Annotated in this window: 56 protein-coding genes and 1 pseudogene (1 of these 57 running past the window's edge); 25 read left to right on the top strand and 32 right to left on the bottom strand. The window is 38.3% G+C overall.

The window, feature by feature from the left end:
- From H6G44_RS13670 to prfB, 7 genes are all read right to left on the bottom strand, one after another.
- A protein-coding gene (locus H6G44_RS13670) for a glycosyltransferase family 4 protein (RefSeq protein ID WP_190387020.1) crosses the window boundary here: on the bottom strand, positions 1-332 show its start. Its footprint begins 859 nt before the window's first position; only the first 332 of its 1,191 coding nucleotides appear in the window; its start codon is at positions 330-332; its stop codon lies off the left edge, out of view.
- Between the two features lie 284 nt (positions 333-616).
- A complete protein-coding gene (locus tag H6G44_RS13665; RefSeq protein WP_190387019.1) occupies positions 617-1,384 on the bottom strand; it encodes an MBL fold metallo-hydrolase in 768 nt (255 codons plus the stop codon).
- Positions 1,385-1,395: 11 nt separating this feature from the next.
- Positions 1,396-1,983, bottom strand: coding sequence for an anthranilate synthase component II (locus H6G44_RS13660; protein WP_190387018.1), 588 nt, complete (start codon positions 1,981-1,983; stop codon positions 1,396-1,398).
- 173 nt (positions 1,984-2,156) lie between these two features.
- On the bottom strand, positions 2,157-2,612 hold the full coding sequence (locus tag H6G44_RS13655; protein WP_190387017.1) for a diacylglycerol kinase family protein: 456 nt from the start codon (positions 2,610-2,612) through the stop codon (positions 2,157-2,159).
- A gap of 243 nt (positions 2,613-2,855) precedes the next feature.
- Positions 2,856-3,386, bottom strand: coding sequence for an rRNA maturation RNase YbeY (ybeY, locus tag H6G44_RS13650; protein WP_190387016.1), 531 nt, complete (start codon positions 3,384-3,386; stop codon positions 2,856-2,858).
- Positions 3,387-3,399: 13 nt separating this feature from the next.
- Positions 3,400-3,555 carry a DUF3285 domain-containing protein gene (locus H6G44_RS13645; RefSeq protein ID WP_190387015.1) on the bottom strand — a complete coding sequence of 52 codons (156 nt, stop codon included), beginning with the start codon at positions 3,553-3,555 and terminating at the stop codon, positions 3,400-3,402.
- A 167-nt stretch (positions 3,556-3,722) separates the two neighbouring features.
- Positions 3,723-4,836, bottom strand: a protein-coding gene (prfB, locus tag H6G44_RS13640) for a peptide chain release factor 2 (protein ID WP_190387014.1) whose coding sequence is annotated in 2 segments (ribosomal slippage) — positions 3,723-4,763 and positions 4,765-4,836 — 1,113 coding nt in all. Because the reading frame shifts where the segments join, the coding sequence is not laid out codon by codon here.
- Between the two features lie 130 nt (positions 4,837-4,966).
- Here prfB and thrB point away from each other — a divergent pair.
- Positions 4,967-5,887, top strand: a complete 921-nt coding sequence (gene thrB / locus H6G44_RS13635; protein ID WP_190387013.1) for a homoserine kinase — start codon at positions 4,967-4,969, stop codon at positions 5,885-5,887.
- A gap of 131 nt (positions 5,888-6,018) precedes the next feature.
- Here the strand turns inward: thrB and H6G44_RS13630 are convergent, their stop codons facing one another.
- The gene (locus H6G44_RS13630; RefSeq protein ID WP_190387012.1) at positions 6,019-6,516 is read right to left on the bottom strand and encodes a molybdenum cofactor biosynthesis protein MoaE; all 498 of its coding nucleotides are present in this window, start codon (positions 6,514-6,516) and stop codon (positions 6,019-6,021) included.
- Positions 6,517-6,634: 118 nt separating this feature from the next.
- On the opposite strand from H6G44_RS13630, the gene H6G44_RS13625 reads away from it, so the two are divergent.
- Positions 6,635-7,660, top strand: coding sequence for a DMT family transporter (locus H6G44_RS13625; RefSeq protein ID WP_190387011.1), 1,026 nt, complete (start codon positions 6,635-6,637; stop codon positions 7,658-7,660).
- A gap of 58 nt (positions 7,661-7,718) precedes the next feature.
- Positions 7,719-8,627 (top strand): S66 peptidase family protein, encoded by a 909-nt coding sequence (locus tag H6G44_RS13620; RefSeq protein WP_190387010.1) that lies wholly within the window; start codon positions 7,719-7,721, stop codon positions 8,625-8,627.
- Positions 8,628-8,725: 98 nt separating this feature from the next.
- Here H6G44_RS13620 and H6G44_RS13615 read toward each other — a convergent pair whose 3' ends face one another.
- A complete protein-coding gene (locus H6G44_RS13615) occupies positions 8,726-9,733 on the bottom strand; it encodes a glycosyltransferase family 2 protein (protein WP_190387009.1) in 1,008 nt (335 codons plus the stop codon).
- 120 nt (positions 9,734-9,853) lie between these two features.
- Here H6G44_RS13615 and H6G44_RS13610 point away from each other — a divergent pair, with 120 nt between their 5' ends.
- The 6 genes from H6G44_RS13610 (at position 9,854) to H6G44_RS13585 (ending at position 16,751) form a co-directional block, all read left to right on the top strand.
- On the top strand, positions 9,854-10,498 hold the full coding sequence (locus H6G44_RS13610; protein WP_190387008.1) for a glycosyltransferase family 2 protein: 645 nt from the start codon (positions 9,854-9,856) through the stop codon (positions 10,496-10,498).
- Positions 10,499-10,750: 252 nt separating this feature from the next.
- Entirely contained in the window at positions 10,751-11,308 is a 558-nt protein-coding gene (locus H6G44_RS13605) for a hypothetical protein (protein WP_190387007.1), read from the top strand.
- A 31-nt stretch (positions 11,309-11,339) separates the two neighbouring features.
- Entirely contained in the window at positions 11,340-12,596 is a 1,257-nt protein-coding gene (locus tag H6G44_RS13600) for an MFS transporter (RefSeq protein ID WP_190387006.1), read from the top strand.
- A gap of 133 nt (positions 12,597-12,729) precedes the next feature.
- Positions 12,730-14,622: a biosynthetic-type acetolactate synthase large subunit gene (gene ilvB, locus H6G44_RS13595; protein ID WP_190387005.1), complete on the top strand. Its 1,893-nt coding sequence runs from the start codon at positions 12,730-12,732 to the stop codon at positions 14,620-14,622.
- A 320-nt stretch (positions 14,623-14,942) separates the two neighbouring features.
- Positions 14,943-15,773, top strand: coding sequence for an inositol monophosphatase family protein (locus tag H6G44_RS13590; protein WP_190387004.1), 831 nt, complete (start codon positions 14,943-14,945; stop codon positions 15,771-15,773).
- A gap of 21 nt (positions 15,774-15,794) precedes the next feature.
- Positions 15,795-16,751, top strand: a complete 957-nt coding sequence (locus tag H6G44_RS13585; RefSeq protein ID WP_190387003.1) for an MDR/zinc-dependent alcohol dehydrogenase-like family protein — start codon at positions 15,795-15,797, stop codon at positions 16,749-16,751.
- A gap of 82 nt (positions 16,752-16,833) precedes the next feature.
- On the opposite strand, the gene cimA is transcribed toward H6G44_RS13585, so the two are convergent.
- On the bottom strand, positions 16,834-18,438 hold the full coding sequence (cimA, locus tag H6G44_RS13580) for a citramalate synthase (RefSeq protein ID WP_190387002.1): 1,605 nt from the start codon (positions 18,436-18,438) through the stop codon (positions 16,834-16,836).
- Between the two features lie 524 nt (positions 18,439-18,962).
- On the opposite strand from cimA, the gene H6G44_RS13575 reads away from it, so the two are divergent.
- Both H6G44_RS13575 and thiO read left to right on the top strand, forming a co-directional pair.
- Positions 18,963-19,394, top strand: a complete 432-nt coding sequence (locus tag H6G44_RS13575; protein ID WP_190387001.1) for a hypothetical protein — start codon at positions 18,963-18,965, stop codon at positions 19,392-19,394.
- A 182-nt stretch (positions 19,395-19,576) separates the two neighbouring features.
- On the top strand, positions 19,577-21,517 hold the full coding sequence (thiO, locus tag H6G44_RS13570; RefSeq protein ID WP_190387000.1) for a glycine oxidase ThiO: 1,941 nt from the start codon (positions 19,577-19,579) through the stop codon (positions 21,515-21,517).
- Positions 21,518-21,719: 202 nt separating this feature from the next.
- On the opposite strand, the gene H6G44_RS13565 is transcribed toward thiO, so the two are convergent.
- The 8 genes from H6G44_RS13565 to H6G44_RS13530 all read right to left on the bottom strand — a co-directional run bounded on the left by H6G44_RS13565 (position 21,720) and on the right by H6G44_RS13530 (position 25,806).
- Entirely contained in the window at positions 21,720-22,145 is a 426-nt protein-coding gene (locus H6G44_RS13565) for a type II toxin-antitoxin system VapC family toxin (protein ID WP_028084967.1), read from the bottom strand.
- The gene (locus H6G44_RS13560) at positions 22,142-22,411 is read right to left on the bottom strand and encodes a DUF2281 domain-containing protein (protein ID WP_028084968.1); all 270 of its coding nucleotides are present in this window, start codon (positions 22,409-22,411) and stop codon (positions 22,142-22,144) included. The genes H6G44_RS13565 and H6G44_RS13560 overlap by 4 nt, the downstream gene beginning before the upstream one ends.
- A gap of 167 nt (positions 22,412-22,578) precedes the next feature.
- The gene (locus tag H6G44_RS13555) at positions 22,579-22,917 is read right to left on the bottom strand and encodes a hypothetical protein (protein ID WP_096670986.1); all 339 of its coding nucleotides are present in this window, start codon (positions 22,915-22,917) and stop codon (positions 22,579-22,581) included.
- Positions 22,918-23,055: 138 nt separating this feature from the next.
- Positions 23,056-23,217, bottom strand: a complete 162-nt coding sequence (locus H6G44_RS13550) for a hypothetical protein (RefSeq protein ID WP_168636101.1) — start codon at positions 23,215-23,217, stop codon at positions 23,056-23,058.
- Positions 23,218-23,237: 20 nt separating this feature from the next.
- Positions 23,238-24,326, bottom strand: coding sequence for a GUN4 domain-containing protein (locus tag H6G44_RS13545; RefSeq protein ID WP_168653422.1), 1,089 nt, complete (start codon positions 24,324-24,326; stop codon positions 23,238-23,240).
- A 1-nt stretch (position 24,327) separates the two neighbouring features.
- On the bottom strand, positions 24,328-24,825 hold the full coding sequence (locus H6G44_RS13540) for a hypothetical protein (RefSeq protein WP_190386999.1): 498 nt from the start codon (positions 24,823-24,825) through the stop codon (positions 24,328-24,330).
- Positions 24,826-25,123: 298 nt separating this feature from the next.
- Positions 25,124-25,492, bottom strand: coding sequence for an aspartyl protease (locus H6G44_RS13535; RefSeq protein ID WP_190386998.1), 369 nt, complete (start codon positions 25,490-25,492; stop codon positions 25,124-25,126).
- Positions 25,489-25,806 (bottom strand): hypothetical protein, encoded by a 318-nt coding sequence (locus H6G44_RS13530; protein ID WP_190386997.1) that lies wholly within the window; start codon positions 25,804-25,806, stop codon positions 25,489-25,491. The genes H6G44_RS13535 and H6G44_RS13530 overlap by 4 nt, the downstream gene beginning before the upstream one ends.
- Before the next feature lie 444 nt (positions 25,807-26,250).
- On the opposite strand from H6G44_RS13530, the gene psb34 reads away from it, so the two are divergent.
- The 5 genes and pseudogenes from psb34 (at position 26,251) to H6G44_RS13505 (ending at position 32,740) form a co-directional block, all read left to right on the top strand.
- On the top strand, positions 26,251-26,430 hold the full coding sequence (gene psb34, locus H6G44_RS13525; protein WP_190386996.1) for a photosystem II assembly protein Psb34: 180 nt from the start codon (positions 26,251-26,253) through the stop codon (positions 26,428-26,430).
- 221 nt (positions 26,431-26,651) lie between these two features.
- Positions 26,652-28,810, top strand: a pseudogene (locus tag H6G44_RS13520) (tetratricopeptide repeat protein).
- Positions 28,811-28,899: 89 nt separating this feature from the next.
- Positions 28,900-30,756 carry an ABC transporter ATP-binding protein gene (locus H6G44_RS13515; protein WP_190386995.1) on the top strand — a complete coding sequence of 619 codons (1,857 nt, stop codon included), beginning with the start codon at positions 28,900-28,902 and terminating at the stop codon, positions 30,754-30,756.
- Positions 30,757-30,786: 30 nt separating this feature from the next.
- Complete coding sequence (locus H6G44_RS13510; RefSeq protein ID WP_190386994.1) at positions 30,787-31,761, top strand: cysteine synthase A; 975 nt, start codon at positions 30,787-30,789, stop codon at positions 31,759-31,761.
- 388 nt (positions 31,762-32,149) lie between these two features.
- On the top strand, positions 32,150-32,740 hold the full coding sequence (locus tag H6G44_RS13505; RefSeq protein WP_190386993.1) for a DUF5331 domain-containing protein: 591 nt from the start codon (positions 32,150-32,152) through the stop codon (positions 32,738-32,740).
- A 7-nt stretch (positions 32,741-32,747) separates the two neighbouring features.
- Here the strand turns inward: H6G44_RS13505 and ygfZ are convergent, their stop codons facing one another.
- The 6 genes from ygfZ to fdxB all read right to left on the bottom strand — a co-directional run bounded on the left by ygfZ (position 32,748) and on the right by fdxB (position 39,070).
- Positions 32,748-33,740 (bottom strand): CAF17-like 4Fe-4S cluster assembly/insertion protein YgfZ, encoded by a 993-nt coding sequence (gene ygfZ / locus H6G44_RS13500; protein ID WP_190386992.1) that lies wholly within the window; start codon positions 33,738-33,740, stop codon positions 32,748-32,750.
- 133 nt (positions 33,741-33,873) lie between these two features.
- The gene (gene infC, locus H6G44_RS13495) at positions 33,874-34,407 is read right to left on the bottom strand and encodes a translation initiation factor IF-3 (protein ID WP_015083285.1); all 534 of its coding nucleotides are present in this window, start codon (positions 34,405-34,407) and stop codon (positions 33,874-33,876) included.
- 522 nt (positions 34,408-34,929) lie between these two features.
- The gene (locus H6G44_RS13490) at positions 34,930-35,526 is read right to left on the bottom strand and encodes a cytochrome c oxidase subunit 3 (RefSeq protein ID WP_190386991.1); all 597 of its coding nucleotides are present in this window, start codon (positions 35,524-35,526) and stop codon (positions 34,930-34,932) included.
- Between the two features lie 163 nt (positions 35,527-35,689).
- Positions 35,690-37,351 (bottom strand): cytochrome c oxidase subunit I, encoded by a 1,662-nt coding sequence (gene ctaD / locus H6G44_RS13485; RefSeq protein ID WP_190386990.1) that lies wholly within the window; start codon positions 37,349-37,351, stop codon positions 35,690-35,692.
- 49 nt (positions 37,352-37,400) lie between these two features.
- Positions 37,401-38,336 carry a cytochrome c oxidase subunit II gene (gene coxB, locus H6G44_RS13480; protein ID WP_190386989.1) on the bottom strand — a complete coding sequence of 312 codons (936 nt, stop codon included), beginning with the start codon at positions 38,334-38,336 and terminating at the stop codon, positions 37,401-37,403.
- A gap of 440 nt (positions 38,337-38,776) precedes the next feature.
- Positions 38,777-39,070 carry a ferredoxin III, nif-specific gene (gene fdxB / locus H6G44_RS13475; RefSeq protein WP_190386988.1) on the bottom strand — a complete coding sequence of 98 codons (294 nt, stop codon included), beginning with the start codon at positions 39,068-39,070 and terminating at the stop codon, positions 38,777-38,779.
- An 807-nt stretch (positions 39,071-39,877) separates the two neighbouring features.
- On the opposite strand from fdxB, the gene H6G44_RS13470 reads away from it, so the two are divergent.
- Positions 39,878-41,464 carry a helix-turn-helix domain-containing protein gene (locus tag H6G44_RS13470; protein ID WP_190386987.1) on the top strand — a complete coding sequence of 529 codons (1,587 nt, stop codon included), beginning with the start codon at positions 39,878-39,880 and terminating at the stop codon, positions 41,462-41,464.
- Positions 41,465-41,703: 239 nt separating this feature from the next.
- Positions 41,704-42,426 carry a hypothetical protein gene (locus H6G44_RS13465; RefSeq protein WP_190386986.1) on the top strand — a complete coding sequence of 241 codons (723 nt, stop codon included), beginning with the start codon at positions 41,704-41,706 and terminating at the stop codon, positions 42,424-42,426.
- A 251-nt stretch (positions 42,427-42,677) separates the two neighbouring features.
- On the opposite strand, the gene H6G44_RS13460 is transcribed toward H6G44_RS13465, so the two are convergent.
- The 4 genes from H6G44_RS13460 to H6G44_RS13445 form a co-directional block, all read right to left on the bottom strand.
- Positions 42,678-44,003 carry an ABC transporter substrate-binding protein gene (locus tag H6G44_RS13460; RefSeq protein WP_190386985.1) on the bottom strand — a complete coding sequence of 442 codons (1,326 nt, stop codon included), beginning with the start codon at positions 44,001-44,003 and terminating at the stop codon, positions 42,678-42,680.
- A gap of 118 nt (positions 44,004-44,121) precedes the next feature.
- On the bottom strand, positions 44,122-44,922 hold the full coding sequence (locus tag H6G44_RS13455) for an MBL fold metallo-hydrolase (RefSeq protein ID WP_190386984.1): 801 nt from the start codon (positions 44,920-44,922) through the stop codon (positions 44,122-44,124).
- Positions 44,923-45,018: 96 nt separating this feature from the next.
- Positions 45,019-45,765 carry a circadian clock KaiB family protein gene (locus H6G44_RS13450; protein WP_190386983.1) on the bottom strand — a complete coding sequence of 249 codons (747 nt, stop codon included), beginning with the start codon at positions 45,763-45,765 and terminating at the stop codon, positions 45,019-45,021.
- Between the two features lie 74 nt (positions 45,766-45,839).
- On the bottom strand, positions 45,840-47,123 hold the full coding sequence (locus tag H6G44_RS13445) for a type IV pilus twitching motility protein PilT (RefSeq protein ID WP_190386982.1): 1,284 nt from the start codon (positions 47,121-47,123) through the stop codon (positions 45,840-45,842).
- Positions 47,124-47,737: 614 nt separating this feature from the next.
- Here H6G44_RS13445 and H6G44_RS13440 point away from each other — a divergent pair.
- The 6 genes from H6G44_RS13440 (at position 47,738) to H6G44_RS13415 (ending at position 50,890) form a co-directional block, all read left to right on the top strand.
- Entirely contained in the window at positions 47,738-48,112 is a 375-nt protein-coding gene (locus tag H6G44_RS13440) for a hypothetical protein (RefSeq protein WP_190386981.1), read from the top strand.
- A 486-nt stretch (positions 48,113-48,598) separates the two neighbouring features.
- A complete protein-coding gene (locus H6G44_RS13435) occupies positions 48,599-48,922 on the top strand; it encodes a hypothetical protein (protein WP_190386980.1) in 324 nt (107 codons plus the stop codon).
- A 110-nt stretch (positions 48,923-49,032) separates the two neighbouring features.
- A complete protein-coding gene (locus H6G44_RS13430; RefSeq protein WP_190386979.1) occupies positions 49,033-49,377 on the top strand; it encodes a hypothetical protein in 345 nt (114 codons plus the stop codon).
- 20 nt (positions 49,378-49,397) lie between these two features.
- Positions 49,398-49,772, top strand: a complete 375-nt coding sequence (locus H6G44_RS13425) for a hypothetical protein (RefSeq protein ID WP_190386978.1) — start codon at positions 49,398-49,400, stop codon at positions 49,770-49,772.
- A gap of 125 nt (positions 49,773-49,897) precedes the next feature.
- Complete coding sequence (locus H6G44_RS13420; RefSeq protein ID WP_190386977.1) at positions 49,898-50,326, top strand: hypothetical protein; 429 nt, start codon at positions 49,898-49,900, stop codon at positions 50,324-50,326.
- A 63-nt stretch (positions 50,327-50,389) separates the two neighbouring features.
- Positions 50,390-50,890, top strand: a complete 501-nt coding sequence (locus H6G44_RS13415) for a hypothetical protein (protein ID WP_190386976.1) — start codon at positions 50,390-50,392, stop codon at positions 50,888-50,890.
- 72 nt (positions 50,891-50,962) lie between these two features.
- Here H6G44_RS13415 and opcA read toward each other — a convergent pair whose 3' ends face one another.
- The 3 genes from opcA to fbp form a co-directional block, all read right to left on the bottom strand.
- Entirely contained in the window at positions 50,963-52,324 is a 1,362-nt protein-coding gene (opcA, locus tag H6G44_RS13410) for a glucose-6-phosphate dehydrogenase assembly protein OpcA (protein ID WP_199291820.1), read from the bottom strand.
- A gap of 148 nt (positions 52,325-52,472) precedes the next feature.
- On the bottom strand, positions 52,473-54,002 hold the full coding sequence (gene zwf / locus H6G44_RS13405) for a glucose-6-phosphate dehydrogenase (RefSeq protein WP_190386975.1): 1,530 nt from the start codon (positions 54,000-54,002) through the stop codon (positions 52,473-52,475).
- Between the two features lie 236 nt (positions 54,003-54,238).
- Positions 54,239-55,264 (bottom strand): class 1 fructose-bisphosphatase, encoded by a 1,026-nt coding sequence (gene fbp, locus H6G44_RS13400; RefSeq protein ID WP_190386974.1) that lies wholly within the window; start codon positions 55,262-55,264, stop codon positions 54,239-54,241.
- A 397-nt stretch (positions 55,265-55,661) separates the two neighbouring features.
- On the opposite strand from fbp, the gene crcB reads away from it, so the two are divergent.
- On the top strand, positions 55,662-56,060 hold the full coding sequence (gene crcB / locus H6G44_RS13395) for a fluoride efflux transporter CrcB (protein ID WP_190386973.1): 399 nt from the start codon (positions 55,662-55,664) through the stop codon (positions 56,058-56,060).
- A 121-nt stretch (positions 56,061-56,181) separates the two neighbouring features.
- Here crcB and H6G44_RS13390 read toward each other — a convergent pair whose 3' ends face one another.
- A complete protein-coding gene (locus tag H6G44_RS13390; RefSeq protein WP_190386972.1) occupies positions 56,182-56,973 on the bottom strand; it encodes an SDR family NAD(P)-dependent oxidoreductase in 792 nt (263 codons plus the stop codon).
- Positions 56,974-57,671 lie beyond the last annotated feature (698 nt).

Below are 57,671 nucleotides of genomic sequence, written 5' to 3'. Positions count from 1 at the left end.
TTTAGCGATATAGCTGCGTCTCCTACTAACCAATCATGGGCATGAATCAGATCAAATGGACCCTTTTCCATCAATAACTTACCGCCATATTCTCCCATACTCTCATTTAAGTTTACCACCCAGTGGAAAAAATCGTTACTGGCAGGCACTTGGACACGATGAATATGAATTCCTTCCACAACTTCATACGAAGATGCTGGACCAAATTCTGGGGTAATTAGGTGGATGTTATGACCCAGCTTGATTAGTTCCGGGTACAACTCAGCAACGTGACGAGCAATTCCTCCCACTATCCTCGGTGGAAATTCCCAACTCAGCACTAATATCTTCATTTGACTCCCCGATGATTGACAAAAATCTAAAATATATAAAAACTATATTTATAGCAGGGAACAGGGAATTAAAAATTAAAAATTAAAAATTCCCGAAAACTCTGCTTTTTGTAATCCCCATTATGTTTCGCTAAAAAACGCAAAAACGACAACCGGGAAAAATTTATTTTTTGGTGTTGACAAAAAACTTTAAAAATGTTATGATAAGGTTGATAAGGAAGAACTATTACTAGTTAATAAATAACCACAATATCCCCAACTCCCTGAAAACTTCAGGGATCTTGTCAAAATTTATAACTCAAAATCTGAATTTCCGTATTTTTCGGTAAACTCTGAGAATTAACTATCACAGAATCATTATTACTCCGGCGGATATTAACACCCTGCATCAAAGTTAGAAAATTATCCACTGGGGTAATGTCACAATTATCACCATCAGCCGCCGCGGTACGGTAATGGGTGGGAATGACTAACTTAGGATTTAAGACAGCGATCGCATCTTTCGCTTCCTGGGCATTGTAAGCTTTAGCACTACCACCTACGGGAATAAATAGGACATCAGGGCGACCCATGAGGATTTTTTGCTCTAGGGTAATAGGTGCAGCAGATCCACCTAAGTGTAGTAAATTCATTCCCCTTGATGTCAATTTCCAAACCACATTTTTCCCAAATCGTTTTCCACCTTGACGATCATGATCAGTAGTAATTCCCTGAAACTTAACCCCTCTAAATTCATAAACCCCCGGTTGATAAACCAATTTAGGATTTCCCGGTATTTTATCTATTGCCCCTTCATCCAACAATTGACTACTAATTAATACTAAATCCGTCTTAACTATTGGGGGACGATACTTAGCTGTACATCCTAAATTATTAAAGGGATTAATAAGAATCTTCACATTTTCAGTAGTCAACAAAAAACAAGTATGACCTAACCACTGAATGGATACATCACTATTTTGGGCATTTACTGGAACTTGATCACCTAAATTAGCAATTACAGCCGTTACTAAACCAACCCCAGCATAGCCAATCAATTGTCGTCGTTTCATATATTCTCACCTTATAAAATTCGCAGAAAATTTCTCAGTAGTTCCTTACCTAAAGTAGTCAGAACACTTTCTGGATGAAATTGGACCCCTTGAATGTGAGGATAATTCCGGTGTCTCACACCCATAATTGTACCATCTTCCACCCAAGCCGTAATTTCCAACACATCTGGGCAAGTTTCCCGCTCAATAACTAAACTATGATATCTGGTAGCAGTCAAAGGATTTTCTAAACCCTGGAAAATTCCTATCCCTGTATGCGAGACCTGGGACGTTTTACCGTGCATCAATTCTGGAGCAGAGACAATTTTACCACCGAAAACCTGGCCAATACTTTGATGTCCCAAACACACACCTAAAATCGGCAGTTGATTTCCAAGTTGGGTAATCACATTGAGAGAAATCCCTGCATCATCTGGACGACCAGGACCTGGAGAAATCACCACTGCGTCTGGGTTTAATTTCCTAATTTCATCCACCGTGATCTGATCATTTCGCACCACTTGCAGATCATTGGCTACGGGAAAATCCGCCGCCAATTCTCCCAAATATTGTACTAAATTATAGGTGAAGCTGTCGTAATTATCAATGACTAATATCACAATTTTTACCCAATTTTATTTAAAGATCAAAAAAGTTCTCCAGAAAAAATTTCATATCTAGTTAGGGTAATTACGGATGATCTTTGACGAGTAATTGTTTGTTGACAATTACCATCTATTAGACCAAACAGACATAAAAATTGTTTAAGCAAACACAATGCAATACCCATTATCTAGAAATTAGACATAACTAAGTTTGATAAAGGCGGTAATATTAGTGTAGAAGCAACTAATAATGCAACTAAAGCTGAGATAAGTACAGCACCAGCAGCACAGTCTTTAGCGACCTTTGCCAACTCATGATAAGACTGTTTTACCGTTAAGTCTACAATTGACTCAATGGCAGTATTTACTAACTCCAAGGTCAAAACTAAACCGCTGGTAATAGAAATAATAGCTATTTCCACTGTTTCCAACCGTAAAAATAAACTTAAACCAATAGCCAAGACACAGACAGCCACATGAATACGAAAATTACGCTGAGTCTGAAAACCATAGATAATTCCAGCCCAAGCATACTTAAAACTCACAAATAAATTAGAGGCAATTTGCCAGGAAAGTTCCCTATCTTTGGACACAAGCGTTGGTAAGCTCTTATTGGTTGATGATGACGAAACTTTTGGGGACATAGACAAAAGAATAAGATATATAAAAGGCTGATAATTTACCGATTTTCATGGACAGATCCAATGTGAGGGAATTATAGGCTATTTTCCAGATCTCCTCTATAAAAATAAGTTGGCGTTATCGCAAGGTAAGAGGCACTCATGCAAGAGTCAAGAAGTTTTCAGAAATTTTATGTTTCTTTACATAGTTTGGTTTTATTGTATTAACCTGATTAATCACTAAGATTTGCAATTGCGACTAAATATTTACGACTCTAGGCTAATAATAATACCTATTTTCTTCAGTAACACAACTTGCTGATTCAACATTTGTAACAAACTCTCCTCCTGAGGATGATCCCAACCTAACAAATGTAATAAACCATGGGCTGTCAACCAAGCTAACTCCGTAGATAGACTATGTTCCTGCTGTTGTGCCTGACGCTGCGCTGTATCCATAGAGACAATAATATCCCCCAAATATAAAGGCATAGAGGCCAACATTTCCTGACTTTGTGGTAAATCTGCTTCTAGAGAGGCAAAGGCCAAGACATCTGTAGGTTTATCCTGCTGACGATATTGGGAATTGAGGGTTTGAATTTCTGTATCCGTTGTTAATCGCAAGCTGATTTCATAGCTAGGTGCAGTTGGTAGATAATCCTCAAGAACTTCCAACCATTGCTGAAACCAATTTTCCCAAGTTTCCGGCAGAATAGGGTAATTATCACCAATATTGACGGCTATAGAGGAAAAGTCATCAAAGTAATTTTCTAAATATAACTCTACCTGTAGAGACACAAGTTTTCCTCTCTTAGCGGGTAAGATATGCTAAACCCACAAGAACAGACAACAGTCCTACGGCAGTTAAAGCCAAGTGTTTGAGAGACGTACCGCCTTTTCTGACCATGTTTCGCATGGCAAGTTTAACATAGCTGGGTTGGGATTCTGTGGCGGAAGATTTGGCCATGATAATTTCTGGTAATTTCCTTTATTACTTTAACATATAGGTTTTAGTTCATAATCAAGGCTGCAAAATATTCAAACTCCCTTAATAAACCTCTCCCAGATGAGGAGGAGAGGCTTAAATATTGTTTTCATCCTTCAGCCAGTGGATATACTGATACTGATTTTCCTCTACCCATTAACTATCTGGTTTTCCTGTCGTAAATAGGCTTGAATGAATATATCAAGTTCACCATTCATTACATCGGTAATAGCTGTGGTTTCGATGCTTGTCCGGAGGTCTTTAACCATTTGATAAGGGTGAAATACATAGTTACGGATTTGATTACCCCAGGAAGCTTCCACCATATCACCGCGAATTTCGGCAATTTCTTGGGCTCGTTGTTCTTTGGCAATTATTAACAGCTTGGCTTTCAAACGGGCTAGGGCTTTTTCTTTGTTTTGCAGTTGTGAACGTTCTTCTGTACACCGAACTGCTAGACCGGTGGGGAGGTGAACTATGCGGACTGCGGTTTCTACCTTGTTGACGTTTTGTCCACCTTTACCGCCTGAACGGGTGGTGCTAATTTCTAAATCCTTGTCGGGAATATCTAACTTGACGGAGTTATCTATTTGTGGCATGACTTCAATTCCCGCAAAGCTGGTTTGGCGTTTTCCATTAGCGTTGAAGGGGGAAATTCTGACTAGACGGTGAGTACCCATTTCAGACCGTAAGTAACCATAGGCGTAGCGTCCCGTAATTTCTAGGGTTGCGGATTTAATACCGGCTTCGTCACCTTCTGATTCTTCAGCCAAGGTAACTTTATAACCATGATCTTCTGCCCACCTTGTATACATCCGCATGAGCATAAATGCCCAGTCTTGAGCATCTGTACCACCAGCACCAGCATTAATTGTCAGAACCGCGCCTTTATCGTCGTAAGTGCCGGAAAGAAGTTGTTGTAGTTCCCATTGGTCTAAGTCATGATTAAGTTTGGTAATGGTAGATTCCGCTTCTTGCAATAATGCTGTGTCGGTTTCTAATTCCAATAGCTCAACTACTGCCCTGGTATCGTCTAAGTGAGAATGCCACTGATAATACTGATCTAAATGGGATTTTAGATCATTGAGTTCTTGTAGGGTGTTTTGTGCCTGATTTTGGTCTTCCCAAAATTCTGTTTGGGCGGAAATTTGCTCTAAGTCGTGAATTTTGGCTTTGAGTGCAGGTACGTCAAAGATAGTCCTGGGTTTTACCCAGGCGGTTAGACAATGTTTCGATTTCGCGTTTTAGTTCTAATATGTCCATAATTCTGGCCCAAGTGAACAGGGCTTGATATCTCTTGAAAATAATTCAGGTTTTAGGCGATTGTGATTTTGATCATACCGAAAAACCTGTAAGATGGGGTAGTTCATATTAAAATTTTCAATTAACTTAAATGTCTGTAGTTTCTAGCATTACTGTTAAAGTTCCCGCTACAACAGCGAATTTAGGACCAGGTTTTGATTGTATTGGTGTAGCTTTAAAGCTTTATAATGAATTTAAGTTTACCATCCTTGATACAGATGAGTTAATTATTAAAGTCTCCGGTTTAGAAGCCCCAAAGTTGCAAACTGATGAGAATAATCTTTTATACCAAGCTTTTGTCAAATTATATCAATATATACAACAAACACCGCCAGGGGTGAAAATAGAAATTAAGTTGGGTGTGCCTTTGGCGCGAGGTTTGGGTAGTTCTGCAACTGCTATTGTCGGGGGGTTGGTTGCGGCTAATGGGTTGGCTGGTTCACCTTTGTCTGAGTTCCAAGTGATGGAATTAGCGATCGCTATGGAAGGACATCCTGATAATGTAGTACCAGCATTGTTAGGTGGGTGTCGTTTGGCCGCTACCAGTCATAAAGGTTGGGAAATTTGCGATATTCCCTGGCATCGGGATATAATTCCCGTGGTAGCAATTCCTAATTTTGAACTATCAACTTTAGAAGCACGTCAGGTTTTACCCACAGAAATCAGTCGCGCTGACGCAATTTTCAATATTTCTCATTTGGGTTTATTATTGCGGGGTTTAGCAACTAATCGGGAAGAATGGTTAAGAGCAGCCTTACAAGATAAGTTACATCAACCTTATCGCCAAGCTTTGATTCCTGGTTATGATACTGTAAATCTGGCAGCTATTGCTGCTGGTGCTTACGGTATGGTAATTAGTGGCGCAGGTCCCACACTTTTAGCTTTAGTTGACAAAAGTATTGTCAAGTCCGTAGAAGCAGAAATGTCAAGTGCCTGGATGGAAATCGGTGTAGGTTCAATTGTGCGATCAATCTTCCCTGATACGCAAGGGGCAAACATAGTTTATAATTAAGCTGATTTAGGTCAATACTATGAAAAAATAGTGATGATACTAAGTAGGTTGGCATTAAAAATTGTCGTTATGTCAGGGGAAAAGGTTTTGGGAGAATATATAAAATGTGCTAAAAAATGGGGTGGAGTTTCTCAAACTTCTGTCCCTCCTTCATGGTTACAGTTTTTAATAGATACCCAACTAGACTGTAATATTACAGATCCATCTTCCCCCATCCCGCTGTAATGTTCTTTTTTCCAAATAGGTGCATTGTGTTTTAACGTATCAATGGCATACTCACAAGCTGCAAAAGCCTCACCACGATGAGGACAACCCACGGCCACAACCACACTAATTTCTCCAACTAATAATCTACCAATGCGATGATATATCACTACCCGACTCACATCAGTCCATTGATTACGAATATCTTCAGCAATTTGATAAAACACCTGTAAAGCCATAGGTTCATAGACTTGATACTCCAAAGCTACCACAGACTTACCATCAGTTTGATTACGAACCATACCACTCATCAGCACCACAGCACCATTAGCAGGATTATCTGCTTGACTATAAATTTCTTCTACAGATAATGGCGCTAATGTAACCCCAAAACTATCTTCAACTCTTGCTTTAGTTGTGATCATTTACATTCTCCCCACAGAATCCTACAATTTGTTCATCTTGGTAATTGGTGATTAATCGTCCTTTGGATATATTCCCTATTCCCTACTGCATCTATTTAAAAACAACCATAATTATCCCATGCAAGTGCAACTCAGTGAATCTAAAAATCCTCTAGCTTATCTACTATTAATTGCTCCTTTTTTCCTTTGGGGTACAGCAATGGTAGCCATGAAAGGTATAATTCCTCACACCACACCCTTATTTATGGCTGGAGTGAGATTAATACCTGCGGGGGTGTTAATTCTTATGGTAGCAGGATTCATGGGTAAACCAGTACCTAAAAGTTGGTTAGCGTGGTTATGGATTATTATATTTGCTTTAGTTGATGGCACATTATTTCAAGGCTTTTTAGCAGAAGGTTTAGTTAGAACCAATGCTGGTTTAGGTTCGGTCATGATAGACTCCCAACCTCTAGCAGTAGCTTTACTGTCTTTCTGGTTATTTCAAGAACATATTGGGTTATGGGGATGGTTGGGGTTAGGCTTCGGAATTATAGGAATTAGTCTGATTGGTTTACCCCAGGAGTGGATTTTCAATCTTTTTGACTCAGGGATCACCATTTACACTGATAATTGGCAACAGTTATTTAATAATGGTGAGTGGTTAATGTTACTCGCAGCTTTATCAATGGCCGTGGGAACGGTGATGATTAGGTTTGTGTGCCAATATGCAGATCCAGTAATGGCTACAGGATGGCATATGATTATCGGTGGCTTACCTTTGTGGGGAATTTCTTCAGTATTAGAATCGCAACAATGGCAAAATCTTTTACTATCAGATTGGATGGCATTAAGTTATGCTACTGTGTTTGGTAGTGCGATCGCTTATGGTTTATTTTTTTACTTTGCTTCCAGTGGAAACCTCACCAGCTTAAGTTCTCTCACCTTTTTGACACCAGTTTTTGCTTTAATATTCGGTTATATTTTCCTTTCAGAAGTCTTGACAATTATACAGTGGTTAGGTGTTTTTCTCACCTTAATCAGTATTTATTTAATCAACCAGCGGGAAAAAATCGGAGTAAAAAATCAGACAATTACTATTAATGAAATAAATAACCCAGAGGAGTCATTAACTTTGGAATTATCCCCGAAAAAAGTCCCCTAAACAGGGCTAAATCAGCGATAAATACCAAAAATATAAATATTACGTACATTTTCTACCAATGTCACTCCCTATCTTACCCCCATATCTCAAACCAGGTGATTTACTCCGCGTCATTGCTCCCAGTGGTGCATTGCGAGAATTTGAAGCTTTTAATCAAGGTATAGAAATTTGGAAAGCGCGTGGTTATCAAGTTAAAATTAGTGATAACATAGATAATAAACATGGTTATCTCGCTGGTACAGATATTCATCGTCTTCAACAATTAGCATCAGCATGGCAAGATCCAGAATGTCAGGGTATTCTTTGCGCGCGAGGTGGTTTTGGCTGTACCCGGATTTTAGAAAATTGGACTTGGCCAGAAAATATCATCTCACCTAAATGGTTAATCGGCTTTTCTGACATCACAGCCCTGCTTTGGAGTCTCCACAACGCCGGGATTGTCAGTGTACATGGTCCCGTTCTCACCACCCTAGCTAATGAGCCAGAATGGTCAATACAGAGGCTATTGGACATGGTAGAAGGTCGTCCTGTCGCACCTTTAAAGGGTAAAGGTTGGGGTGGTGGAACAAGTACGGGAATCTTGCTTCCTGGTAATTTGACAGTCGCAACCCATCTTTTAGGAACATCGATTTTACCCAATCTTGATGGTGTGATCTTAGCTTTTGAAGAAGTGACAGAAGCACCTTATCGGATAGATAGAATGTTAACTCAATGGCGATTAAGTGGTATTCTATCTAAAATTCGCGGTATTGCCTTGGGAGGATTTACTAAATGTGAAGCACCCCCCAGTATACCTAGTTTTACTGTGGAGGAAGTATTGCGCGATTGTTTGGGTGATTTGGGTATTCCCATAGTTTCTGATCTCCCCTTTGGTCATGATAGCCCTAATGCAGCTTTACCCGTTGGATTACAAGTGACTTTAGATGGGGAACGGGGAATATTAGACTTACAGCGCTTTCCGATCTGATGAGGTACAAAGTTGAATGATAAAACTCTTGTGGTGCGGGCATCTTGCCCGCTAGATATGTACCTTATAACACCGGGAATGGCTGTAAGTAATCAACTTTAAGTAAATTCTATTTCTCGTTGTTTAAGACAATGACAAAACATTGATAACTGTAAATCTGCCAAAACTTGATTAAAGTTATGATGATCATATACACCTGTTTTATTGTTAGCATTTCTGAGGATTGTTAACCAATTTGCTACTTCTTTAATGTACTCTATAGATGTATCAATTTCCTGGGGATTATATGATCCTATCTGTCTATGTAATGCTAATTGTTTATCAGTAGGTTGAATACCTAAATTATTCATTTGCTCAGTAACTATTTTACAGGTCAATTGTTCAACTAAATTTGCAGCTTTTAGACTTATACAATGGGAATGTACACGATATTTAATTAAAACTTTGGGAATATTCCAAACTTTGAATTTTTTGGAGATTCTTACCCAAAGATCATAATCTTGAGCATTAGGATAATCTTTTCTGTAAACCTCTCCATTGATCTTAACGGTATCTAAAGCACTTCTTCTCAGCAAGACCGCTGAATGAGCAAAATAGTTATGGAATAGCAGTCTACAAGGAATTTTCTGACTAGGCTCGTCCTCATTCCACACTTCACCGGTCAAATCATCATTTTCATCTATTAATTCAACCCAAGACCCAACCATGCCAAAATCTGGGTTATTTTCCATAAACTCAAGTTGTTCTGCTAATCTTGATGGATAAGCATAGTCATCACAATCTAAAACAGCAACGTATTCACCTGATGATTCTTGTAAACATTTATTTCTAGTTGTTGGTATCCCCAAATTTACATTATTTTTGATCAATTTGATGCGTTGGTCTTGATAAGAATTAATAATTTCTACGCTGTTATCTGTCGAAGCATCATCAACAATAACAAATTCAAAATTCATAAACCTTTGATTTAAAATACTCTTTATCGCTGTATCAAGATATTTTTCGCCATTATACACTGGCATAACAACTGTAATTTTAGGATATAATCCTGCAACCTGCTGTATCTCCTGATTTAACCCTTGTTGAATAAGCTGATTCTGGTTCACAATATTGAAGAATTTTGAAAAATAGATGATTTTTATCGTAATCTATAAATAACATAATAAATAACATATAATGTGGAAGTTATACTCAAATTAAACATAACTTTTGTAAGAATCCAAAAAATGCCTAGTATAAATTTCCATCCAAAACCTACAATATCAGTGATTTTATCTACTTACAATCGTGCAAAATACTTAAATGACTGCATAAATAGTGTACTGCAACAAACTTTTCAGGATTTTGAATTAATTGTAGTTGATGATGGTAGTCAAGATCATACCTTTGAAGTTGTCAATGCTTACTTACAAGAATTTAATCATATCCGTTATCTTAAACATCAAAATCGGAAAGCAGCTTATGCTAGAAATGCGGGTATTCAAGCATCCTTCGGAAACTATATCACATTTATTGACAGTGATGACACTTATAAACCCAATCATCTAGAATCGCGGTTGGAATTTATGGAAGCTAATCCAGAGATTGACTTGATTGTGGGTGGGTTTGAAATTGAAGAAGAATTTTCCGTTCCTGATTATTTTCAACCTGGTCAAACAATTAACATTAGAGAATGCGTTGTAGGAGGCACATTTTTTTGTAAAAGGCACGTATTTTTTGAATTAAAAGGATTTAATAATGTTTCTTATGGAGAAGATACAGATTTGTGGGAGCGGGCTGAAAAAATCTTCAAAACTCAGAAAATTAATGAACCAGAAACCTATATTTATACAAGAGTAGAAGATAGTATCACTAAAACTTTTCAAGTATAAAATGGTTTTCTACAACTAACCCATTCATGCCAATTCGAGTGTCTGCTCCGCGAGATTGGTAGGAGCAATAGGGGGAAAAATCCAAGTAAGTTGGCGTTAAAGAATCAATCTATGTAATGAAATAAAAATAACTAATCCCTCATGAATAGGGTATTTCACGGTTTTTATAAACCTAAACATATATTGATTTTATTATGTATACCTACTTGTAATCTTTAATTTTTTTCTAGACTTTTCCCAGAGAAAAAGTAAATGCCTATTATTATTTGTCCAGGAATTCATGAACCAGCATTAACTCAAAGCTTTATCCAAGGGTGCTTAAACCCAACTAGTCAAAAATCAGTAGATTTACTGGTTTTCCCTGGACAGAGTTATTTAACTTTATCAGCATTTCATATTTTAGATTTTTTGTACAATCGCCTCAGTAATAAGCTAGAATCGCCTGTTATGTTCATTTGCTTTAGTGCTGGTGTAATTGGAGGTATAGGTGCGGCCACAGCGTGGCAACTTTTGGGGGGTCATGTTCAAGCTTTTATTGCTATTGATGGTTGGGGAGTTCCTCTTGTGGGAAAATTTCCTATTCATCGTTTAAGTCATGATCATTATACCCATTGGACTTCAGCTTATCTCGGTATAGGCGAAAATAACTTTTATGCCGACCCAGCAGTTGACCATTTATCAATGTGGTACTCTCCCCAATCTGTTCAAGGAAAGTGGGTAAATCCCTCCCCTGGGTTCTCTCCACCCAAAACCTACCTCAGCGCGGCTGAATTTCTCAATTTTCTCTTAGAACGCTATAACAAAAAATAGTCGTTATTTATCCTCCATTCCCAAGTATCTGATGCTTCCTACTGAACCTGCTGCTGTTAATAATGGTTTTACCGCACTGCTAAAAAATCGGGGTTTTGTCCTCCTGTGGATTGGTCAACTAATTTCCCAATTAGCAGATAAGGTATTCTTTGTTTTAATGATTGCCTTACTCAAACTCTACCTACCCATTAATCAAATTAATGGTGATTCACGCTTTTATTTATACATGGCATTTACAGTACCAGCAATATTATTTGGTTCTGCAGGTGGTGTAATCGTTGACCGTGTGCCAAAAAAACTGATTATGGTAGGTTCTGATTTGGTGCGGGGGATATTCATGGTGTTAATTCCCTTTTTACCACGAGAATTTGCAATTCTGTTATTTTTCACCTTTGCTATCTCCACCATCACCCAGTTTTTTGCTCCAGCAGAACAAGCTTCAATTCCGCTGTTGGTGAGAAAAGAAGCTTTAATGGCGGCCAATGCCTTATTTAGTAGTACCATGATGGCAGCATTGATTATTGGTAATGCTGTGGCTACTCCCATGTTGAATTGGTTTGAAAGCTTTAACAAGGGCTTTGGTAAAGAATTAGTTGTCGGCTGCTTATACTTGCTTTCTGCCGTGATTATGATGCCAATTCAGTTTCGAGAACACAGACACATTGATAAAACCACACCCGCAATTAATCCCTGGGCTGAATTCTTGCTAGGACTGCGCTATCTCAAACAAAATCGGCTGGTCTGGAATGCTATGCTGCAAATAGTCACCTTATACTGTGTATTTGCGGCCTTGATAGAATTAGCCATTGGTATGGCAGCAAGGTTACATTTAGCACCAGAAGAATTTAGCTCTTTTGTGGCCGCGGCCGGGGTGGGTATGGTAATAGGTGCGGCCATTTTAGGAAATTTTGGTCATCGTCTCCATCATAAACCCTTACCTTTATTTGGGTTTTTGATTATGGCCTTTTCCTTGGGTTTGTTCATTTTCATTGATAACCAACCGGTAGCATTAGGACTTTGTATTTTCTTGGGCGTGGGTGCTGCTTTTGTTAACGTGCCAATGCAAACTTTAATTCAACAACAAACACCTTCAGAAATGCACGGTAAGGTCTTTGGCTTTCAAAATCATGCCATTAATATCGCCCTCACCGCACCTTTATTAATTACCACTAAGTTAGTTAATGCCTTCGGTTTATCAGCGGTTTTATTAGGAATGAGTCTAGTTGTGGGGGCTATTGGTGTCTGGACTTGGCAAAATACTCGGCGGGTATTGCAAGATGTGACCTAAAAATCGTACAATCAAAATCATTCTTAGTGCTAATCAATAAAGCTTCGTCTACAATTGTGAGAATTTTTAACTTAAAATGAAGTTTTAAATACAGAATCTAAGCGTTAATTTTAGCTATAATTTGAGGTTAACTGTGGTTTCGTCTTCTCAAATCAGTCTCCCAAAATCTGAAAATAATCAGCCCTCTCCTGTATCTAATTCGTCAGTTCCCTCACCAAAATGGGCATCTGGCGGTTTTGCATTGATAGATAGTCTAATCCGTCATGGTGTTGAGCATATTTTTGGTTATCCCGGTGGCGCAATTCTACCGATTTATGATGACCTCTATAAAATAGAAGCTGGGGGTACGGTTAAGCATATCTTAGTTAGACATGAACAAGGTGCATCCCACGCCGCTGATGGCTACGCCCGTGCTACTGGTAAAGTGGGAGTATGCTTTGGTACTTCAGGTCCTGGAGCAACCAATTTAGTTACGGGTATTGCTACAGCTTACATGGATTCTATACCCATGATTGTAGTCACAGGACAAGTACCACGAGCCGCAATCGGTACAGATGCTTTTCAGGAAACAGATATTTATGGGATTACCTTACCCATTGTTAAGCATTCTTATGTGGTTCGTGATGCTAAAGATATGGCGCGGATTGTGGCTGAAGCTTTTCATATTGCCAGCACTGGTAGACCTGGACCTGTTTTAATTGATGTTCCTAAAGATGTGGCTTTAGAGGAATTTGATTATGTTCCAGTTTTACCGGGTTCGATTAAATTACCTGGCTATCGTCCTACGGTCAAGGGCAATCCTCGTCAAATTAATGCGGCTATTCAATTAATTCGGGAAAGTCGTCGCCCTTTGTTGTATGTTGGAGGAGGAGCGATCGCTGCTAATGCCCATGAAGAAGTTAAACAACTCGCAGAATTATTTGATATCCCCGTCACTACTACCTTAATGGGTATCGGTGCATTTGATGAACATCATCCTCTGTCTTTGGGAATGTTGGGAATGCACGGCACAGCCTACGCTAATTTTGCCGTTACAGATTGTGATTTATTAATTTGCGTTGGTGCGAGATTTGATGACCGAGTTACAGGTAAATTAGATGAATTTGCTTCTGTGGCTAAGGTTATTCACATTGATATTGACCCCGCAGAAGTGGGTAAAAATCGCGTTCCTGATGTCCCCATTGTGGGGGATGTTAAAAATGTCCTAAAGGACTTGTTACAGCGATGTCAAAACGCAAATAGTCAAGCAGCACCTAATCAAACCAAAGAATGGTTAAATTTAATTAACCGTTGGCGACAAGATTACCCTTTAATTGTCCCTCATTATGCTGATAGTATTTCTCCTCAAGAGGTAGTTGTTGAGGTTGGTACTCAAGCACCGGACGCATTTTATACTACTGATGTGGGTCAACATCAAATGTGGGCGGCCCAGTTCCTCAAAAATGGTCCAAGACGCTGGATTTCTAGTGCGGGTTTAGGTACGATGGGCTTTGGTGTACCGGCAGCCATGGGTGTCAAAGTTGCCTTCCCTGATGACGAAGTGATTTGTATTAGCGGTGATGCCAGTTTCCAAATGTGTTTGCAAGAGTTGGGGACGTTAGCACAATATGGTATTAATGTCAAGACTCTAATTTTAAATAATGGTTGGCAGGGAATGGTGCGACAATGGCAGGAAGCTTTTTATGGTCAGCGTTATTCGTCTTCTAATATGGAGGTAGGAATGCCTGATATTGAGCTTTTAGCCCAGGCTTATGGTATCAAGGGAATGGTGATTACTAAGCGGGAAGAGTTAGCAGCTAAAATTGCGGAAATGCTGGCACATGATGGACCTGTGATTGTGAATGTTCATGTTACCAGAGATGAAAACTGTTATCCTATGGTAGCGCCTGGTAAAAATAATTCGCAAATGGTTGGGTTGCCTAAACCGATTCCAAGGACTGCTGTTGAGTCAATTGTTTGTAATAATTGTGGGACTCAAAACCAAGCTAATCATAATTTCTGTTCTAACTGTGGGACAAAGTTGTAGTTAGATTTTGTAGGGGTTTAGCTTTATGCTTTACCCTTACAGGTTGTTAGTTGTTCGTGGTCAGTTATTTTGATAAATATTTCTAGAAAAAGATTACCAAAAACCAGTTGCGGAAAATACTGTATGTGGGAATCTGAGTAACTTGCTAAAGGATGAGTTCCAGGTAGTGAATAAATATCCTAAATAAATAGATTTGTCTTGAGAAGATTCTCAACCTACTAATAATATCTCCAATTTCCTGTTCATGAATCTGTGCTAAAATTATCTCACAACTAATAACTGCAACCAACCACTGACCACGAACTACTAACAACTCACAAATGAACGATTTTTGGAACACAATTTTAGACTTTGCAGAAACCACAACTAAGAAAGTTGGAAAACAATTAATGCAGGATTTTGGACAAGTCCAAGCTTCACAAAAAGCAGATGGTAGTTTAGTCACAAAATCAGATAAATGGGCAGATAGAGAAATTCGAGATGCTATTGTTTCCACCTTTTCAGGTTACGGAATTTTGAGCGAAGAAAGTGATAGCGACGGACTGCTACAATCAGGTCAAACTTTTCCGAATACGGAATGGTGTTGGGTTATTGATCCTTTAGACGGTACAACCAATTTTACCAGAGGCATTCCCATTTGGTCTATTTCCTTAGGCTTACTTTATCAGGGAACACCAATTTTTGGCTATGTTTATGTACCACCATTAAATCAAACATTTCATGGATTTTGGGCAGGTTCATCGGGCTTAACAACGCCAACAGGAGCATTTTTAAATAATCATCCTATTCATACTAGTAAAGATGCTCCCAGCAAAAACCACCTTTTTAACCTTTGTTCTCGCAGTACCAACATTATTCAACCGGGTTTTCCCTGTAAAATTCGGATGTTAGGAGTTGCTAGTTATAACTTTCTTTCAGTCGCTACTGGTGCGGCTTTGGGAGGAGTTGAAGCCACCCCAAAGGTATGGGATATTGCAGGTGCTTGGGTAATTGTTCAAGCTGCGGGTAGTATATGGGTCTCGCTCAATTCTGAGTCTTTTCCATTATCGCCGGGAATGGATTATAGCGATCGCTCTTTTCCCACAATGGTTCTGAGTAATTCAAGTTTAGTACCGATATTTACACCATTTCTAGAAAGTGGAAAATTTTGATAACTGAAAATTAACAAAATTATGAAAGGACTTTGGCTAGAAAATAATCAATTACAATTACGCACTGATATTCCCCTTCCTGAACCACCTGCGGGAGAGGCTTTAGTCCGAGTTTTACAGGCAGGAATTTGTAATACTGATTTAGAATTAATTAAAGGTTATTATCCTTATACTGGTGTTATCGGCCATGAATTTGTTGGTGTTGTGGAACAAGGTCCAAAACAGTTAATTAATCAAAGAGTCGTTGGTGAAATTAACGCCGCTTGTGGTAATTGTCGTTTTTGTGATCGAGGACAACCAAGACATTGCGAAAATCGCACCGTTTTAGGTATTGTTAATCGTCATGGTGCATTTGCAGAATATCTATCTTTACCTATTAAAAATTTGCATCTTGTCCCGGAAAATGTTTCTACAGCGGCTGCAACTTTTACCGAACCTATAGCCGCAGCATTGGAAATTCAACAACAAATACAAATATGTAAAAATGACCGAGTATTAGTAGTTGGAGATGGTAAACTAGGACAATTAATAGCCCAAACTTTAGCCTTAACTGGTTGTGAATTATTAGTAATAGGAAGACATCAAGAAAAATTAGTAAATTTAGCAGCGAGAGGAATAAAAACTGGTTTAGCTAATAGCGTTACCGATAAATATTTCGATATCTCCATTGATTGTACCGGAAATCCTGAAGGTTTTAATATTGCTCGTCGGGCTTTACGTCCACGGGGAACATTAATTTTAAAAAGCACCTATGCAGGAAATCTCAGTTTAGATGCTTCCTCTTTAGTGGTAGATGAAATTACCCTCATTGGTTCTCGTTGCGGTCCCTTTGCTCCAGCATTAGAATTATTAGCAACAGGAAAAGTAGAGGTTCAATCTTTAATTCATGCTTATTATCCTCTTTCTCAAGGTTTAGAGGCTTTTGAAAAAGCCAAAACCAAAGGAGTATTAAAAGTTCTATTAGAGATAAATTCCTAATTATTATCTGCACAATATCTACAGCATAACATCATGGAAATCATCAAATAGCGGAGGGTAAACCCCTCCCCAGATTGTATTGCTAAACCTTCAACAGCTTTTCAGCTTGGAAATGTAACAATAAACCATATTCCAAACCTTCAACTACAGCTTGATAAGAAGCCTCCAAAATATTACTAGAAACTCCTACAGTCGTCCACCGTTGTTGACCATTACCCGACTCTACTAAAGCGCGGGTTTTAGCAGATGTTCCCCTATTTCCGTTGAGAATTCTCACTTTATAATCAGTCAATTCAAAATCAGCAATTTGAGGATAAAAGTTCACTAAAGCCTTACGTAAAGCCGCATCTAAAGCCGCAACTGGTCCATTACCTTCTGCGGCTTCGAGAATATTTTTACCATTAACAGATACTTTCACAGTTGCTAAAGAATTAGTAGTTGCTTCCACCTCCACCAAATCACAATGAACTTGAAAACCTTGAACCTTAAAAAACTGTTGACGACATTCTAAAGCCTCATACATTAATAATGCAAAACTAGCTTCTGCGGCTTCAAATTGATAACCTTCACTTTCCAATTTCTTCATACGTTGGAGAATTTGTCGAGCTTGGGGATGATCCTTATCTAATTCAATTCCACAAGTACGAGCTTTAGCTAAAACATTACTTAAACCAGACTGTTCAGAAATAACAATGCGGCGTTGGTTTCCTACCAGTTCCGGTTGAATATGTTCATAGGTCAAAGGATTACGTTCTACCGCTGAAACATGAATCCCACCCTTATGAGCAAAAGCCGAAATTCCTACAAAAGGTGCGTGTTCGTCAGGTGCGAGATTGACAACTTCACTCACAAACCGACTAGCTTCTGTAAGTTGACTTAGCTGGTGTTCACCGATACAACTATAACCCAGTTTTAGTTGTAAATTGGGAATCACAGAACACAAATTAGCATTACCACAGCGTTCCCCATAACCGTTAATTGTCCCTTGTACCATCTTAGCTCCAGCCATAACTGCTGCTAAGGCATTAGCAACCGCCATTTCTGAATCATTATGAGTATGTATACCGATTTGGTGAATTTCTTGACAACTGACATCTTTAACAATTTGCGAAACTTCATGAGCTAAAGTTCCACCATTGGTATCACATAAAACTAACCATTCTGCACCTGCTGTAGCTGCTGCTTTGAGGGTCTGTAAAGCATAATCAGGATTTTGCTTATAACCATCAAACCAATGTTCAGCATCGTAAATTACCCGCCGTCCTTGAGAACGTAGATACTCAATTGTATCCCCAATCATCGCTAGATTTTCCTCTAGATTGGTCTTGAGTCCGGCTGTAACGTGCAAATCCCAGGATTTCCCGAAAATAGTCACCCAGCGCGTACCAGCCGCCAAAATCGCCTGGAGCATGGGTTCATCTGCGGCTTTGGTATGTGGACGACGGGTAGAACAAAAAGGGACCGCCTCTGCTTGTTTGAGGGGATTTTGTTGAAGTTGCTGGAAAAATTGACCATCTTTAGGATTTGCTCCGGGCCAACCACCTTCAATAAAAGGAATACCTAATTCATCAAGTCTGTGAGCAATGCGTAACTTATCTTCTATAGACACCGATAATCCTTCCCGTTGAGTTCCGTCACGGAGAGTAGTGTCATAGAGCCAAAGTTGATTTAAGGGGGTTGTAATCATAAAAATTTGGTGAACCTTTAATTGAACACTGACACCTAAAAGACAACCTTGTAGTATAAATATACAACACAAAGCTATCTTGGTAATTTCCATATTCCCTAGTTACAGCGTTTTCCGCACTGATGAGGTACAAAATTAAATCATGAAACTCTTGTGGTGCGAGCATCTTGCCCGCTAGATATGCACCTCATAACACCGGGAAGTGCTGTAGATAAAAATTAAACCAATTTACACAAAGTTCCCCGATAACATGGTATTGACCCCTACAATGGCTCTGGAATTATCAACTCTCAAGCCATGGCGCTTGTGGTACTTCTGCGGTTAATGTAGAAGTTGAAGTATCCATAGGGAATTGGCGTAAGCAAACTCGGCGTTCTCTTCCTCCTTATTCTCCTACAATTAGTCTGGGTTTAGCTTGTCAAATTCAGGTTTTAGGTGATATCAAAGTAACAAAATTTCATGGGTTTTAAGATCAAAGTCCCCAATTAGTTTGGACACCAAAAGGTTAACAAGGAGAGAAAAAGATGGGTAAATGGACACCCTTGATTTTAATGGCTGGCGGCGTAGCAATTTTATTAGGTACATTATTAGGAATTAACTTTCCTATGGGTGGACAACAAACTGCTAATGTTCCCCTAGGACGTAAAGCATCTAGTGTTCTTCCGGCTAATATTAATGTTAATAGTGCTGCAAATGGTAATAATTCGGAAAATATTAGTAATAATGACTCCAAAACCACAAGTAGAAACAATTCTCGCAATGAAGGCAGCAATACTAGTGTAGCCCAAAGTAATTTTTCTACGGAAACCACAAACAATTCTTCTACTACTGCACAGAACACTAGTAATGGTAGTGACAATTCCAGTCCTACAGATGAAACTTTTACTACGGAGAGTAATTCAACTACTAGTAGTAATGATAGTCAGGGAAAAGAACCAATTCGGGCTTTGTGGTAACTGGGGAAAAATCCAGTCAAAGGTCAAAAGTCAAATTTAAAGAACCAATGACCAATGATTAAGACATCTCCGAAAAAGAATGTAGAGACGTTCTATGTAACCTCTCTACAAGGGTTCTAGAATACTTATATTTTATTTCTGGAGATGTCTATTAATTAAATAACTAATGACTAAATGACTAAATGACTAATGATGTTTTAATTATTGGTGGTGGTATTATCGGGTTGGCTTGCGGTGTCGAACTGAAATTACGAGGCGCGAATGTAACTGTGCTTTGCCGTGATTTTACTGCCGCAGCCAGCCATGCCGCAGCGGGAATGTTAGCCCCTGATGCGGAAAATATTACTAATGAAGCGATGTTGACTTTATGTCGGCGATCGCGTAACTTATATTTAGACTGGACGGAAAAATTAACAAAATTAACAAGTTTAAATACAGGTTATTGGCCTTGTGGTATTCTTGCACCAGTTTATAAACAACCTGAAAACAAACAATACAAAAACGCTAACTGGTTAGATAAACACACTATTAACCAATATCAACCAGATTTAGGTGCTGATGTGGTCGGTGGTTGGTGGTATCCTGAAGACGGGCAAGTTGATAATCGAGTCTTAATTAAAGTTCTGCGGACTGCGGCTGAAAATCTGGGTGTTATATTTGAAGATAGAATTACAGTAGAAGCAATTTCTCAACAACAGGGAAAAGTTACTAGTATACAAACTAATGCTGGTTTATTTCACGCTAACCATTATCTTTTAGCTACTGGTGCTTGGACCAATCAATTATTACCTTTACCAATGCGTCCTCGTAAAGGACAAATGTTGAGTTTAAGAGTTCCAGATTTTGTGACAGAATTACCGTTAACTAGGATATTATTCGGTGAAAATATTTACATTGTTCCTAGACGCAATCGTTCCATTATTATCGGTGCAACTAGTGAAGATGTGGGATTCACTGCCGAAAATACACCGAAAGGTATTCAAGGTTTATTGCAATCAGCGATACAACTATATCCGCAATTAGAAAATTATCCTCTTCAAGAACTGTGGTGGGGATTTCGTCCAACTACACCCGATGAATTACCTATTTTAGGTAATAGTCATTGTGATAATTTAACTTTGGCTACTGGTCATCATCGCAACGGGATTTTACTTACACCAATTACAGCCACATTAATTGCTGATTTGATTTGTGAACAAAAAGCAGATCCTCTTTTAGCTAATTTTCATTATTCCCGCTTTTCCACTGTGTCATCTACTACTACACCGATGTTAATTCCCGCTACTATTACTAACGGACACCGTACACCAGAATTCCAAACTACTGTTCAAGATTCACCATTAATTATTGCCGGAAAAAGCTTTAAATCTCGGTTAATGACCGGAACTGGTAAATATCGCAATATTCAAGAAATGCAGCAGAGTGTCGCTGCTAGTGGTTGTGAAATTGTGACGGTAGCTGTGCGACGGGTACAAACTAATGCACCGGGACATGAAGGTTTAGCGGAGGCGCTAGATTGGAGTAAAATCTGGATGTTACCTAATACTGCTGGTTGTCAAACTGCGGAGGAGGCCATTCGGGTGGCCCGGTTGGGAAGAGAAATGGCGAAATTATTGGGACAAGAGGATAATAATTTTGTCAAGTTAGAAGTTATACCTGATGCTAAATATTTACTTCCAGACCCTATAGGTACTTTACAAGCTGCGGAACAATTAGTTAAAGAAGGTTTCGCTGTATTACCTTATATTAATGCTGATCCTATGTTAGCAAAGCGGTTAGAAGAGGTAGGTTGTGCCACTGTGATGCCTTTAGCCGCGCCCATTGGTTCTGGACAAGGGCTAAAAACCACGGCCAATATTCGGATTATTATTGAAAATGCTAAAATACCGGTGGTGGTAGATGCGGGTATTGGTGCGCCTTCACAAGCTGCTGAGGCGATGGAATTGGGGGCGGATGCGTTATTGATTAATAGTGCGATCGCTTTGGCTGAAAATGCTCCAGCCATGGCTTATGCGATGAATTTAGCAACTGTGGCGGGTCGCATAGCTTATTTATCCGGTAGAATGCCTATTAAAGAGTATGCTAGTGCGAGTTCACCTGTAACAGGAACGATTACTGGTTAGTTTTGTTGTACTTAGATCCCCGGCTTCTTCCAGAAGTCGGAATCGCTGTATAATTTCAATGGCAAATATTGTCTCCTTCTATCATACAGCAAGTAGCTTTGAGTGAGGTACACCTTGTGCGGGCATCTTGCCCGCACCACAAGAGTTTTATTATTAATATCTGTACTTCATAATATCGGAAACTGCTCTAATTCACCTCAATTTAATCAACTGTAATAAACCAATTCTCAATTATCAGATCCTCAAAATCCTGAAAATCTGCCATATTGTTTGTTACTAAAATCAAGTCATTGCAGAACGCAATACTCGCAATTTGTCCATCAATAAAAGCAGGTGTTTTACCAATTTTTGATAATCTAGCTCTTTCCTGTGCGTGCCATTTTGCAGCTTTGAGATCATAATCAAACACAGGCAAATCTAACACAGAATCTTTAATGTATTTCCATAAAGAATCCTTGCGTTTAGATGCTGGTAAACGCCAACAGCCATAAAGGATTTCATGAACAACAAGACTTGCTACTGCTACTTCTGAACGATAGCGATTTAATTGATCTAAAACCTGAGTATTGGGAATTGGCCGACTCGGTTCTGAGATAATATTAGAGTCTAGTAAAAAGCGAACTGTCATAAATCAATCTCGCGTCCTGGACTACGATCTCTTAAATTAGCAAAATCTTCATCTGTAAATTCAATTCCTTCTCTTTCAATTGTTTCTCGAAACCTTAAAACCCCTTCCCAAAAGCTATCTCCTTTATTCTGTAATGGTTTTTCCTGTACTTGTTCTTTTATTTGTGACAGTTTATGTTTGAGAAATTGAATAAAATCTAAAACTTCCTGTTGTTTATCGGTTGGTAACTCTCGCAGGTTTTCTAAAACTGCTTGTTCAATGGTCATTGTTTCACCTCTACTACTAGGCTATAATTCTATTATAAATGACATCAGCATTAATTTTTATTTTCTTCTCCATTTTTGAGATCAATTCCTAAATTTTCCAATTGTTGATTTATCCAATTTGTAGCTGTTGCTTCATCGGTTTTAATGGCTTTTTCTACTCCTTAATCTTAAAAAGGATTATCATCAATTTCTTGTTTTTGCCGCAAATATTCCCAAGTTTCCGTTTGTTCTTCTTGTTCTCCTTCTTCTAACCACTCTTTGGTTAATTCTTTGAGTAATTGATGTTGTTGATTTAAAATTTGTTGTTGTGCGTCTATTTCTAGCTGAGAATGGTTAAAAATCTCAGGTTTAAAAGTAACACTTTCTCGAAATACTCGCATTATTTGTAGGAGATTTGGCCAGTATTCTTTAGGTGTTGCTTGAATTTCTCGTAAAATTTCTATGAGATGATTTTCTTTGGTAGTGTTACTTAATTCTGGTTTATTGATTAAATCGGATTGAGACATAATTATTTATTCCTCATAATGTTGATAAAGCGTAATTAGTCATGGGAATCCTATCTTTATATTATGACAAAATTTGCCGTGATAGTAAGCTGTTAGATTGATCAGGGAAAACATATATAAATATTATACAGCAGGAAATTAACTGATGATGCTTTTGATATCAATTCCTAATATTGCCAATTGCTGATTTATCCAATCTGTAGCTGTTGCTTCATCGGTTTCTATCGCTTTTTCTACTCCTATTTTAGCAATTTCTAGAAGTTGTTTGGATTTTTGCTTTAAATCAAAACTTTCGAGCAATTTTGAATTAATATGGGTAACTAAATATTAGGCAGTGAGTTAATAATCTCTACAGCCTTAATTGCTGAAGTGTCTGGCTGAAAACCAAGATGTGAGTTGAGAAGCTTTAAAGGACCTTTATTAAATTGAGGACAAGCTTCAATACGAGCGAAGATATCTATAATAATTTCCTGATAATCTTCAATTAACACAGGAAGATGACCCTTATGTGCTGAAATATCAAAAGTAAATTCTTCCTCGGAGTTATAAAAAAAGTTGCAGCCATTTGCATCTTTTCCTACCCATCCAACAAGATCGCTGAACTTTCTCCAGATACTTTGATTGAATATACCATCAGGCTTGCCACCAACGCTTAAATAAATTTCTTTTTGGATGCTGAATCCAAATTTACCATTGCTATGTTCTACCCACAATTTGTCAATTTTGTAGAGGTCTGTGCATGGAAAATCTTTTACGTCTTCCTTGGTCAATTGATCCCCCTGAGTTTTACCTACAGCATTGAGCATAAGTTTATAAGTCAGATAATTAGCATTTTCCCAAGCATCTTCCCATTTACTTTCTGATAATAGTTCAGTGAGTTCTCTATAGTCTATGCCTTCTGAGCTAATACTATCTGCATGAGGTGGTTGTTGAGGAGTTTTGGTGAGTGATTTAGGCTGAGTTATTATAGACTGTGACTCTGGGTCTCTTCCAGTAATAGCAGAAATCAGTTTGTTCATTGGGTTAAGTTCTTCTTTACGAAAATCACAATAATGAAAGTCTTTAAATTCTGGATAACTGTTTTTTACGGTATTTATTATTCCCTCTCCTGTGTTGCGTAGGATAACTAAGCCTGTTTGAATTTCAGAGTTTTTTGGCAAAACTTCTTTTAAAAAGAAATCAATTTCTTCGTGTTGTATTGGTCCTATACCATTATTACTAATAAAGACAAGGAAAGCTTTAACTTCACTAATATGATCTTGGAGTTGTTTTTTCCATTTTTTAAATGCTATTAAGTTATCCTCATCATAAAACGTTTTGATTCCTTGACTTTGCAAAATGCTTTTAATTTTTCCTACCTCTGGCTTGTCTTTGCTATTGTGGCAAATAAAAACATCATATTTTTCCATTTTATTCCTCCACACCTGCAATAATCGCCAACGCCTTCGCATACTGTTCCAAACCACCTCGCAAAGCAGCCAACTCACTTCGCAATTTTGATTCTTCTGACCAACTTACCTCATGTTCCTTGGGACTCACCCCTATAGGTCGTCTTGCTTCCCAAGCCTGTAACACAGGATGCCATTTAGCTAAAAATGGTCTTAACCCATTATTCAGCACCGCAATAGCAATACCCCCGACTGAGTTTTTAGAAGCACCCACATCAGGTCCAGCAGCTTTGAGAACTTCACGGGTAGTTCCGAATAAACTATACAGAGAGTTCAACGCTTCTCGCACTAACCCCTGGTCAACTTCTAAAGACTGGACAGCAATACGCGTTACCAGTTCCACATATAACGACCAAGCGGCTTTTCGTTCCGTTGTGTCAGCTTCCCATTCCGCAGAACCTATACCAAAGGGAAGACTAATAGATACTTTTTTTAATTTTGCGGGATCATGCTTGGGCATAAAAAGCAACGTTAATAAAATCAGTAATTTGTTAAGGGACTTCCAAATAAAAAAATACTCAACCACCTAACACAAAAATCTCTCAAACCCTTATTCCTCTGTGTCCTCTGCGCCTCTGTGGTTCGTTAATCAGGATAATTTATTTCTTGGAAGTCCCTAAATCTAATTATATTGTCTTTTTAGGCATCCTAGCCCTAAAATTTGGAATAAAGACCAAATATTCTGGCAATTACCACCCAGGGCTATTTCGTTCTAGATACAACCCGTAATCCACCTTTTTATTAATAAAAAATCTTAATTAAATCAATTCTAAACTTACCCTATCTTCACCATAATTAGCAACTAAAACAAACAACTTCAACCATCGAGAACCCAGTAAAATTTCCTGAATTTCATCTCCAGCAAATACAGGAATTTCCCACTCTTGACCATCTACTATTACCCTACCATGATAAACATCAAAATCAGTTTCTCCTTGAGCAGTTCTTAATTTATTTTGTCTTAAAAAAGGCCAATCAAGACTTTGTACATCTTGTTTATTCATGGCTAAATATTCAGTAAATCCCGTGTCTAACATTGTTTCTACAGGAAAACTGAAATTATCTCCATCAATTAAATCAATTTCCAAATAAATTTGACCTTTATCTCCAAATCTACCCTCAATCATATTCTGCCACTAACTCCCGTTTCATTAATGCCATAAATATGATGAATGACATGAGGATACTTTTCTCTGGCCATTTTACTAGCTACCTCTTGATCCTGATCAATAAAATAATCCCCACTATCAGGTTCAATAGCAATATACCAACCATAGTATTTATCGAGTATTTCCGGTTTTAACCGCTCAAAAATTGCCCAACAACGATCAGAAAAAGCCTGTCTTCTCGCTTTTTCCTGAGCTTTTTGTTCTTGAGTCCACTGAATTTCGGGAAATACTCGACCACGACGGACAACCCTTTGCGGTGTAGATTTTGTCATGATAATCACCTGATTAAAGTGTATTCTCTATTGTAACCTAAAAAACAAATATTAAAAATCATCCAGGCTTTTGCTTTAGGAATTAAAGATTAACATTTATAACCAATAATCAGGCAGTTAAAGACAAAATGTAACAATATTTGAGATAATCAAAGTATAAAAAAATAGGCACAAAAAAGCCCCCAGCACAACAAAATAGTAGCACTGACTCCAACGCAGTTAAAAAGGCTGAATGTATTTATAATGACATTAGTATAGAGATATTCCTGAATTAGTAGTCAGGTCAAACAAAATAGTATAAAATCAACCATGAAATGTCTATTTTGTCAAGATATCAGCCAAAATACTAGGAATTTTAATTCAAGTAACTATTTGTCTATTTTTATGAGAGTGATGTAAAATTTATGTAACATTAAATCAACAAACATAACAAGGAATTACTTCATGCCCTATACAAGTGAAGAAGGCGGTCGGCTCAATAACTTTGCTAAAGAGCCCAAAGTTTATCAAGCCGAACCTCCAACAAACTCTCAAAAGCGTAATTATATTATCTTAGGAGTTGTAGCCATGCTTTTAGTCGCAGGGGTAATCTTTGTGGCTTTCACTGTTTCCAATGTTAGTTAATTGGAAAACAGTCCTTTAAATTTTAACTTTTCCTGATTTCAGGTTCTGATATTGATCAAGAACCTGATTTTTTGTTAGAATGCCGAAATAAAAAGATAATATAGTCTTTTTTTGACATTCTAGCTCGTAAAACTTGATTCATCCTGAACAAGAAAACATCTCCGGGAAAATCCAAATTATGAGATGTGACATTAATACTTAATTTAATTTATTCAGTCGGGATGTATACAGAAAAAAGGGCAAAAACCCAGCCAAATACAAGTGTGAATGAAACTGTACACACAGAAAACGTCAGTTTGAATCAGCAAGTATATAAACGTCTAAAACTAACCCTGAGTCTGGGTTTACGTAGACAAATTTTATTTGCTATATGTGATGATTTACATTTAAGAAACCGGATAGCAGCACGTTTACACTCAACCCTCGCTTATCCAGTTGGCAAAGTATTATACCAGCAAGTCCGTGGAGACATTAGTACACCAGCTTATCCACGGTTAGTTACTCTACGTCTAAATTTAAGCGATCCCAATCCTATAGCGCAAATTAATCAATGGTTAGCTAATTATCCACCTCCACTGATTGGAGGATCAACAGAGAATCCCTCCGTTCCTTACCAATTCCTGGATTTCAGATTGTGGGGGTGGAAATGCTCACTAAAGAACCAGTTGCAATACAGCGGTTATTTTTGAATTATCTCCATTTAGGTCAACAACATTTATCTGGTCATGAATCTAGTCACTTTTTAGAATCTAGTTTATTATTTTGGGTTTCTCATCCTTGGTTATCTGCAATTCAGCAATCAGCACCCAAATTTTGGCAATGTCACACCGGTGTATTTGTCTTTGCGGGAGAACCGACACCAACTATAGATAATCGAGGTTATTCAGAGGTTGTAGCTGATTCCCGTAGTTTAGAGCGAGAAAATCTGACTCATTTAATTGTTAATGAAGAAACAATTTCTCAAGACACCAAACTAACAAACAAACCTGATTTGTTTGTAACTAAAACCACAGATTTAATCACAGAAATACCAGAAAAATCTCCGGTTCTGTCCCCTCAAATTACTAATGATCAGAGTTCATTTACCTTAGCTCATATTAACCAAGAATTACAAGGATTAATTAAGGCAAAAATTAATGCTGATGATTATGATCAAGTTCAACAAATGCTCTGGGAAATTGAACAATTACATATTCAAGAATCCAAAGCAGAAGAATTAGGAAAAGCCTATTATCATCTTGGTAATTTCTATCGGTTGCAGATTGAGCAAGGACAAGCAACGGTAGAAAAATTAATGATTGCAATTTTAGCTTATCAAGAAGCAATTAGTCATGATGAAAATTCTCCACAACTTCCAGATATTTTAAATGATTTGGGGACACTTTACTGGATATTACACCGTGCCCCTGATAATTCTGAAGAGTCGAAAATTTATATTCAGCAAGGAATAGATTTTTATAAATTAGGACTTAAGCTGATTACAGTTGATACTCACCCAGAAACCTATGCCCGTATTCAAAATAATCTTGGAACTGCCTATGGTGATTTAGCTAGGTTTGCTGATACCGTAGAAAATTGGAATTTTGCAGTTATTGCTTACAGTGAAGCACTACGTTATCGACAGGAGGAGATAGAACCTTTAAAATATGCTGCTTGTCAGAATAACCTAGGTACAGCTTACTGGCATTTAGGACAGTATGATCAACCTGTGGAAAATCTCACAAAAGCAATTACTGCTTATAAATCAGCGGTTGTTCACTATCAACCGACAGATCAACCCCTAAAATATGGGATGATTCAAAATAACATTGGTACGGCTTATTGGAATCTTTCTCAGTATGAACAACCAATGGAAAATCTCCACTTAGCAATTCAGGTTTACAATGAAGCATTAAAATATCGAACGTCTATTGATGTTCCCCAGGGTTATGCTGCTACTCAAAATAATCTGGGTATCGCTTATTGGCATTTGGCAAATCAGCCCCAAACAACAAGCCAAGATCAACAAAAACTTATAAAATTATGTATTCATGCTTATCAAGAAGCTGTGAATACCGCTCACTCACTTAGTAATCTAGTTTTAAATTTTGATTTATATATGGCACATAATAATTTAGCATTAGCTCATCATGACTTAGTGAAAAGTGTACATTTTAATGGTGATAAAAAAACACTCTCTCAACATTTACAAGCCGCTTTAGAAAATCATTTGTCCGCATTAATTGGCTTTGATAGAGAAACAGAAAATTATCAAACAACAATCGGCTACATTATCAGTATAATTCGTGTTTTTCATAATGAGTTAGGAATCCAAGGACAAAATTTAGCTCTATCTAAACTTCCAGGACAATTACTACCAGATATTTTGCAGAAGTTATAACAGAGAAAAAGCCCAAGGTAAAGAGACAGAGTTAAAAGTGTTTTTTCATTTTTCATTTTTCATTTTTAATTAATTTGTTTGCCAATTTTATGAAAGAAACAGTTTTAGAGGTTCGCAATCTACAAGTTGAATTTATCAGTGACAGTAGCAATGTAAAAGCTATTGATGATATTAGTTTCCAGTTAAATCAGGGTGAAACTCTAGGAATAGTGGGAGAATCAGGGAGTGGAAAGTCAGTTACAGCTTTAGCAATTATGGGTTTGTTGCAATATCCCGGAAAAGTGACTGGAGGGAAAATTTTATTTTCTCGGACAAATGGTCGACCACTGGATTTATTAACATTATCACCTGAAGAAATGCAGCTTTATCGAGGTGGTGATATTGCTATGATTTTTCAAGAACCAATGAGTTCTTTAAATCCGGTTTATAGTATCGGTTTTCAGTTGCAAGAAGCAATTATGCGACATCAAAATGTCAATGCAATTGCAGCTAAAAAAATCGCAATTGCGGGTTTACAAGAAGTTAACCTTTTACCTAGTGATGAGCAAATTAAAACACAGTATCTTGATCATAACTATTCGGAATTAGATAGTTTTAAATTAGCACAGTTGGTAAAACAACACAAAGAAGCAATGCTGGAAAGATATCCTCATCAGCTATCTGGAGGACAATTGCAACGGGTTATGATTGCAATGGCTATTTCCTGTAATCCATCTGTATTAATTGCTGATGAACCAACTACAGCTTTAGATGTGACCGTGCAAGCAACAATTCTGACATTGTTGTATGAATTACAACGAAGTCGCAATATGGCAATGATTTTTATTAGCCACGACTTGGGGTTAATTGCGGAAATTACTGACCAAGTAGCAGTCATGTATAAGGGTAAAATTGTCGAAAATGGTCTAGCAGCACAAATTTTTAATAATCCTCAACATCCTTATACCAAAGGACTTGTAGCTTGTCGTCCTAATCTTAATCATCGTCCCCACAAACTGCTGACTGTTTCTGACTACATGAGTGTCACAGAAGATGAATTTGGTAAAGTCACAATTCAGACTAAAGAACCCGCACAACCAGCGGAAATTACTAAGGAAGAGACCAACGACAGATTAGCAAATCTTAGTAGAAATCAACCTCTGTTGAGAGTTAGTAACCTAGAAGTCGGTTTTCCAGTGCGGGGAGTATTTGGCAGCACCAAACGTTATCATAAGGCAGTGAATGGCGTTTCCTTTGATGTTTTTCCTGGAGAAACCTTGGGATTGGTGGGAGAATCTGGTTGCGGTAAAACTACATTAGGTAGAACCTTGCTGCGACTAATCGAACCGATGAGCGGTCAAATATTGTTTGCTGGACAAGATATTACTCATCTAACCGGGAAAACCTTGCAGCACTTACGACGGGAAATGCAAATTATTTTCCAAAATCCTTTTAGTTCCCTCAACCCCCGGATTAAGATTGGGAAAGCCATTGTGGAACCCCTGTTAATTCATGGTATCGGTAACTCCCAACAACAGCAACAAGCTAGGGTAGTAGAACTGTTGGAAAGAGTGGGTTTAAGTGCGGACGACATGAAAAAGTACCCTCATCAATTTTCAGGTGGTCAACGTCAACGAGTTTGTATTGCACGAGCTTTAGCTTTAAACCCTAAATTTATTATTTGTGATGAGTCAGTTTCAGCCTTAGATGTTTCTGTACAAGCGCAGGTTTTAAATTTATTGAAAGAATTACAAGCCGATTTTCAACTAACTTATATCTTTATTTCCCATGATTTAAGTGTCGTGAAATTTTTAAGCGATCGCATTTTGGTCATGAATCAAGGGAAAATTGTCGAATCAGGGACATCTGAAAGTATTTATCTTCAACCAAAAGAAGAATATACTCAAAAATTAATTGCCGCAATTCCTACCGGTAGTCCTGAACGAGTGAGACATCGGAAAAATTAAAATAATTGTAAACACTCAGGTATGTGCAAAATGGATATCAAAAATGGATTTGTTGGTACAATTGGTAACACCCCATTAATTCGTCTAAACAGTTTTAGCGAAGAAACAGGTTGTGAAATCTTGGCCAAAGCCGAATTTCTTAACCCTGGAGGTTCGGTAAAAGATCGTGCAGCGCTGTACATTATCGAAGATGCAGAAAAAAAAGGACTGCTCAAACCCGGTGGTACAGTAGTTGAAGGAACTGCGGGAAATACGGGAATTGGACTAGCGCATATTTGCAATGTCAAAGGTTACAAATGTTTGATTTTTATTCCCAACACCCAATCTCAAGAAAAAATAGATGCTTTGACTACCTTGGGCGCTGAAGTTCGTCCCGTTCCTGCCGTACCTTACAAAGATCCTAATAATTACGTCAAACTATCTGGTAGAATTGCAGCAGAAATGGAAAATGCCATTTGGGCTAATCAGTTTGATAATTTAGCCAATCGTGTTGCCCATTATGAAACCACAGGTAAAGAGATTTGGCAACAAACCGATGGTAAAATTGATGGCTGGGTGGCCTCTACTGGTACGGGTGGTACTTATGCTGGTGTAGCAATGTACCTAAAAGAACAAAATCCCGGCGTAAAATGTATTGTTGCTGATCCCTTGGGTAGTGGACTATACAGCTATATCAAAACCGGTGAAATCAAAATAGAAGGTAATTCTATTACTGAAGGGATTGGTAATAGTCGCATTACCGCCAATATGGAAGGTGCACCTATTGATGACGCTATCCAAATTGATGATTCAGAAGCCTTGCGTGTAGTTTATCAGCTATTAAGAAAAGATGGTTTATTAATGGGCGGTTCAACGGGAATTAATGTAGCCGCGGCTGTGGCTTTAGCTAAACAATTGGGAGCAGGACATACTATTGTAACTATCTTGTGTGACAGTGGTTCTCGCTATCAATCACGAATATTTAATAGTGAATGGTTAGCAAGTAAAGGATTGATAATCAGTTAGATTGACACTCTCAGCGGCTTTAGCTGCTGAGATTCTTAAGAGATTTTCACTCTTAAAGGCTGTAACAAACAGCCACTAGACACTCCGCTGAAAGCATTGTGCTTACTTTTTCTGACCATGGGACTATCCTAGCGAAAAATATGGAGGCTGTCAAGATGCACCAAAAACTACAGCGGTTAAAACCCCCCGTGTCGTTTCCCACTTACCGCGAGGTCTTATGAAATGGTAAAAGGGTCAAGAAAATGCTTTATTATCAGTTTCATTAGGAAATAGGCAAGAGAGAAGAGTCAAGAAGTTTTCATTTTACTTTTCTTTACACAGTTTGGTTTTATTGTGTTAATCTACTTAAATTCCGTAATTTGGTGCAAAATAAGAAGCGAGGGAATGAATGGATATTCAGCATCTACGTCAATCATTAAAAACGAAGTGGCTGAGTTATTATGAACAAAATCGCTCTTGGCTGGTGAAAATGCGAATTTGGAAAGATTACGATGGTATCCGCCGTCCTTCTTCTGGTTACATTTTAGCAACTTTATCTACTTTAGAACCAGAGCTAAAAAAAATCTTGCCTTTCATTTTGGATTTAAATAATAATCCTGATCAAATCATAGCGGCTTTGTATTTGGATTTCAATCCTGAACAGGAGTTAAATTTATCAAAATCTCAAGACTTTACAGCGAAAAATGAGATAATTAGCACCTTTCCTGCTTACATGGCCTTGACGGATTCACCTGTATCTAAAGAACGAAAACAGGTGTTATTGAAAATGGCTACGGGTATTTCCGTAATTGCAGTAGCTACACCGATTCACCCTCATTCTTCAATGAAGCTACCTATAGAACTGGAAAGGGAACAAATAGACAAGGGATTTACAACTATGGGAATTTCTGTCCAAAATATTCCCCGTGTTTCATCTACTAATAGTAGTATTTTTCCGTCTTGGCTAGATGAATTGTGTCCAGGTAAAGGAAATGGATAATTGAATATTAGCCATTAGTTAATGGGTATTCGTGTGAGACAAAGGGAATAGAGACTATTTCTCCAACTGTATCCCCAACCTGCACTTTTAACCCCACACCACCAGCTTTACTCCTGATGTAACCTAGTCCAAAATGACCATCAGGGGTATTTGTATAGCTAGTAAGTTTACCTACCTTTTCTTCTCCAATGGTAATTAATGTTTCTGGTTCAGCAGCAGCACTAAGACGAATCCCCCAAAGGTATTGTTTTACACCTTTGTATGTATTAAGTCTGGCAATGGTTTCCTGTCCGATATAACAACCTTTATTAAAGGAAACTGTTTGCCATAAACCAACTTCTAAGGGGTTGTAATCATCCGTAAGTTCCCGATCTGGTGTGGGACGACCTTGTAATATTCGTAACATCTCCCAGGAGCGATCGCTCAATTCTACAGCCCCCCATTCCAGTATTTTATCCCACAATAGTTGTTTTTCTGCAATGGGCAAAATCAGGGTATATCCGGGTATAGCTAACCCGCTACCTACTGCAACTATCACCCCATCAACTAAAATGTGATTACCATCAGGTTGACCAATTAAATTACCAGCGCCCAATTTTTCTATAATCCCATGACTTTGGGGGCCAATTAGGCTCAAAGTGGTGGTTTCTTCTGTGATGTCAGTTAACTTAACTTTGTCAGCAAAGAAGATATAACGATCTAACCATTGCATAAGTAGCTGACAACGGTTAGGAGAAACCAACAAAATAACAGCATCATCTAACACATAGGCAGTCACTAGATCTATCGTTCGGGCGGTAGATGTTACCATAACAGTATCACAACCCTGACCAGATTTAAGAGATTGAAAATCATTAGTGCTTTGATTGTGTAAAAAACGAATGCGATCATCATCAGAAATACGTATGCGTCCCCAGTGAGTGCGATCGCTTACCGCCACCCCTTCCCGTGCGGCTTGGATAGCACTTGCGTTTTTATTATCAATTGCAGATGTTAACATAGTGATGTATAATGCCTTAATGTCAATATTATCATAAGATAGACAGAGACCCTCGAAAAGAACCCGTCAAAACTTTTGGGGTTCTGACGGGTAAGCGTCCTTTAAATCAGGGATGAAAACAAATTAGGCGGGATTATTTTTTGGGTGAAATCAACATCATCATATTTCGCCCTTCTTTCTTAGGTGCTTGCTGAAGCTCCCCAAAAGGCTCTAAGTCTGTAGCCATACGCTTCAGCAACGTTTCGGCCAGGTCACTGTGTTGAATTTCCCGACCTCGGAACATCACAGTAGCCTTAACTTTATCGCCATCTTTGAGGAAGCGTTCAGCTTGTTTAACGCGCACATTGTAGTCATGTTCTTCTATTTTGTAGCGCATTTTCACTTCTTTCACATCAGCCGTGTGCTGTTTCTTCCGGGCTTCCCGCGCCTTTTTTTCCTGCTCAAACTTATATTTTCCATAGTCCATTATTCGACATACTGGCGGATCAGCCTTGTCACTAATTAGCACTAGGTCTAATTCCTTTTCCTCTGCTAATTGTATCGCTTCCTGTGGAGTTATGATTCCCAGTTGTGCACCATCAGTGTCAATTACCCGAATTTTCGGGAAGCGAATCCGTTCGTTAATTTGGGGCAGATCGCGAGTTCTTTTTTTCTCAATCACAGGCATTATGATTAGTGGCAGCTTTTTAGTTAAGGAATGTGAATTGGTCTGGATTTAGTTGGTTTAGTTTGATATGCCAATGAAGGCAAAATACAAGAATAACTCAGAATTGAAAAATGAGTATCCATCTCTAGTGTAGCTAATTCATCAGAGAAGTTTGATTAAGTCTTTGACTATCCAGCTTGACCCTGAGATAATTACAATGCATTAATTAATCTAAATTACATGATATTTGACACTAATAACTATTGTTACGATTTTTCTTCATGGATACATAGATATATGATATCTAGGAAGATGCCTCTATGATAACAAAATTAGGTATACATTGAAGCTAATCAAATATAATGTAACATATTGGGAAAGAACAAACAAGGTTAGCAGCAATTGTGACATAGATACTAAGTATATTGCTGACATTTATTAATACAAGTAATTGTGCAAAATAAATTTTATAGTTAGAAGACGAATAGTAAGGATGAATTTAAGGAGAGTAATTCGTGATTAAGAATTACTCATTACCCATTTTTACAAAATATTGAGAAGATACACCAAACTGAAGAGAATAATCCAAATAATGTCAACAAAGTGCCAGTAAATTTCCGCCATTTCTATGCCGGTATGTTTAGTAGCAGAATAATGACCACGACGGAAAGAACGCCATAATACCCCTAAAATTAATAACAAGCCAATAAAGACGTGTAACCCGTGGAAACCCGTCATTAAATAAAAGCAATTGGAGAAAACATTGGTAGTAAATCCATAACCTAAATTCATGTATTCATAAACCTGACCAGCTAAGAATACAGCCCCCATAATCGCGGTAATAAAATACCAAAAACGCATCCAACCTAGACTATTTCTTTTAATAGCCATATCACCAAAGTGAATGATAAAACTACTAGAAACTAGGATGATAGTATTAATTGCGGGGATAAATAATTCTACATCTGTTCCTGCTGGTGGCCAAACTGCGGTAGTCCCCTTAAAAAACAAATAGGTAGCAAAAAATCCACCAAACATTAAAGATTCAGAAGCGAGAAACGTGATTAAACCCCACACTCGTAAATCTGGATGTTCTTCATGTCCGTGGCCATGGTGTTCATTAGGTGTAATTGCAGTCATATTTATTCTTCCTAGTGAATGATGAATAGATGTAGGTTGGGTTGACATAAGGAAACCCAACTTTGGGAGGTGTTGGGTGACACTGTCGCTTAACCCAACCGCCAATTTCTCTTAATTTCTCTCTGTGACTCTGCGACTTTGTGTGAGACAAAAAGAATGTAGTTCATTGACTTTGATCATGATTATGTCCATAGTCATAGGGGCCATGGGTGACAACAGGTAAAACTTCCCAGTTTTCAATAATAGGTGGGGAAGAGGTTGTCCATTCCAAAGTTAAACTTTCCCAGGGGTTGTTACCTGCGAGTTCCCCTTTTTGCCAACTGTAAATGGCGTTTAAAGCGAAGGGAATCACGGAAATACCTAAAAGAACTGCGCCAATGGTGCAAAGCTGGTTTAAGCTGGTAAATTGGGGGTCATACATGGCAACTCGGCGGGGCATTCCTTGTAAACCCAGTTTGTGCATGGGTAGGAATGTGAGGTTTGTACCAATGAATGTAAGTACAAAATGAACTCGTCCCCAGGTTTCGTTCATCATTCTGCCGGTGATTTTGGGAAACCAATGATAGATACCTGCGTAAATGCCAAAAACTGAACCACCAAATAAAACGTAGTGGAAATGACCGACTACGTAATAAGTATCATGAACATGAACGTCAAAGGGGGCAGTTCCCATGGTTACGCCGCTTAAACCGCCCATGACGAACATTGATAATAAACCAATGGCGAATAACATGGCGCTGGTAAAACGGATTTTTCCACCCCATAATGTTGCTACCCAACCGAAGATCTTTACTCCTGTAGGAACAGCTACTATGAGTGTGGAAATAGTAAAGAACATCCGCATCCATCCAGGTGTACCACTGGTGAACATATGGTGAACCCAGACGAATAAACCAACGACGCAAATAGCAACGGTGGAAAAGGCAATGGCTTTGTAACCAAAAATGGGTTTTCGGGCGTGGGTGGGAATAATTTCGGACATAATTCCGAAAATCGGCAGAATCATTAAATAAACCGCCGGGTGGGAATAAAACCAAAATAAATGTTGGTAAATAACGACATTACCACCGGCATCTGGTTTGAAAAAGGATGTGCCGAAGTTAATATCAAATAACAGCAAAACTAAACCTGCTGCTAATACTGGGGTAGATAAAAGTGCCAGGATAGAAGTGGCTAAAATTGCCCAACAAAATAGAGGAACTTGATCCCATTTCATGCTGGGAACTTTCATCATCAAAATGGTGATGACAAAGTTAATAGAACCTAAAATTGAAGAAGTTCCGACTAAAACAACGGACAAAATCCATAAACTTTGGGCGTTATTGGCGGTAACTAAACTTAATGGTGGATAAGCTGTCCAACCTGATTGAGAACCACCAAAGACAAAGCTTAGTAATAGTAATAATCCCGCGACTGGATTTAACCAAAAAGCGATCGCATTTAATTTAGGAAAGGCCATATCTCTAGCACCCATCATTAAGGGAACTAAATAGTTACCAAATCCACCAATGGCGCTGGGAACAATCCATAGAAAAATCATGATTGTGCCATGATTTGTCATGAAGGCATTGTAGAGATTAGGATCAAGAAAATCCGCATCTGGTGTGGCTAATTCTGTGCGAAGTGCGATCGCCATTAAACCACCAATTAAATAAAACAGAAACGCTGTCACCAGGTATTGAATCCCAATAACTTTGTGATCAGTATTAAATGTGAAATAATCTCGAAATTTCCAAGCTGTAGGATGAGAATTGTGGGTAATCAACCGCGTTGTTGATTGACTTTCATCGGGTGGGGGATTAACTGGAAAATTTACTTGTGTCATATTTTTGTGAGTTGTCTTTTGTCAGTTTTCAGTGATTAGCTAATAATTACTAATGACTCATAACTAATGACTTAAGAGTTGCTGGATTTACATCTAAATTATCAGTGTAGGGAGCAAGAAATTCTGATGGAGATAGGTGTTCAGAATTCATAGCTACTGCATGATTCATTTCTTGATTGTCAGCAATTTGGTTTTCATTCATCCAAGCATCAAAATCTTGTTGTTCATGGACGATTACTTGTGTTCGCATTGAACCATGATAACCACCACATAATTCTGCACAAACTACTGGATAAGTACCAGGTTTTGTAGCTGTAAATCGTAGTTGTGTAGGAACACCAGGAATAGCATCTTGTTTAAGACGAAATTGGGGAACCCAAAAAGAGTGAATCACATCATCTGCGGATAAATTCAACTGCACATCAGCACCAACAGGAACGTGTAATTCTCCTGCGGAAATACCACTTACAGGATAATTAAATAACCACGCAAACTGTATACCTTTAACATCTACAACCAAATCAGCAGGTTTATTTTTAGTTTGGGGATTTTCACCAATTCCAATATTAGCGGTTTGACTAATATTCATGATATTTGCTGATTGATGATGGGGATGACTTCCGACACCAAAACCACCCATTTGGTTATAAACATCAACACTGTAAATACCTAAAACAATCACAATTACCGTAGGAATTGCTGTCCAGAAAATTTCTAAACTCAAGTTACCTTCGATGAGTACACCATCGGTAATATCTCCTTTGCGTCGTCTATAGACAATTAAGAAAATAATAATTGTGCCTTCAACAACTAAAAAAAGAGCAGTCGCAATTGTCAACATGATATTGAAAAAACCATCTACCAAAGGTGCTTGTTGCGATGCTGCCTCCGGCAATAAATGATGATTTTGTCCAACCCAGATACTGATAGGGGCAATGATCATCCCAGCTAACAGTGTCCATAACGAAACGGGAACTTTCTGCATGAATACTACCTGCTGTGTAAATAGTAATCAAACAATAGTCTGTGAAGATAGACCTTGTTTGTGTAGCTACAGAATTGCTTTCTGAGGATCAGATTATTTTTTAGATTTTCACTATTACTGTTCTAACTTGTAACTAATAAAAAATGGGTAAACTTCCATATTTTTTTATATTGATAACCACAAAATCCCCAACTTTTTGAAAAAATTGAGGATCTGAGATTTGATATGTTCATAAATCAAATAAAGGCAGAAAAATATGAGCAAGTATGATTTTTTAGATAATAACAACTGACGATTTACGTTTCTGTTAGCCGTGAACTTTTTAACCATTTATGGTAAATATTGAGATTCCCCTCCAATTACCTTGCTGATTAATTTGACTTGCGAATAATAACCGATGTTTTGCACTGCATCACACCATGGGAAAAGTACCAAGAATGTTATTTATCTAATGTTCCATGACTATAACAATTCTTGGGACAAATCCGAGAACAAGCTTCACAGCCAATACAGTTTTCTGGGTGAGTAACAACCATTACTTTCCGTTCCACTTCTTCCTCATCTTCATCTTCTACAAATTCACCTTCTTCATTTAAAGGCATTAAACCCAAAACTTTATGACCACAAACTTTCATACATCTGCCACAACCGATACATTTATCTTTGTCTATCTCTTGGGCAAATTTAGGAGTCCAAGCATTACCTCCAAAGGTCAATCCTGTTAATGTAGCCATGAATAAAACCTCAGCAATTTTAGTTAGATATTAGTTAATCCTTTAATATTCATACTAGCCTGATATTTCATTTTTTTTATCACAAAAGTTAACTTTTTTATCAAATTTTGATGACTTGCTAAATAATATTATTTATTTTTGCTTGTTTCCAAATCTTAAATGATATTATTTATTGATAACTTTGGATTGTGTACTTAGATAAAAAGCTTATTAGTCAAATATTTCCAGGATTGTGTTTAAATTTATTTTCTCAATAAGTCTTAGTAAATAAGCCTAAAATTATTTCATTAATAATAATTAAAATCAACTATTAAATATTATTATTAGCCCGATTGACTTCCTATTTGCCAATATTTTTTAACTAGATCACAAGATCCTGCCAAAAGTGTTTACAAATACAAACTTAAAACACAATTTTGTTAATGTTTGACCTCTGTTATTTTCTATTCTCTATTATCTCCTATAAGATGTTACTCAAAAACATTCAGACTAATTTATATAGCCCAAAATAAACATTATGACAGTAAATATCCAGGTAAATATTAAGAAATCCTGCCAAGCTCATACTGAACAATCTTATTGAAATCTTTATGAAAAGTATAGTTAATGAAGAAGCAATGAAGCCTAACTTTGCCAAACATCAATAGATACAAAATCTGGCTTCATTAACCCCTATGAGTAATTAATTAGACGAGCAAACTATGTTCTCGTTATAGAGGTAATTTGGTAGCCAGTTATGAATCAAAAGGGCAAATTCAGGGGAGACTTGAGCCAAACATCTCAACAATTCAAGTAGGAAGACGGACTATGCCGCATATAATTCCTAACCACAGTTGTGTGGGATGTGACAACTGCCGACCCCTATGTCCTACGGGTGCAATTAAAATTGCAGATGATGAATATTGGGTTGATTCTACTCTTTGTAATAATTGTCATGGCTATTATTCACAACCACAATGTGTAATTGCTTGTCCAACAAATGCGCCCATACCTTTACACGCAAAAAAAGGAAGATGCAAAGTTGAACCACGAGATGCTACCAGTCCAGATTTATTTTCTAATGGCAAGAATAACCCTTTCGCTTCAGCCATAGTTATCTGGGAAGCTTGCAATTTACTCGCACAACGAACATCTTTATCATGGGAAAAAGATCAGCAAGGAAATTTACATTACAGTCGCTCAGTTAATCAAGGACGAGGGAAAATTTCCTTTCACATCCAAAACCTATTTCCAGTTAATAACCCGACTAATAATTTACAAACAATTGATTATTTAGACATTCGTGCTGCTTGTATCCATCTCATTTTTGCTGCTCAAATTACAGCCCTAGACCAACCTTGGGAAGAAGAATTTACAATCGATGAACGACAAATTGAACAGTATTTGGGCTTAGAAAAACGTAAAGATCTTAGCAAAAGTACCAAACTCGGTTTAATTAAAAACATCGTTTATCAAACTTGTTCTCTCATGGTTTCTATTGACTGGCCACAACAAGGTAGAGTCCCCAGTTTTGCAATTAAAGATACTTATCTATGGAATTTGATAGATACTCAACATCATTTTCAAGAAGATGATCAAGGTTGTAAATATTTAATTGGACTGACATTTACAGTCAAAGCTGGAATTTGGACTAAACATTTTTTCAACAGACAAGGATGTAAAGAACGCAGCACATTTTATCAATATGGTAGTCTTCCTAAAACCTTATTAACCACAGTTATGAGTTTGTGGCAACAACATGAAGGTGCGGTAAGACTCATGCTTTGGTTATTATTTAAAACCAAAATGGGTAGAGAACAACGCATTACTATTCCTACCTTACTGCGCGTTGCTTATGGTGAGGAAAAAGTCAACCAAGCTGCTAGACATAGGGAAGAACGCAAACGCCTAATTAAAGCTTATGAAAATGATTTAGAAGTTCTCAATCATTATGGAGTAAAGCCATTATTTGATCCTGTCACCTATCCTCCAGAAATTCAACCTTTATGGGCAAAATTAATTGATATCCCCGAAGATCCAGAGGAAGCTTTAGAATTTTGGATTAATGATGGTAGTGGTGAAAATCGTCTCACAGACAGCGGACCACGTGGTAAATGGAATTTGCTAATGAATGCACGAATTTCATCTTTTGAACTCCCCCTAGACTGGGATAAACGTTCAGAATTAGATAAAAAACAACGTCGCACCACCAAAGCCAAAAGTAATAATCAACAAACGGGTAATTTACTGGGGGAACAGGTAATAGAAGGACGCAAAAAAATGAACCTTTCCCAAAGAGAATTAGCAAAGCTCATGGAAAAAAGCCAAAGTTGGATTCGTGATGTAGAGAAAGGTCGTTTAAAAGCTAAACTAGATGATCAAATGCTCCTAAAACAATTGCTAGATATTTCTTAAAATATGGGGGTAAATCAGAAAATCTCTGATCCACAGAGGTCGCGCTCCCAATTGTATAGCATTCTATTAATTACCGCTATAGCTTTTTTCTGGAATTATTCCCTAATACAATTTTGTCAATTAAACAAAATCAAGATGCAAATTTTGTTTTTTTGTGTTAAATGGTGAATATTAGCGAAATTTGTTAACTTGAGATTATATCTAGATAGGTATCAATCTTAATTTATTGAGGAGTGAACATGACTGATATTATTTTTCGTAAAAGTTGTTTAACCGCACCTAGTTTTACAGCTTTGGTAGTTTTAAGTAGCGCACTTTCCGTAAATGCTCAGACAGTCTTACCAGAAACCATTATTCCTCCTAACAACCAAGTATCAATATCTACCGTTTCTACAGAAGAAATAGCCTCTCGGACAATCACACCCAGACCAGGAACAGTAGAAACTTCATCACTCATGCTCAATTCTGGTTCTCCAGAAGCTACTGAAAAAATAGAACCAGCTAATCACATAGCACAAAGTCCAATTGGTATAGGTAGAACCACTCGTGGTGGTAGTAGCTATATCGGTGTTGGTACAAATATTGGTGCTTCTGGTAACTATTCAAGCTTGAGTGATGGTAACTTCACCATTATCAGTAAAGTTGGTCTTACCAAAACCTTATCCGTTAGACCATCCGTAATACTAGGAACAGATACAACATTTCTCGTTCCTATTACTTACGACTTTTCTTTTAAATCACCAGACCCATTTACCGAACCCTTACCTATAGCTCCTTATGTGGGAGTAGGTGCAGCTATTAGAACAGGTGATACATCTAACACGGCTGTTTTAGTAACTGGTGGTATAGATGTACCTCTTAATAGTAGTTTAACCGCTACAGCCTCCGTAAATGCTGGATTTTTTGATAAAACCGATGTTGGGGTTTTGTTAGGAGTTGGTTATAACTTCCGGGGGTTTTAAAAGCTAGTAGGGGCGCGGAGACTGCGCCCAATCAAGGTTTAAACAGGAAAGGAAAAAAATTTCTCCCCTTTCCGCTCCCCTACCTCATCTACTTAGGACTAACTTTTTGACATACTCACCGTCCTAAAGGAGCGGTGATTCTTGACACTTCACTGGAACACGCCACAAGTGGTCTTATCGTCCCTCTATGTCCGTTTAAAGTCTCCCAATGCCCTATGGCGACTATACCCAAATTATAACATAAAGCCGTCCTAGAAGGACGGGGCTTGTATCCCAGATTTTTGGTCAATTACCCTAATTTTACCATCATCACCCACAGTCCAGACATCGTAAGTACCAATGACATCGCCATTAGCATCAACATCTACATCACCGCTTGCGCCTTGGTAATTAATTTGTTTTCCTTCTTTCAGTAGCTTCAATCCTTCACAGACATCGCTAACTGGTGTACCACTACCAGCGGCTACTTCCCGCAGTTTACCAGCAATAGCAACCCCTGTATTTTCCTTAGCAGCTTGGGCGGCTAATACCAATAAGGCCGCAGCGTCCCAAGCTTGAGGTGCGTATTCCCCTGGGGAAGTTCCTTTTTTATCTTTCCAAAGTTTATTAAAGTTTTCCAAACCTGGACCACTAGAACCGGGAACTGTACCAATTGCTCCAGATAAGATATATTTACCATCACTACCTTTGCCAACTTGATCGGGGAAAGTAGGGGATTTTACGCCATCTGTAAGTAAAATTTGTACTCCTTTGGTTACACCTTGCTGATAAGCAGCTTTCAGGAATAAACTTCCAGTTTCTGCATATAATACTGCTAAAACTGCATCTGGTTTCCCAGCAAATGCAGATGCTGCTTCTGTATCAAAAGTTTGCGCCTTGGGATCATAGCGAACAGGCTTATCTTTATTAACTACTGTGCCGCCTAATTTCTCAAAAGTTTGCACAAATGCTTTTTCAAAACCTACGCCATAATCATTATTAATCACTACTGTAGAAACTCGTTTAAAGCCTTTTTTCCGAGCGAGTTGGGCTAAAGCTAATGCTTGGTAAGTATCAGGAGGAGCAGTTCGCGCCCAAAAGCCTTTAAAGTCGCCTTTTTGAGCTTTTTCAGTAAATACAGGGCTGGTGCTACCGGGAGAAATCAGCATGACTTTACTAGGTACAGCTACGGAAACCGCTGCGGTAGAAACACTACTAGCAAAAGAACCGACTACACCACCAACTTGATCTAAAGTGGCTAATTTGGTCATTCCCGCAGCACCTGCTTTGGGGTCTGTTTGGTCGTCTACTTGTATTAAAGTGACTTTTTCACCATTGACACCCCCACAAGCGTTAACTGTGTCTACCAGCAAGGGAACAGAACCAACCATTTGCTGTCCAATGGAAGCTAAGTCACCAGTGGTGGGTAATAAACTACCAATTTTCAATCCTTTAGTATCACTGGTTGTCGTGGTAGCTGTTGGTGAAGCGGTAGTAACTTCCGTAGAAGGCGGTTTAGAACTTTCACAAGCAGCTAAAAAGAAACCGCTGGCTATTGTAGCTATACTTAAAGCTAGAGAGACACGAATTTTAGACATAGTTTAGTCACACTCCTCAGATATTTAGAAGACTTGATGTAGTCAAATTGATATCAAGTGCTTCAACCGCAAATAATAACATCTTTGTAACTTACCTACCAGAAATCAATTTCAAGCCTTATTTCTTCGTTTTATCGGTGTTTTCTATAGTTGATTTTTCCATTATGCAAACACTAACTTTTTCACCGGGGTGAGGATTTATTACCTTTGTTGTTAAATTGTTATTTTCCAATAAAGTCTGAAATTCTGCTGTATTTCCCCTAGTTTGCAGAAATTTTATCAATATTCCCTCAAAAACAATATCCCCTCCGGCTGCGGTAGGGAGGATAAATTCGGGTTTTACGGATTTTACCAGTTCTAGGGCACTATTCATACCTTTGATAATCGGACTAAGTAGAGTTAAACTTAAATCAATGATAGGTGTAATTACTACGTCAATGGGCGCTATTTCTTGGAGTTGGGGGGAATGATAGCCATGAGGTTCATAATACAATGTAGAATTATTGGCTAGGTCTTTGAGCAAATAACCATTTTCTAATAAAGTAGGTCCTATGGGAGAACCGGGAAAAGCTTTGATTTCTATGTGATGATTTAAGGTGAAGGTTTCACCATGATTGAGATTGATAATTTGTTGATAACCCAGTTGTTTGACAACTTTAGCCGCATTGGGAGAAGCGACAACGGGGATATTTTTGTTAAGCTGTTTTAAGGTGGGTGGGTGTGCGTGATCTTCCAAGCCTTGAGAAAGGAGAATTAAATCTATTTTATCTGGTATTGACCGATCTTGAGTACGAGAACCTTTAAATAACCAATCTAAATTATTAAAGGTTAAATCACCAATTAACCAGGGGTCAATAAGTATTCGCTGTTCACCAATTTCAATTAACCAACTATTACTATCTAACCAAGTAAAGTTCATATTTACAAAAATTCTCAGGTTTTAACTTTTAATATTTGATCATCTACCAAATTAGTCAAAAATTCTTTCTTTTTTTGGTTCTCATTCCTGTTTAATTCATTGTCCTGCTAACATTTGTAAAATTTTATCCACATTATCCAAATTACCAACCATCCGTCGAATAGGATGGGGACAAACCTTAACTAAGGTAGGAGTAGCGGAAACTTGATCAATTTCTGCCTGTTCTGGATTTGTGAGCACATCAATCACTTTAAGAGTATAAGGATATTTTAGCGATCGCTCCAATAATTCGTGTAAGTTTTGTAAAATTTTTTCTGTAGTCACACTATGACCCGCAACAAACAAGCGCAAAATAAAACCGGGTGCACCTGAGATACTTTCTAGCACTGGTTGGGTATTAATAGCTGATGGCTGTAAACGCACAATTAAATCATGATCTTGCCAAAGCTGAGGAAATACAGTGCGATAAGTTGATAATACCAAGCGATCGCACAATTGATCCTGCCAAGGTGCTGATTGCCAGATTAAATTCCTAGTCCCAAAAATCGCATTGAGGACAGCTTGATGACGCATAACTGCGGGATAAGCCTCCGCAAAAACTTGAACTTTTTGAGTCTGAGGATTTAACCAGTGATCAATAGTTGCAGTATAACAAGGAACTAAAAAATGTGGCGGTTCTGGCAAATCGAGGATTTCCTGCAAAGCCGCACACAGATTTAAATGCCATCGTCCTTGTTTACTATAATCAATACAATAAATTAGATCTCCCCCAGGTGTAAACAAGGCAATACCCTTGAATAATTGGGGTTTAGATAGTTGTTTGTCTAGATTTAACTTAGTCACAGGTACTGAGAACAGAGAGCAGGGAAAGATATTTCCCACGGACAACTAACAACTGACCAAGGACAACTGACAAATTAAACACGACCTCGGAGAAACTGCGCCATTTCATTAGGAGTTGGCGACATTTCTAAAGCAGTTTCTTCCGTAATCCGGCCTTCTTGATAAAGATTGAGCAGAGACTGATTCATTGTCACCATGCCATCAAAACCAGCTTGTTTCATTAATTCTGCAATTTCATCATACTTACCGTCCTTCACCCAGTCCTTAACAGCTTCAGTATTAATGAGAATATCATGGAAAGCTGCCCGTTTACCATCTGTAGTCCGGCACAAACCTTGAGCAATGACAGCTACCAAGGATTCAGCAAGTGCTATCCGCATAGCATCTTGTTCTTCACCTGAATACAAATTAAGAATCCGTTCAATAGTTTTAACCGCACTATTGGTGTGCAGAGTTCCCATTACCAAGTGACCCGTTTGCGCTGCCTTCAGTGCCGTATTTACAGTTTCCTTATCCCGCATTTCCCCCACCAGAATCAAATCTGGATCTTCCCGTAAAGCCGCTTTTAAGGCGTGATCAAACTTGTGGGTATGCATTCCCACTTCCCGCTGTTTAACCAAAGACTTACGACTTTGGTGAACAAATTCTACCGGATCTTCAATCGTAATAATATGCTTAGGCATCTCCCGATTAATATAGTCCACCATGGCTGCCATTGTCGTGGATTTACCTGAACCAGTCGGACCTGTCACCAAAACTAATCCTTTGTGATAATGACAAACATCTCGTAACACTGGTGGTAAGCGCAACTGCTCCATAGACAGAATTTTCAGAGGAATTAATCGCAGTACCATGGCATAACCACGCAGGGAATCAAACACATTAATCCGTACACGGGCAAAATCATACTGCGTCGCACCATCAAATTCTAACTGTTCTTGAAACCTTTGAATTTCTGCATCAGTGAGAATCTCCCGCAACCAACTCATAAAAGTCGGTTTATCAGTTTCGGGGTAATTTGTGGTCAGAATCTCCCCACGGTTGCGGAAGCGGGGTATTTCTCCTACTCCTAAGTGAACATCAGAGTAATCTTTATCAAATGCTTCTTGAATAAGCTGTGCCAGCCTAAGTCCTGAAGGGTTATTTTTGGGAGTAGTTGAATTTACAGATCCAGATGGTGGCGCTGGTATTCGTGGTTTTGTTAATACATCTGTAGTAATTATTGGCAGTGGTGGCACTGGTATCTGTAAATCCTTTGCCGGTTGACGCTGTGTCATTGGCAATGGTGCTGTCGCCGCTGTTGGTAATGGTGGGGGTGGAGGAGGAGGTGTCATTCTCCGTGTTTGTGGTTCTGTCATATATTTTTACTTTTGCTGATTGTGATTTTTAGTGGGTAATTTACTTGTTAGTAATTAGGAAAAAAATATTTTTCTTTTATGCCTTTTCCCTGCCTTGGTTATGCAGCTTTTTTTGTCGGTTATCCACTAATATACACATTTTTTAACACCTAGGATCTAACCTGAGTTTTCTGTAATCTCTATGTAATAAATCGGTAGCTAATAGCAAATATGATTACATATAAAAATACGGATAAAGTTCAGAAAGATTCCGAATAATCTACTTTTTGCAACCCATTTTTGATCACCTCTTGATGAATTATGAGAAATTACCCTGTTTCTTATAATAAATGTTAAGCATATCAGCAATAAGATCGCGGGGATCAATATTTAGTTCTCATCTATCCTTAGTCCATATTTCTGAAGACATACACCAAAACTCTTTTCCCTCCCTGGGGGTATACATGAATTGCCATTCGTGAGCCGAAAAATTAATTGTAAACTTTAGTAAAGAAATGCTCATTTTGCAGCCAAGATTTTATATACTAAATTTCAATGAAACAAAATCAGTTAATTCGCTTTCGAGTGATAAACAACTGAAATTTAAACTTGCTGTGTATTTAGGAGGAAAAGTCATGGTTTCTGCCCAAAGCTCTAATCTAGTTCGGACCCACTCCTTGTTAATGATGAGAAGCTTTTTAATCTGGACATTTACATTGGCAGTGTGCTTGTTAGTCGTCGGTTTTCCATTAGTTGTATTAATGGCTACTGTTGGCTGTTTATTGTCCATCGTTTTGCAATCTGTTATCCCTGCTAGTGCTGTATTAGTTGTGGCAGGTGGTTTAGTAATGTTTAATGTCATGGCAGTATTAGTTACTGCTGGAGTGCTAACCGCTAAAGGAATTCATCCTAAGGAAATAAAATGGTTAAATTGGTTACATGATAAAGGTGAAAAAGCCCAAACTACTGTTTATGCAGCTTGTCCCCTAACTTGTGAAATTAACCAATAATTACATTAGCTATAACTCGACAACAGTACATCTGCCCGGTTCGTCCGGGTTTTTTGATGGCAGTCCTAAAAGTCCGTATTCTGACCGAAAAGACGGGACACAAGCCCCGTCCTTCTAGAAAGGCTTTATGTTAAAATTTGGTCATAGTCGCCTTATGGCATTGGGAGACTTTAAACGGACATGGAGAGACGATAAGACCACTTGTGGCGTGTTTCATTGAAGTGTCAAGAATCACCGCACCTTCAGGTCGGTGAGTATGTCAAAAATCAGTAATAACTTACGAAAGACTGACAGAGGATTTGCATAAACTTTTAAAAGCACTTGACACCTTATTGTACATACTGTACACTTAGTTTGTAGCTCAGATAGAAATGAAAAACAGAAAACAAAGGACGGGCGGGGGTGCTTTTAGACTTTTGTTCTCAAAATGGAATAAAATCTGAGTAAATAGGTCAAATTTGCATTGTTAAACTCATAGGATTAACCATGAATAAGCTTATCTTGGCTTTACTAACTGTTGGCGCTATTGCCACTGCTGCTATTCCTGCTAATGCTGATGAGATTGGTAACGTCCAAACATCAGACCAAAATTCTGTAATTACAGGTACTGGTAACGTCACTAATCAAAGAGTCGACCAACGCGGACAAGTAAACCGAAAAGTTAACAGATCTGGAGATGGAGTCCCTGGAGACTCTGCAAATATCCAAGATGCTCGTCAAAATTCTGATGTGCTTGGAGATGGTAACCTAACTAACCAGCAGACAAGACAAGGGTACAAAGAAAAACGCACCCTCAGAGAGAGACAGTAAGCTCCTTAGGTTGGTAATTACTGCTTATTGGTAGATTGAATGTAGGGGTAATACAATTATTGGCTTTATCTCTACTTTTTCTCTGTAAATTTAGTTTAGGTACATTACTCGTGCAATTTGGCAAACTTAAACTTTTACTAGTTACATTGGCTTTGCTATTCCCTATGGTAGCTCAAGCGGGTGAAATGAATATGCAAGTGGGAAAAATCAAAATTAATAGAGACTATCGAGGAAATACTACGGTAAATACAGGGAAAACGAAGTTAAATTCTCGACCTGATATATCCCGTACCCGGAGAACTGTAGATTCTGTGAATAGAAGTAGAAATATCAACACATTGAGACGGAATTGTACTGAGTCTAACAATGAAGCTGTGAGCCAACAAACTATAAAAACTAGAGGTTCTAACCAGCAAAGAACTCAAACAAATACTGTATCCGTTTCTTGTAATTAATTGTGATTAGGAGGGTATAAATGCAGTGCAATTTTTTGTCTACAAGTAGTATATCGGCCTTATTAGTTCTGACATTGACAACAGTATTTACAGAATCTGCCTTTGCTCAGTGTGTAAATTCTCACGTTGGTGTCCAATTAAATATTTCCCGACTTCCAGCGAAACAAGGTTCTAATATCGAAATGGAAAGTACAGGACCTTGTACGGGAAATGTTAATTCTTCTACTGCAACACAAGTGAATATTGGCGGTCAAGGACAAGCTGAACAACAACAAAATGTAAATCAGCAAATACGAGGTGGTAGAGGTAATCCTACAGGTGTTAATGGATCAACTATTAACAATAGTGTAGTTATACCCATAAATGTTAAAACACCTAAGAATTTTAATCGCTAGAAATTAGGAATTTTTCCTTTTTTGTGATTTTTATGTAAGGGTTTAGTATTGCTAAACTCTTCCTAAAAAATTCAATGTTTAAAAAATAAATATTTTAATTACCCACACAATAGGACAAAGGAAAAATGAATATTAACCAAATAGTTAACATAACATTTTGTTCTGTTATTTTAACTCTGAGTATGTCTGTTTTCATGCCTAATTTAGTTTTTGCTAATTCTCATTATCTCAAGGATAGCAAACAAGAAACGACTATTAATTTAACTGAGGATGATCTCCAGGAAGACTTGCTTTTAAAAATTAATACTGCGAATAATTTCGCTGGAAATATTAAAATAAATGGCAAGAATATTCAAAAAATAGAAGGTAATAGTACAAAAATTTCTATTTTTAAGCTTTTACAAAAAGGTAAAAATATTCTAGAAATTAATGGTGTTCAGAAATCTACTGGAGCTAATTTGCAAGTAGAATTAACAGGAACAAATACACAGATTTCTCAAGAAAGTGGAGGTAGTGGTAATATTCAGCATACTTTAGTTATTAATGTACCTTAGAACAATAGTTTTTTTGATAAAGTCAAAATTTTGTCTTCAATATCAGGGGTAAAAAACAAAATTATGTTCACAAGAAAAATCTTCTTATTTACTACTAGCATTAGTTATCTGCTAATATCGGAATTAATAGTAAATAGACCTGCTTTCTCTCAGTCTGCTCCCCAAAGCACTAATAGCAATTCTCAAATAACAGGGGAGTACAATAATGTTTTTCAGACTCCTAATCAAAATAGCAATCTTAATGTATTTAACTTTCCCAATATATACCCACTGAATCATTCTATTGATACTCCTGTGAATACAGAAAATGATTTTGGGTTTAATGTTTCTGCGGGTGTAAATACTCTTGATTCTAATAATGTAACAGTGTATTTAGGGGTTATTTTTCAGCCCGGTAGAACTGATTCACATAAAATCAGAATGCAAAAGATTGTCAGGGAAACAGAGTTATTAGAAACACAAAAAAAGATTGCTGAAGGACAACTTTTATTAGTGCAAAAACAAATTTCCGAAGCAGAATTGAAATTACAAAAGTTGTCACCCACAAATAATCAAAATGAGTAAAAACATAATACAAAACTAGGGAAATTTATTTAATTAGGGTGGGTAATAGTATTACCCATTACCCATTACCTATTACCCTAACTTAATAGTGTTACCAATGAGAGTGAGACTTTCCTCAAATAAAGCTTCCCGTCCCCAGCGTTGTACCTGTTGACTTAATAAAGCTTCTGCTTTTTGTTCGGAAAGAGAACTTACCTGTTGAAACAAACCAGCAGATTGAGCGCCTCCATGGGTTTCCATTCGCATACAACCGCCTGTTTCTGAACAAATCACAGTACCACAATTGGCTTGAAGATTAGTAGAACTCAAGCGTAAACCAATTAAATCACCGACAATTTCCCCAATATCAGCAATGGGAACTCCTGCTAATTCAGCTTCTATGTGTCTTTGGTCTGGAGAGAGGAAACTAATGTATGTGATATCATAGTCACCCTTTTCCTCCCTATAGGAAACTGGTCGCCATTCCAAGCGACTAGCTAACCAACCCAGATATAATAATGCTTGAGCAGCATTACCTTTTTCATAGTCAATATTAACACGATCAATATCTTTCAGGGCAGCACGACGATTAGGCGCGTCATAAGCTTCTGCGGCTAATTCTTGCCATGCTGATAAACGTCGCCAATTCAAATCAGCCAGAGGTATACCAGATTCTACCAATTGTTGCAAGCTGATTAAATCATCTTCTGGTGTATTAAAGTTGCAAGAGTCAACAATGACATTATTGCAAACAGACGCTAAACGTCTAAACAAAGTATTACCAGCATCAGGTGTAGCTTTCCACCAAAGAAACTTAGGCAAACCACCAATTAATAAAGCGGGAATCATGCCACCAATGCGTTCTAAAGCTGCAACAGTACCAGTAAGGGTAATGTACTCACAACAGATAAGAGTGCTGGAAGATTGCTTTTGAATAGGACAATAGGCAGAAACTTGGGCTTTTACCCCTTCATCATCACCGGCAATGGGACATAAAGCAATAATTCGGCAAGGGTTACGGGTAGCAATTTCGTCAGCAATCGTGGGACTGGTAGGACTAAAAGTATACCCCATAGCAGCACCATGATTATCTCCATTAGGTCCAGTGCGCTGCTTTTGGAAATATTCAGCCCGTAAAGCCGTCAGAGTTTCGGGTGTAGCAGTACCGGTTTCTGGAAGGTGGTGCTTTTTCTGGACTTCCTGTAAAGCTGTTTTTGTTTGGGGTCCGAGAATACCGTCAACTGGACCCTTGTAAAAGCCGGTTGCAGTTAACAAATACTGAGTTTCTTCGGGTTCATAAACTACTAAAGTAAATGTTGTGGCGCGGGTAGCAGCGGGTAAACCACCGTCTTCCCCTTGCAGACCGTAACTTTGCCAAACTTGATTAAGTTCCACCTCAATTTCTGTGAGGGAAACATCCTTGGGTGCTTGCAAAGAAAAAATCGTAGAAACCATAGTTAATATTGTGTCTGTTGTTAGTTGTCAGTTGTTAGTTGTCCGTTGTCAGTTGTCCGTTGTTAGTTGTCCGTTGTTAGTTGTCCGTTGTTTTGCTACTTACCACTGACCACTGACCACTGACTATTGACCACTGACCAAGGACTAATTAAAGTCTGCGCCAGCGGCGGCCGTCTTGGTTAATTAATAATTCTGCTTCTTCTGGTTCCCAAGTACCAGCTTCATACTGAGGAATATTCGCAGGATTAGCTGGTAAATCCCATACAGATAAAGCCGGTGTAACTACTTGCCAAGCCGCTTCTACTTCGTCCGCCCGTGTAAACAAAGTTTGGTCGCCCATCATACAATCAAGGAAGAGACGATCATAGGCATCGGAAGTAGCAGAAATACCTAGAGAACCGTAACTAAAATCCATATCTACCGACCGGGTACGGAAATCACCACCGGGCATTTTCACATCAAACCGGAGGGAAATACCTTCATTGGGTTGTATTCGCATGGCCAAAACGTTGGCGTTTGTTTGTTGAGCCGCAGAGGGGAACATTCTCGAAGGAACTTCGCGGAAATGAATCGCAATTTCACTGACTTTTTTCGGCATCCGCTTACCAGTTCGTAGGTAAAAAGGAACACCTTGCCAACGCCAGTTATCTACCATGAACTTCATGGCTACGTAAGTAGGGGTAGTAGATTCAGGATTAACACCTGGTTCAGTTCGATACCCTGCCACCTGTTGACCTTTCATCCAACCCGCGCTGTATTGTCCACGAATTGCTGATTTTGACAAATTATTAACATCAGCTAAACGAGTCGCTTGTAATACTTTAACCTTTTCCGTGCGGATACTATCAGCATCCATAGAGTTAGGCGCTTCCATGGCGGTTAAACAGTAAAGCTGCATGAGGTGATTTTGCAGCATATCTCGCAAAGCACCCGCAGTTTCATAATAACCCGCCCGGTCTTCTACTCCCACGGTTTCGGCTACAGTAATTTGTACATGATCTACAAATTGCCGATTCCATAAAGGTTCAAAAATGGCATTAGCAAAGCGGAAAACCAGCAAGTTTTGAACTGTTTCTTTCCCTAAATAGTGGTCAAGACGATAAACTTGGTTTTCTTTACAAACCTTTTGTACGACTTGGTTGAGATTTTGAGCAGAAGCTAAATCACGACCAAAGGGTTTTTCAATGACTAACCGCTGTTTTTCGGGGTCTTCTAGCATTCCCGCTAACCCTAGCTGTTTAATGGCTTCAGGAAAGAAATTAGGGGCAACAGAGAGGTAAAACATCCGGTTTCCCCTTGTTCCCCGTTTCTCGTCCAATTCAGCTAATAGGGTTTTCAGTTTTTGGTATCCTGCGGGATCATCTATATTCCCAGGACAGTAAAATAAACCTTGGGAAAAGTCTTGCCAAAGTTCACCTAATTCTACATTAGCGTGAGCTTCAGCCATGCCTTTTTGCATTTGCTCGCGGAAGTATTCATGACTCCATTCCCGACGCGCTACACCCACAATGGTGGTTTCTGCGGGAATACGTCTTTCTCTCCGCAATTTGTACAGTGCTGGTACTAATTTACGCCAGGTTAGATCTCCAGAAGCACCAAAGATGACGATAATTTGTGGTTCGGGCATCCCTTGCTGCTGTAGACCTACGCGCAATGGATTTTCTAGCAGACTGACCATAGGATTTTAGATTTTAGATTTTAGATTTTGCCAGAGGTAAAGGGTAAGAAGAAAAAGATCTCTACTTCCTGATCTTTTCCTAAATTCCGCAATCTCCTCTATAGGTGAGAATAGCTTGACTTGACCTTTGAAAGAGTTCATGAATGACACGGAAAGGACACAGACAGGTTATTGCAAGTACATAGAATACAGAATCCTGGATTTATTCCTGTCTGATGGTTAAATCGGAATTTTGTCTAATTACCTATTTTGATAAAAGACATCACTTTTTCTACATTCTCTTTACTACCAATAATCAAGGGTGTCCGTTGATGCAGTTTGGTGGGGACTACATCTAAAATATCCATTGTTCCTGTAGTAGCTATACCTCCAGCTTGTTCAATTAAAAACGCTAAGGGAGCAGTTTCATACAATAGACGTAATTTACCTTCTGGTTTTTGTAATGTTCCTGGGTAGAGAAATACCCCACCCTGTAATAAAATTCTGTGAATATCGCTCACCATTGCTCCACTGTACCGAGAACTATATCCTTCTGTGCGATGAACATAACGAATATATTCTCTAAAGGGTTCATCCCATTGCCAGAAATTACCATCATTGACGCTATAGGTCGCGGCATGATTGGGCATTTTAATATTTTCTTCACAGAGAATAAATTCACCCAAACTAGGATCAAGAATGAAGGAATGTACTCCTGTACCGATGGTATACACAAGCATGGTACTTGGTCCATATAGAATATATCCTGCCGCTAATTGCTTGCGTCCATTTGCGAGTAAGTCTTTAGCTTCACCATCAATATCTGCTCCTTCCTGTTGACGAATGGCAAAAATAGAACCTAAACTGAGATTATTATCTGTGTTAGATGAACCATCAATGGGGTCATAAAGAAGAGTATAACGACCAATGGGGCAATTTTCCGGGATATAGTAGGGTTTTTCCATCTCTTCGGAAGCGAGACGACAAACTAAACCGCTTTGCTTGAAAACAGAGATAAATACTTCATTAGCATAAATATCCATCTTTTTGACGGATTCTCCCTGGATGTTGATTTCTCCAGTAAATCCTAGAACCCCTTCCATTAAACCAGCGCGACTCAACCGACGAGCCACTAATTTACCCGCTAAAGCGATACGGTTCATCAGCGCACTTAAATCCTGGGCATGGGGTCCAAAACTATGTAGTTGCTGAAGGATATGACGGGATAATGTTGTACAATCACGGTCTAGAGCTTTATCTGTGGACAAATCTACTTGAGTCATGTTAGTTACTTCCTAGCAATTTGCTGTGAGATTATGTTCATCTATGACGATTGTTGGTCGCTGCTTCTATTTTAGAAAGGGAATTTGATAACTTAAATGTGATTTTAGATAAACTAAAGAATTGAACTTTTGATTTGAAGACCCTTTACCTCTTTCAGGGGTCGGAGGCTGGGTATGGAGTTCAACTTAATAGCGGTTCTGCTTTGATTAAGATACAACAACTCCACCCAACACTGTTGGGGTAGGATATAATTAATTCAATATACCACTAGTACCGCAGGGCGGAAGTCAAAAGTCAAAAGTCAAAAATAATATAGAGTAAGCTTTTTGGCGATTGAGAATGGCCATTTTATTTACGCCGCAGTGTACTAGAGGTTAATTAAATAAAAGATTGATCATGTTACAACGGGCAGAAATTCGTGTTCCCATTGCTATTAGTCTGGGAGCAATAGCTGGGGCTTTAAGTCGTTATTATTTAACTTTGTGGTTGACAAATCGCTTAGGTTTTGGTTTTCCCTATGGGACTTTTTTTATTAATATTAGTGGTTGTTTAGCAATGGGCTTTTTCGCAACTTTGGCTATGGAAAAAACAGCACTGATTTCTCCAGAAGTTAAGTTGATTGTCGCTACAGGATTTTTAGGTGCATATACTACCTTTTCTACCTTTGGTTTAGATACAGTTGGTTTATTACAACGTGGTCATTGGTTAGCTGCTACTGGTTATTTTTTGGGTAGTACAATTTTGGGAATTATTAGTGTTCTATTGGGGATGATGATTGCTAGAATCTTTAATTAAAAATTCCGGTTTTGCAAAATGATCCTCCGGTCTCATTTACCGGAGAGATCCTGTCTATATAGGCAATTAAAGGATTTTTTTCTCCCGCAGAGGTGCTCTACAGAGATTCTTGATTTGAACTTTATCCTGCAGCATCAGGTAATGGTTTTTTGGGTGTTGCCAGTTGTAAGATGATATCTAGCAACCAAGGGGCGAGACGTTGGCATAATACGGCTAAGTGAGATTGCCAACCTACTAGGATTTCTGCTGTATCTTTTTCGATTCCAATTACGAGGGCTTGGGCGACTTGTTCGGGTGTCATGGGGATCACTCCGCGAAATGATTTCAAGTCGCGTACCATGTCTGTTTCGGTGAGAGAAGGAAGTAAAGCAATAACGCGGATATTGTGTTGGGCGAGTTCTTGACGTAGTGCCTGGGTAAATCCGACAATAGCAAACTTAGTAGCAGAATATGTGGCCATGGTCGGTGCGGCAACTTTCCCCATTAAACTGGAGACATTGACAATGATCCCTTTCTTTTGACTAACCATGCGTTTGGCTATCAAGCTGGTGAGGGTGTACATTCCCAATAAATTGACGGAGAGTTCTTCTTGCAATTGGGGGAGTTTTGATTGCAGAAATGAGTTTTGATGTGCGACTCCAGCGCAATTTACGAGTAGATGAATTGGACCATAACTGCGCCAAAGTTGGGCTACGGCTATATTGACGTTGATTGAGTGAGTTAAGTCTAAGGCCATGATTGTAGTTTCTACGCCCAGGGACTCGATTTCTGCGGCTACTTCGGCTAACTTTTGACGATCGCGTGCTAACAATATTAACCTTTTCATGCCTTGTTTGGCTAATTCTAAGGCGATCGCTTTGCCAATGCCACGGGAAGCCCCGGTAATGAGTGCAACTTTTCCTTGAATCTTCATCGGTTTTCACCTCTAAATTATTGATTTTTTGTCTCCATGCATTGCCTTTTTTGCAATTGGCAGGTAAGACAATTGATGAACGGTAAACAAAAATCAAATCTCAATTGAGTGACAATAATCGCTATATTTGGCGTGATAACTTAGGAGTCATCCGCCACATAATCGGGGCTAATTTTTCTGCTCATTTGCAATACCCCTAAAGCAGAATTTCTTGATTGTCACCATGAGAATCATCAACATAAAAGACTTTTGGCAGGATGGATAAGGCTCATTGATTTTACCTCTCTATTTTTCCGAGCATTCACCAGTGCTGTCGTACCTACACACATTAGCAACTAAATCCAGTTCTGGCAATCTTTTCTCATCAGGATTTCTTAACAGTCACTTTCATAAAATATATATTGCCATCTTCATTTATATAAGTTTTTCTTAATAGTGAGACGTTAATATCTTGATCCCCTCACAATTCCTGATTTTTTGTGATCATCAATACATTTTAATAACTTATTTAAGACAAAATATTCTAGTTAATTTGTCATGTATTAGTGATATTTTTCGGTAAAATAGGACTAATTTATCAAAATACAGAAGTGTTGAATGTTAAGAAAAGCCTGATAAAAATAGCCAAAAATATGTTAAATTTTGGGCGAAGGATTAAAATATTTTGATTAACCATGATCATAAACTCATTTCCCAAG

Source organism: Aphanizomenon flos-aquae FACHB-1287 (assembly GCF_014698755.1).
Lineage (GTDB): Bacteria > Cyanobacteriota > Cyanobacteriia > Cyanobacteriales > Nostocaceae > Dolichospermum > Dolichospermum flosaquae.
This window is presented reverse-complemented; position numbering and strand designations above follow the sequence as displayed.

What these genes read in the sequence shown, in the direction of transcription:
- ygfZ (WP_190386992.1), bottom strand. Translation starts at nt 33,740, where the DNA reads ATGTTAACATCTGCAATTGATAATAAAAACGCAAGTGCTATCCAAGCC.
- H6G44_RS13565 (WP_028084967.1), bottom strand. Translation starts at nt 22,145, where the DNA reads ATGACAGTTCGCTTTTTACTAGACTCTAATATTATCTCAGAACCGAGT.
- H6G44_RS13470 (WP_190386987.1), top strand. Translation starts at nt 39,878, where the DNA reads ATGCCGCATATAATTCCTAACCACAGTTGTGTGGGATGTGACAACTGC.
- H6G44_RS13490 (WP_190386991.1), bottom strand. Translation starts at nt 35,526, where the DNA reads ATGACTGCAATTACACCTAATGAACACCATGGCCACGGACATGAAGAA.
- H6G44_RS13645 (WP_190387015.1), bottom strand. Translation starts at nt 3,555, where the DNA reads ATGGCCAAATCTTCCGCCACAGAATCCCAACCCAGCTATGTTAAACTT.
- H6G44_RS13560 (WP_028084968.1), bottom strand. Translation starts at nt 22,411, where the DNA reads ATGACCATTGAACAAGCAGTTTTAGAAAACCTGCGAGAGTTACCAACC.
- H6G44_RS13555 (WP_096670986.1), bottom strand. Translation starts at nt 22,917, where the DNA reads ATGTCTCAATCCGATTTAATCAATAAACCAGAATTAAGTAACACTACC.
- H6G44_RS13425 (WP_190386978.1), top strand. Translation starts at nt 49,398, where the DNA reads ATGCAGTGCAATTTTTTGTCTACAAGTAGTATATCGGCCTTATTAGTT.
- H6G44_RS13665 (WP_190387019.1), bottom strand. Translation starts at nt 1,384, where the DNA reads ATGAAACGACGACAATTGATTGGCTATGCTGGGGTTGGTTTAGTAACG.
- crcB (WP_190386973.1), top strand. Translation starts at nt 55,662, where the DNA reads ATGTTACAACGGGCAGAAATTCGTGTTCCCATTGCTATTAGTCTGGGA.
- H6G44_RS13415 (WP_190386976.1), top strand. Translation starts at nt 50,390, where the DNA reads ATGTTCACAAGAAAAATCTTCTTATTTACTACTAGCATTAGTTATCTG.
- cimA (WP_190387002.1), bottom strand. Translation starts at nt 18,438, where the DNA reads ATGATTACAACCCCCTTAAATCAACTTTGGCTCTATGACACTACTCTC.
- H6G44_RS13545 (WP_168653422.1), bottom strand. Translation starts at nt 24,326, where the DNA reads ATGGAAAAATATGATGTTTTTATTTGCCACAATAGCAAAGACAAGCCA.
- H6G44_RS13445 (WP_190386982.1), bottom strand. Translation starts at nt 47,123, where the DNA reads ATGACAGAACCACAAACACGGAGAATGACACCTCCTCCTCCACCCCCA.
- H6G44_RS13620 (WP_190387010.1), top strand. Translation starts at nt 7,719, where the DNA reads ATGTCACTCCCTATCTTACCCCCATATCTCAAACCAGGTGATTTACTC.
- H6G44_RS13610 (WP_190387008.1), top strand. Translation starts at nt 9,854, where the DNA reads ATGCCTAGTATAAATTTCCATCCAAAACCTACAATATCAGTGATTTTA.
- H6G44_RS13535 (WP_190386998.1), bottom strand. Translation starts at nt 25,492, where the DNA reads ATGATTGAGGGTAGATTTGGAGATAAAGGTCAAATTTATTTGGAAATT.
- H6G44_RS13455 (WP_190386984.1), bottom strand. Translation starts at nt 44,922, where the DNA reads ATGAACTTTACTTGGTTAGATAGTAATAGTTGGTTAATTGAAATTGGT.
- infC (WP_015083285.1), bottom strand. Translation starts at nt 34,407, where the DNA reads ATGCCTGTGATTGAGAAAAAAAGAACTCGCGATCTGCCCCAAATTAAC.
- H6G44_RS13585 (WP_190387003.1), top strand. Translation starts at nt 15,795, where the DNA reads ATGAAAGGACTTTGGCTAGAAAATAATCAATTACAATTACGCACTGAT.
- H6G44_RS13540 (WP_190386999.1), bottom strand. Translation starts at nt 24,825, where the DNA reads ATGCCCAAGCATGATCCCGCAAAATTAAAAAAAGTATCTATTAGTCTT.
- H6G44_RS13575 (WP_190387001.1), top strand. Translation starts at nt 18,963, where the DNA reads ATGGGTAAATGGACACCCTTGATTTTAATGGCTGGCGGCGTAGCAATT.
- H6G44_RS13435 (WP_190386980.1), top strand. Translation starts at nt 48,599, where the DNA reads ATGAATAAGCTTATCTTGGCTTTACTAACTGTTGGCGCTATTGCCACT.
- H6G44_RS13530 (WP_190386997.1), bottom strand. Translation starts at nt 25,806, where the DNA reads ATGACAAAATCTACACCGCAAAGGGTTGTCCGTCGTGGTCGAGTATTT.
- H6G44_RS13625 (WP_190387011.1), top strand. Translation starts at nt 6,635, where the DNA reads ATGCAAGTGCAACTCAGTGAATCTAAAAATCCTCTAGCTTATCTACTA.
- thrB (WP_190387013.1), top strand. Translation starts at nt 4,967, where the DNA reads ATGTCTGTAGTTTCTAGCATTACTGTTAAAGTTCCCGCTACAACAGCG.
- H6G44_RS13630 (WP_190387012.1), bottom strand. Translation starts at nt 6,516, where the DNA reads ATGATCACAACTAAAGCAAGAGTTGAAGATAGTTTTGGGGTTACATTA.
- opcA (WP_199291820.1), bottom strand. Translation starts at nt 52,324, where the DNA reads ATGGTTTCTACGATTTTTTCTTTGCAAGCACCCAAGGATGTTTCCCTC.
- H6G44_RS13505 (WP_190386993.1), top strand. Translation starts at nt 32,150, where the DNA reads ATGGATATTCAGCATCTACGTCAATCATTAAAAACGAAGTGGCTGAGT.
- H6G44_RS13605 (WP_190387007.1), top strand. Translation starts at nt 10,751, where the DNA reads ATGCCTATTATTATTTGTCCAGGAATTCATGAACCAGCATTAACTCAA.
- ctaD (WP_190386990.1), bottom strand. Translation starts at nt 37,351, where the DNA reads ATGACACAAGTAAATTTTCCAGTTAATCCCCCACCCGATGAAAGTCAA.
- fdxB (WP_190386988.1), bottom strand. Translation starts at nt 39,070, where the DNA reads ATGGCTACATTAACAGGATTGACCTTTGGAGGTAATGCTTGGACTCCT.
- zwf (WP_190386975.1), bottom strand. Translation starts at nt 54,002, where the DNA reads ATGGTCAGTCTGCTAGAAAATCCATTGCGCGTAGGTCTACAGCAGCAA.
- coxB (WP_190386989.1), bottom strand. Translation starts at nt 38,336, where the DNA reads ATGCAGAAAGTTCCCGTTTCGTTATGGACACTGTTAGCTGGGATGATC.
- thiO (WP_190387000.1), top strand. Translation starts at nt 19,577, where the DNA reads ATGACTAATGATGTTTTAATTATTGGTGGTGGTATTATCGGGTTGGCT.
- H6G44_RS13440 (WP_190386981.1), top strand. Translation starts at nt 47,738, where the DNA reads ATGGTTTCTGCCCAAAGCTCTAATCTAGTTCGGACCCACTCCTTGTTA.
- H6G44_RS13465 (WP_190386986.1), top strand. Translation starts at nt 41,704, where the DNA reads ATGACTGATATTATTTTTCGTAAAAGTTGTTTAACCGCACCTAGTTTT.
- H6G44_RS13390 (WP_190386972.1), bottom strand. Translation starts at nt 56,973, where the DNA reads ATGAAGATTCAAGGAAAAGTTGCACTCATTACCGGGGCTTCCCGTGGC.
- H6G44_RS13510 (WP_190386994.1), top strand. Translation starts at nt 30,787, where the DNA reads ATGGATATCAAAAATGGATTTGTTGGTACAATTGGTAACACCCCATTA.
- fbp (WP_190386974.1), bottom strand. Translation starts at nt 55,264, where the DNA reads ATGACTCAAGTAGATTTGTCCACAGATAAAGCTCTAGACCGTGATTGT.
- H6G44_RS13590 (WP_190387004.1), top strand. Translation starts at nt 14,943, where the DNA reads ATGAACGATTTTTGGAACACAATTTTAGACTTTGCAGAAACCACAACT.
- H6G44_RS13420 (WP_190386977.1), top strand. Translation starts at nt 49,898, where the DNA reads ATGAATATTAACCAAATAGTTAACATAACATTTTGTTCTGTTATTTTA.
- H6G44_RS13460 (WP_190386985.1), bottom strand. Translation starts at nt 44,003, where the DNA reads ATGTCTAAAATTCGTGTCTCTCTAGCTTTAAGTATAGCTACAATAGCC.
- psb34 (WP_190386996.1), top strand. Translation starts at nt 26,251, where the DNA reads ATGCCCTATACAAGTGAAGAAGGCGGTCGGCTCAATAACTTTGCTAAA.
- H6G44_RS13515 (WP_190386995.1), top strand. Translation starts at nt 28,900, where the DNA reads ATGAAAGAAACAGTTTTAGAGGTTCGCAATCTACAAGTTGAATTTATC.
- H6G44_RS13600 (WP_190387006.1), top strand. Translation starts at nt 11,340, where the DNA reads ATGCTTCCTACTGAACCTGCTGCTGTTAATAATGGTTTTACCGCACTG.
- H6G44_RS13655 (WP_190387017.1), bottom strand. Translation starts at nt 2,612, where the DNA reads ATGTCCCCAAAAGTTTCGTCATCATCAACCAATAAGAGCTTACCAACG.